The organism is Arthrobacter sp. Bz4 (assembly GCF_003075455.1).
Lineage (GTDB): Bacteria > Actinomycetota > Actinomycetes > Actinomycetales > Micrococcaceae > Arthrobacter_D.
In genome coordinates, this window is sequence record NZ_QDAE01000011.1 from 56,524 (window position 1) to 99,579 (window position 43,056).

Consider the following 43,056-nt stretch of genomic DNA (forward strand, 5'->3'; position numbering starts at 1 on the left):
CCGCGGTCAATCAGTTCCTCGGACAGCTTGGCGGCGGTGCGTTTGGTCTTGGTGAAAATGATGGTGCGCCCACGGCCCCGGGACTGCAGGATCCGGGCCACCACCTCGGCCTTGTCGAGGTTATGTGCCCGGTAGATGACCTGACGGATATCCTTCTTGGTGATTCCCTCGTCCTCGGGATCAGCCGCGCGGATGTGGGTCGGCTGGGTCATGTACCGGCGTGCCATAGCTACCACCGGGCCGGGCATGGTCGCTGAGAACAGCATGGTCTGCCGTACAGCCGGGGTGCCGGCGATCAACGTTTCGACGTCGGGCAGGAACCCGAGGTCAAGCATTTCGTCGGCCTCGTCCAACACCACCAGTTTCACATTGGCGAGGGAGAGCAGCTTCTGGCGGTACAGGTCGATCAGACGGCCGGGGGTGCCGACCACGATCTCGGTGCCCTTCTTGAGCGCTTCGATCTGTGGCTCATAGGCGCGGCCACCGTAAATGGTGACGATCCGGGCGTGACGCTTCTTGGCGGCGGTGGTGAGGTCACCAGCAACCTGGACGGCGAGTTCGCGGGTAGGAACCACGATGAGCGCCTGGGGGGCGCCCGGCACAGGCAGTCGGTCGTAGCCGTCGTCCTTGGGGGCGACGACGCGCTGCAGGGCGGGAATACCGAAGCCGAGTGTCTTACCGGTGCCGGTCTTGGCCTGGCCGATGATGTCATGTCCGCCCAGGGCGATTGACAGGGTCATGGCCTGGATGGGGAACGGGTGGATAATCCCGGCATCAGCCAGGGACTCCACAATGTCTGCACGGACGTTGAAGTCCGCGAACGTTTCTTCGGCCTCTTTATGGGGCTCCTCGGTGGTTACCAGTGTCTCCTCGACGAAGATCTCGTCGTCGCTGTTGTCGGCATGGAGATGATGGGTGTCTGTCACCTGGGTGTTTTCAGTGTTCAATTAAATACCGTTCATTTAGGCCGTACGGCCGCTGGATCTCGACGGGTGGCTGACGTGTGGTCAGCCCGGAGGAACAGGCGCATGGCGTCCAGTGGAAGCCGATCGCGGGCTTACGACTGCAGGCCGGGGATTCGGACGAATCCTGTCGGCTAAGAAGAACTCAAGATCGCGTAGGTACTTGCGGGTCAGGGGTAACTTATCAGGGAATGATGAGTACGACCGGGCATCCATTACTACGCAGTAAACTCTACCCTGCCCCGGCCGGCGTGCCCGACACGCCGGGACCGGCCGGGCCATTGATCAGTTCGAAGCGGGTAACACGGGCATCGATGTCAGCACGTACCAGGCGCACCCGGACAGCCTCGCCGGCAACCAGGTCCCCCTCACACCTCGCCTCGAAGGCCGGGTTGGCCAGCTGGATGGTTCCGACGGGCAGATAGCCGTTCTGCGAGTTTCCGTTAGGCGGTTTGGCCCCGGAGATGACGACCGCGTCGAATTCCTGCCCAACCAGATTACTCAGCAACGCTGCCTCGACGGCGTCCAGTGCGCCGCGTTCGAGCCGGGAGGAGAGTTGGTTGGACGAGTTCATTAGCGAGTTGAGTTCCGGAAGTGCGTCGCGCGCCCACGCCGGGACCTCGGTGTCGCCGCACAGGGCGGCGCAGATCACCAGAACGAAACGGTCAACCAGCCGCCGCAGCGGCGCTGTGGTGTGAGCATAGGGAGCGGCAATGGCAGCCTGGCTCATGGCGGCGGGGAGTTCGCCGTCGAACGCTGTATAACCGGCGCCCCTGAACAGGGACGCCGCCGCATGCATCAGTGAGAGCTGGCGGGGATCGGTGGTGTCAAGGCTGCGCAGGAATTCCCCGTACGCCATACCCTCCGGCCAGGGTGTGCCGAGCACCCGCGCCTGCTGGCGGAAGCGGGCCACGGACTCCCGGTCCGGCGGGGGCATGGTGCGCAGCACACCGATTTTTCCGTCGATCATCAACTGAGCGGCGGCCATCCCCGTCATCAGGGAAATTTGTGCGTTCCAGTCCTCCGCCGGGAGCGGTGGCGACGTCAGAATGAAGTACCTGTCGCCGTCGTTGGCTATCTCCTGCTCGGGAAGGTTGAGGCTGGCGCCTCCACGGAGGCGTTCCAGCTCGATCCGTAGGAGCCCCACTTCCCGGAGGAGGAGCAGATTCTCGGGGGCGCCGCCTGAGTCGATGTCGCGCTGCACCTGTTCGTAGGTGAGCTGGGCCCGGCTGCGGATGAGGGCGCGTCGCAGGTCGGTCTCCTCGACCTCGCCCGCCTCGTTTAACTCGAACTGCCACACGTAGGCCGGGCGAACCAGCCCAGGCAGAAGACTGGCAGCGTCCTCGGAAATGATCTCGGGGTGGAGCGAGATCCTGCCGTCCGGGGCGTAGACCGTCTGGCCACGGCGTCGGGCCTCCAGATCAATCGCACCACCCGGCGCCACGAATGCCGGCACGTCGGCGATCGCATACCAGACCCGGTACCCGGACCCGCGGCGTTCCAGATGGACTGCCTGATCCAGGTCAATGGATCCGGGTGGATCAATAGTGATGAAGCCCAGGTCGTCAGATCGGTATCCGGGCGGGAATGGTTCCTGACCGCGTGCTCAGCTTCGGCGAGCACCTCGGGCGGGAAGTCGGACTCGAGGCCCAACTCCTCCCGGAGGAGCTGCAGGGAACGGGTCAGCTGCAGCTGGGAATTCCGATTCGACAAATCAAGATGCGAGTACGGCACAATCTCAACCGTAATACACCGACCGACCGCCCACCGGATCGCGCGCAGCGCGCGTCACCGGGTTTCAGGCGTTCGGGCACCGGTACCCTTAACCCCATGAGTTCACTGCCGTCCTCCCCTCCCCAGCAGGCCTCCGACGAGCACACCGCCGGAACGCAGCCCCGGCTCCCTGCGGACCCCCGCTACGCACGGTTCATCGTTGACCTGTTCGGGGTGATGGCTTACGGCGAACTCTCAGGATTTGAGCGGCTGTCCTCAGACGCGCGTTTCTCTCCCACCCTCCATGACCGGGCCACCCTTGGCCGGTTGGCTGTCAAAGAGTTTGAGCACTTCGAAATGGTCAGCAACCACCTGGCTGTGTTGGGGGTGGACGTCGAGACCGCGATGTCCCCCTTCCAACCGTCAATCGATTCTTTTCACGAGCGAACCCGGCCAGCCGACTGGTACGAGTCGCTGATGAAGGCGTACGTGATCGACGCGATCTCCGCCGACTTCTATACGGCGCTCGCCGGACGGCTGGATGCATCGACCCGAGAGCTGATCGGACGGATCCAGGCTGCCGATGAGCAGGGGCCGCTGCTGCAGGAACGGCTGCAGGAGGCACTTGCCGACGACCCGCGGTTGGCTTCCCGCCTGGCGCTGTGGGGCAGGCGACTGGTCGGGGAGGCTCTCACCCAGGCGCAGCGCATCGGAATTGAGCGAGCATTCCTCGGCGCGCTGCTGTTCGCAGGAGCCGAGGAAGACCAGGAGAAGGAGACGCTGCTGTTGTTTTCCCAGCTCACCCGCAACCACTCCCGCCGCATGAGCCTGCTCGGTCTGACCGCTTAGTTCGCTTCCATCGGCCTGCGGCGGTTTTGTTTCCCCCGTCGGCGCCCTGCTGAGCGTGCGCCTGCCCATTTGCCTCAGGCCTGCGCCGTGGCGCATTGCGCCGGTCGACATGCCGCTGACATTCTTCGGCGTCAGGCAGGCGAAGGCGAACGAATTTAGGTCCCGCAGAAAGTCCGGTACGCGCCGAAATCGTCGGGTGCGGCAGCAGCATAACGTTCCAGCCCGGGCCGCTCGTCGTAGGGCGAGGTTACGGCTTCCAGCAGTCGTTCAAACGGCACCAGATCCCCACCCGTCGCAGCTGCCAGGGCTTCCTCCACCAGATGATTGCGCGGGATGTAGACGGGGTTGAACCGGCCCATTGCGACGGCGTCTGGCCCAAGGGCACGCCAGCGGTGGAGCCAGGCGTCGACCCCTTCAGTATCGGCAAAGTGGGTCCGCGTCAGATCGGCGTCGCCCCGGGCGGCAGCGCCGAGGCTCCTGAAGAAGGAGGTGTAATCGACCCGATCAGCCTGAAGCAGTGCGAGTAGCTCATCGATCAGGGGCAGGAGCACCGAATCATCAGGGTTGCCGGCCAGGCCGAGTTTGGCTTTCATCCCGGTCGCCCACGCGTCGCCATACTGGCGACGGAACCCGCCGAGCGCGTCGGTGGCCATTGCGACTGCCTTCTCCTGGTCCTCGTGGAGGAGGGGCAGGAGGGCTTCAGCAAGCCGGGCTAGGTTCCATTCGGCCACTACCGGCTGGTTGGCGTACGCATACCGCCCGCTCTCGTCGATTGAGCTGTACACCGCCGCTGGGTTGAATTCATCCATAAAGGCGCAGGGCCCATAGTCGATGGTCTCGCCCGAGATGGTCATGTTATCGGTGTTCATGACGCCGTGAACAAACCCGATCAGCATCCACCGAGCCACCAGGGCCGCCTGCGCAGCCATTACCGCCTCGAACAGGGCGAGGTAGGGGTGCTCGGATTGAGCAGCTCCGGGATAGTGGCGGGCTAGCGCGTGATCGGCTAGGCGGCGGATCAGGCCGACGTCGCCGGTCGCCTGGGCAAACTGGAAGCTACCCACCCGCAGGTGGCTGCCAGCCACCCGGGCGAGAACGGCACCTGGCAGGAGAGTCTCGCGGCGTACCTGCCGTCCGGTGGCTACGACGGCGAGAGCCCGGGTGGTGGGGATACCCAAGGCATGCATGGACTCGCTGATGAGGTACTCGCGGAGCATCGGTCCTACGGCCGCCAACCCGTCGCCCCCACGGGCAAACGGTGTGCGCCCGGAACCTTTCAGATGGAGATCGTGTATCCCGCCCGCAGGATCGGTGATTTCACCGAGGAGAAGTGCCCGGCCATCACCGAGGCGAGGGGAGAATCCGCCGAACTGGTGGCCGGAATAGGCCTGGGCCACCGGGGTGGCACCCGGCGGCAGCAAAGTGCCGGTCAAAAGCCGCGAACCCTCGGCGGTCCGCAGCGACTCCGAATCGAGCCCCAGCTGGGCTGCGAGTGGGACGTTGAGGACCAGTAACCGGGGATCAGGCGCTTCGTCGGCTTGCCAGGGAACAGCCATTTCGCTCAGTTCCCGAGCGAAACGGTCGTCGAGGGTAACGGCTAGCTGCGGTGCGACACTCATCTAACGAGCGTACAGCGGGCACCGGGCGGGGTGCAGCCCGAATAAGTTTTCCACGCTAGTCATCAGCGACTCTCCTGAACGCCTCCGCTTCTTCCGTTTCACGGTGTCGTCCCAGCCACCAGGCAATGGCGATGGTGAGCAGTGTCGACGCGAGAATGGGGAGGGCCCAACTGAGCCAGAAGAGGGTCGGGTCATACCCTAGCCCCGTGAACTGCACGACGATCCATCCCAGTAGCCCCGAGACCAGGGCAATCCCGGGAAGGACCAGGGGGTTGTACCGCTGATGGCGTCGGTCGGTGATCCGCACGGCGAAGCCGATCACCAGGGTCGCGGCAGCGACGGCGATCAGTGTCAGCATGGTCGCCCCCGCCCGCCCTCAAGACCCGTTTAGAGTGCCCCGAACCCTACCCGGCGCGACTCTTCGGCACCGATTTCAACGTAGCCGAGAACGTTCGAGGGGACGATCACGTGGCGGCCCTTGCTGTCGGCCAACCGCAGTTCAGCCCCGCCGTTCATGGCCTTCGCGACAATGTCAGCAACCTCGTCGGCTGTCTGCTCGGATTCGAGAACGATTTCCCGATTGACGTTCTGGATACCAATTTTGATTTCCATGGCGGTTTCCTCCTGATGTTGCGGTAACTGGGTGGGTAAGTGCCCTCACTGGAACTTACTCTAGATTTCCTTGGGGAAGCGACTGATTCCGCGCCAAGCTAAACGGTAAATCAGCTCGCTGGCAGCATCGATGTCCATGGTGCCGTCGGTCTCCAGCCAGTACCGTGCACTGACCTGCGCCATACCAGCAAGGCCGTGTCCCAGAAGGGTGGCTTCCAGATGGGACAGGTGGGTATCTTCAGCAATAACCCCGGCGATGGCATCAGCGAACCGGGCGTTGAACTCCTCGAGCCGACCACTGACGTCGGGGTCGTTGAACAAGTCAGATTCAAACACCAGCCGGTGGGCCTGACTGTCCTGGGCGATGAACTGGAAATAGGCGCGCATGGTTGCGTGGACCCGCAGCTTGTTATCGCTGGTGGACTGTAGCGCCTCGACAAGCAGTGCGGTCAGCTCAGCCAAATGATTCTCCAGCAGTGCCAGATACAGCTCCCGTTTGCCCGGGAAGTGCTGGTACAACACCGGTTTGCTGACCTTGGCCACCTCGGCGATCTCGTCCATCGCGGCACCGTGGTACCCATTGGCAACAAACACTTCGTGGGCAGCGTTCAACAACTGACGCCTCCGCTCGTCTCGCGGGAGGCGTGTGGCTTTGCCGCCGGTCGGTGCTTCTGCGCTCACGCTTGGTTTGGCCTTTGATCGTTGGGACGGGTTCACTCTGGGGCGATGGCCCGGGGGAGTAGCCACCAGTTTACCCGCGGGTAACCTCGGGATGGCACGGCTGGCCTCCGATAGTTCTACGGGCATACATTTGATGCATGAGCTCACCTGTAGCAGGGCTTGACCCCCTGGTTGCCCCGCATGCAGATCTATCGCGTGAGGAGACCGAACGGTATTCCCGCCACCTGATCATTCCCGGTTTTGGTCTGACCGCCCAGCAGCGGTTGAAGAACGCCCGGGTGCTGGTGATCGGGGCCGGCGGGCTGGGCTCCCCGGCGTTGCTGTATCTGGCGGCAGCGGGCGTGGGCACTATCGGGATTGTCGACGACGACGTCGTCGACGTTTCGAACCTGCAGCGGCAGATCATTCACGGGGTGTCGAACGTTGGGCAGCCGAAAGCACAGTCGGCTGCGGAGAGCATCGCGGAGCTGAACCCGCTGGTGACCGTCCAACAGCATGTGGTGCGCCTGGACAACAGCAACGCGTTGCAGATTTTCGCAGAATACGATCTGATCCTGGACGGAACTGACAATTTTGCGACCCGCTACCTGGTCAGCGACGCCGCGGAAATCCTCGGCAAGCCCTATGTGTGGGGGTCGATTCTGCGGTTCGACGGCCAGGTGAGTGTGTTCTGGGCTCAGCACGGTCCGAGCTACCGTGATCTTTACCCGGATGCCCCGCCGCCCGGCTCGGTGCCGTCCTGCGCCGAGGGTGGAGTTCTCGGCGTCCTCTGCGCGCAGATCGGTTCGGCGATGGTCAACGAAGCGATCAAGCTCATCACCGGCACGGGGGTTTCCCTTTTGGGTCGGGTGCTGATCTTCGACGCCCTGGAAATGACCTGGCGCGAGGTCCGGGTCCGCCGGGATCCAGACGCGGCCCCAGTGACCGAGCTGATCGACTATCAGGCGTTCTGCGGTCTGCCGACCGGGAAGGCACCCGCTGTGCCCTCAGTCAGCGTGGTCGAACTGGACAAGTTGCTGCGCGAACGCGGGAGTGGAAGCAGGGATTTCGACCTCATCGATGTCAGGGAACCGGGTGAATACGAGATTGTCAGCATCGACGGGGCCACCCTGATGCCCAGGAACTCAATCCTGTCCGGGGAGCGGGCGGTCAGCCGTGACAGGGACGTGTATGTGCATTGCAAGGCGGGCAGCCGGTCGGCTGACATCGTGCAGCACCTTCGCACGGCAGGAAACTCCCGGGTCTACAACGTTGACGGCGGCATCCTCGAATGGGTCAAGCGGATTGAGCCCGACAAGCCGGTCTACTAGGCCCCCAGCCAGAAGTCAGGCGCCGTCGTCGAACACTTGTGCAGCTGTGGTGGATTTGCCCCGGGATGAGCGGCAGAGGCGGTCCAGGGCGGTCGGGGATGCAGCGACTTGATCGCCCGAACGAAACTGCGAGCGTTACGCAGTGCCCGTCGCTGGCGGATCCTGCCGCACCGGGCAGCTGGCCTCAGCCGACTGGTCGGCAGGCGCCTCAAGGTCGATACCGTAGAGGGCTTCAAGGGCGGCCGCATAATCCTGCTGTCGTCCTTCGGCTGCCAGTTCCCGGGCGCGCACGGTTGGAACGTGGAGCAGTTGGCGGACCATCCTGCGGAGCGCGAACTCCACTTCCTCGGCGGCGGCGGTGCAGCCGTGTTGCGCCCTGACTTTCTGCATCTCAGATTCGAGTACCTGCTGGGTGTGCTTCCGCAAGGCAACGATAGCGGTGTCCATGGCCCGTGAGTTCTGCCGGTCCTGGAAAGAGCGGGCTGCTTCGGCCACGAGGGAACTTGCCTGGCTGAGCGCTGCCGCCTGCTCGCTCGGCGCTGCGAGCCGGACCGACTCGAGGGTAATCAGTTCGACGTCGTCTAGGGAGCCCACCGCCGGGTCGAAGTCGTGGCTGAGGGCCAGGTCGACGACGATGAGCTGCTTGTCGACGCTGGCGCGAACACGCTCGACGTCGGCGGCCTCCACCCGGTTGTCGCTGCCGCTGCAACCCACCACAATATCGGCGGTAGCCAGTGCTGCCGGAAGGTCATCGGCGGTGAGGGCTACGCCACCGCGGGTGGATACGAAAGCCTCGGAGCGCCCGGAGGAGGAAAACACTGAGATGTCAGTGCAGCCCTTTTCCTTCAGCAGGGCCATCGTTGCACCGGCGTACGCGCCGGTCCCAAACACCACCACTGACTTGTCGGTGAATTCGCGGGTCAGCGACAGATCGGCGGCAAGCTCCAACGCCACTGAAACGATTGACCGGCCCTGGCTGCCCAGAGCCGTCTGCGCCCCGACGTCCTTGGCGGTGCGAGAGGCTTCCTGAAACAGCCGGACGAGAGGGCCACTGGTGGTGCCGTTGGCCTGAGATTCGATCAGGGCCCGGCGGACCTGCCCGGCGATCTCGCGTTCGCCAACCACAGCTGAGTCAAGGCCTGCTCCGACGGCAAACAGGTGGCGGGCCACGTCTTCACCGGTGCGTGTGGTGAACGCCGAGGATACCCAGCTTTCCGGCAACCCGGACAGTCCGCTGATGCGGGTGATGACTGCAGAGCGTGCGGCCTCGACGTCGTCTGCGGAGGCGGCATCACAGTAAATTTCGAGGCGGTTGCAGGTGGCCAGGGTGACCGCCCCTGAGACGGCGGGCCCGTCAGCGAGCACGGCGGATGCGACTTGGTCGGCGCCGACACTTAGTCGGGCGACGGTTTCCAAGTCCACATCGGAATGGGTTGCAACCAGAGATAGTAAAACCACAGCTCACTCAGCATAGCGAAACGTGCTTCCAAGGCATGAATAGGTATGCCTAAGTTCGGCGTCTTTTCGCCCGTTCCGGCGATCCTCGGCGGGGTGAGGTTCGCCACCCGGCCAGCGCTTTTGCCCGGCCCCCGGAGAGGGGCAAGCCCCGCTGGTGTCCGGTGGGTTAACCGAAACCGCCCGAACTTGGCACAATCGAGATATGACTCTAAGTGCAACACACCCCCTGGTAGATGGCCGGACTTCCTCCTCGCCGCTGATCTCGGCCTACCGCGGTGAGCGTCCCAGCAGGCGTCCGGTGTGGTTCATGCGCCAGGCCGGTCGGTCCCTGCCCGAATATCGGGCACTGCGGCAGGGGACGGCGATGCTCGATTCGTGCCTCGATCCGGCGATGGCCTCTGAAATTACCCTCCAGCCGGTTCGCAGGCATGACGTCGACGCCGCCATTTTCTTCTCCGATATCGTCATCCCGCTCAAGTTGGCCGGCGTAGACGTCGATATTGTGCCAGGGGTCGGGCCGGTGCTCGGTACACCAGTCCGCACCGCCGCGGATGTTGCAGCGCTTCCGGAACTGACCGATGAGGCGCTCGAACCTATCCGGCAGGCAGTCGCCCTGACCGTCGCTGAGCTCGGAAGCACCCCGCTCATCGGGTTCGCTGGCGCCCCCTTCACCCTCGCCGCCTACATGGTTGAGGGCAAACCGTCCCGGGATCACCTCGGCCCACGGACCATGATGCATGCCGATCCGGAAACCTGGGGTGCGCTGACACGCTGGGCTGCCGACGCTTCGGGGAAGTTCCTGAAGGCCCAGCTGGAGGCTGGGGCGAGTGCCGCCCAGCTTTTCGACTCCTGGGCAGGCTCACTGGGCCTGGCCGATTATCAGGCGCACGTCGCCCCGGCGTCCGGACGGGCGCTGGACTTTGTGCGAGGCCTCGGAGCGCCTCTGATTCACTTCGGAACCGGTACTTCGGAACTCCTGGTGGCAATGCATGATGTTGGTGTCGATGTGGTCGGAGTTGACTACCGGCTGCCCCTCGACGAAGCCAATCGTCGGCTCGGTGGCGCAGTTCCCCTGCAGGGCAACATTGACCCGGCGCTGCTCTCAGCTCCGTGGAAGGTCCTCGAGGCCCACGTGCTCGACGTGCTGAAGGCGGGTTCGGCCGCCCCCGGCCATGTCGTCAACCTCGGCCACGGCGTGCCCCCTGAAACCGACCCGGCGGTCCTGACAAGGATTGTTCAACTCATCCACTCGGTGGAACCGTAACGATGCCGCACCGTAGCAGTGCCCCACGCGTAACGCCGGGTAAACCCGTCGTTGTTGTTGGGGGCGGGATGGCCGGATTGATCGTGGCCCGCGAGCTGTTGGCCCGCGGTCTGACCGTGACGGTCCTCGAACGGTCATCAGCCTTCGGTGGCTGCGTGGCCGACCACGAGGTGGCGGGCTTAAGGCTTGACAGCGGAGCTGAATCGTATTCCACCCGTTCGGACACTGTGCCCGCCCTGGCACGTCAGCTTGGCCTGGCCGACCGCCTCGTCATCCCTAACCCGGCGGGAGCGTGGATCAGGTTCCCCGGCAAAGACCCCCAGCACAGTGCCATGCCCCTGCCTCGTAGCGGCATCCTCGGTATTCCCGCGGATGTACTCGACCCCGAGATCGTGCGGGCCATCGGCAGGGCTGGGGCGTTGCGGGCATCACTGGACAAGGTGCTCCCGCTGGGCAGCCTGTACAAAGACGAGGGAATCAGCCTGGGCGAGGTGGTGCGCGCCCGGATGGGCATCGACGTCCTCACCCGCCTGGTTGCGCCGGTTGTTGGCGGAGTGTTCTCGGCTGATCCCGATGACCTTGACGTTGATTCCGTGGCGCCCGGACTTCGCAAAATGATGAAGCACCACGGATCGCTCGGTGCGGCAGTGGGCGCCATGCGCGCTGCAGCGCCCGCCGGCTCGGCCGTCGGGGGCCTGAGCGGGGGCATGGCCCAACTCACCGCTGCGTTGACCGACGAACTTCGTGCTGGCGGAGCCGATCTCAGACCGGACAGTGAGGCGCTCTCAATCGCCCGGTCGGGAACGGGCTGGACGGTAACCACCGCCAGCGGCCCCATTGCAGCCGAGGCGCTGGTGATGGCGGTGGACGGGCCAGGCGCCGTCGACCTTCTCGGTGATGCACTGCCAAGGCTGCGGGAGGACCGCCCCCAGGCGGTTCCGGGGGTGGCTTTGGTGACCCTCGTCGTCGACGTTCCGGAACTCGATGCCCACCCGCGGGGGACCGGGGTGCTGGTAGCAGCCGGGGCTGAGGGCGTCAGCGCCAAAGCGCTCACCCACGCCACCGCGAAATGGTCCTGGCTCGCGGATCAGGCGGGCCCGGGCAGCCACGTGCTCAGGCTTTCCTACGGGCGGGCAGGTCAGCTCGGCGATGAACTGGCCGACGACACCGCGCTCTACGGGGCAGCGCTCGCCGACGCCTCAGCGCTCCTCGAGACCACCATTGATGAAGCTGACGTGGTGGGATGGAAAGTGGTCCGCTGGAACGGTGCCCTGCCCCACGCTTCGGTAGGTCACCGTGACCTGGTGGCACGGGTTCGTGCCGCCGCGGCCTCGGAACGCCACCTGGAAATCACTGGTGCGTGGCTCGCTGGAACAGGTCTGGTCGCCGTCATTGACGACGCCAGGGTGAGAGCCAAAGCCCTCGCTGATCGGTTGGCCCCGCAGGCCAGCGACCCAACTGGTCTGTGATCTTCGCGACTTTCTACGCGCAGTAGAACCTCAGATTTCGGTTTGCTCCTCACTGAGGGGCAGACTAGTACCATGAGTGAGCAAACCCGCACGGAGCACACGCAAAATCCTTCAACAGCCACCGCCGACGACGCCGCGGCTGAGCTGTTCTTCACCCTGTGGACGGTGTTCAAACGCAGCGCTGTGACACAGGGCTCCGCCACCGGCTCCCTTGAGCAGGTCATCGAGTCCCTCGACGCCGACGGGGTGACGCTGCGCGGCTTCTACGACGTCTCCGGAATGCGCGAAGACGCCGATGTGATGGTCTGGTTGCATGGCTCCCAGCCCGAAGCACTGCAGGCCGCAGTCCGGAAGATCCGTCGGACCACCGAATTCGCAACGGCCGAGATTGTCTGGTCCGCCATGGGCGTTCACCGGGCCGCTGAATTCTCGAAGAGCCACTCCCCGGCGTTCTCACGCGGCGTGGCACCGGCCGAATGGGTCTGTGTCTACCCGTTTGTCCGCTCCTATGACTGGTACATCCTCCCGTCGGAAGAGCGCCGCGAGATGCTGTACGACCACGGCTTGAAGGGCCGTGACTACCCTCAGGTCCTCTCCAACACCGTCTCCTCCTTCGCCCTCGGCGACTGGGAGTGGATCCTCGCCCTTGAGGCACCCGACCTGGTCGACCTGGTCGACCTGATGCGCCACCTCCGCGAAACCGAGGCCAGGCGGCACGTGCGCGACGAAATTCCCTTTTACACCGGACGGCGGATCGATACCGCCGGGATTGCAGAGGTGCTCCGATGACCGCTCAGGCCTTTCACCCGCTCGACGGCGTGGACGACAACGGGCGGATGGCGCCCAAAAACTACGACGCCATTGTGCTCGCCTCCTTCGGCGGACCCGAGGGTCAGGAAGATGTCATTCCCTTCCTCCGGAACGTCACCCGTGGCCGGGGCATCCCCGACGAACGCCTCGAGGAGGTCTCCCACCACTACCGCGCCAACGGCGGCATCAGCCCCATCAACGCCCAGAACCGTGCGCTGAAGGCGGCAATGGAAGCCGAACTGGCCAACCGGGGCATCGATCTACCGGTGTTCTGGGGCAACCGCAACTGGGCGCCGTTCATCGCGGACACCCTGCAGGAGGCGTACGACGCCGGACACCACCGCGTGCTCACCGTCACCACGAGCGCCTACTCCTGTTACTCGAGTTGCCGCCAGTACCGGGAAGACCTGGGGATGGCCCTGGTTGAGACCGGCCTCGAAGGCAAGCTTGAGGTAGACAAGGTCAGGCAATACTTCGACCACCCCGGTTTCGTCGAGCCGTTCGTCGAGGGTGTGGCCAACGGTCTTTCAGCGCTGCGCCAGAAGCTGACCGACAGCGGTGAAACCGACGCCCCAATCCATATCCTGTTCGCCACCCACTCGATCCCCACCGGCGATGCCGAGGCCGCAGGGCCGCGGGTCAACGGTGAGGCCGACGGCGGGCCCGCCTACGCCGAGGGTGCCTACGTCGCCCAGCACCTGGCCACAGCCCAGGCTGTGCTCGACCGGGTGCCGGAATCCGCCGGCGTCGACTGGTCACTTGTCTACCAATCACGGTCGGGTGCCCCGCATGTGCCCTGGCTGGAGCCCGATATCAACGATGCGATCAAGGATCTCGCCGCGGCGGGCACCAAGGGCGTCGTCATCGTTCCCCTCGGATTTGTCAGCGACCACATGGAAGTGAAATGGGACCTCGACACCGAGGCCCTTGAGACCTGCGCTGATCTGGGCGTCCTCGCCGAGCGGGTCCCCACCCCGGGAACCCACGACAAGTTTGTCGCGGGCCTGATCGACCTGGTCTGCGAACGCACGGTGGACAACAACATCGCCGACCGGCCGTCCGCCACGAACCTGGGACCCTGGTTCGATGTCTGCCGGCCCAACTGCTGCGCCAACCGCAGGGGCCCCAAGCCCACTGTCGCCGCGGCGGACTCGACTGTCGGACTACCGGGGACGGCACCCGCCTCGTGACCGGGCCCCTGCGGGTGGGCACCCGCGCCAGTGCGTTGGCGCTCACCCAGACCACCACGGTTGCCGAGCGGATCAGCTCGCTCAGCGGCGCAGTCCACGAGCTGGTCCGGATCCGCACCGAGGGCGACGTGCATAAGGGTTCACTCACCCAGATCGGGGGAACCGGCGTGTTCGTTGCGGCGCTGCGCGATGCCCTTCTGGACGACCGCTGCGACCTTGCCGTGCACTCGCTCAAGGACCTTCCAACGGTCCCCGCCGAGGGGTTGAACGTCGCAGCCATTCCCGAACGGGCTGACACCCGTGATGCGCTTTGCGCCAGGGATGGGCTTACCTTGGCCACCCTCCCCGACGGTGCAACGGTGGGCACGGGTTCCCCGCGCCGGGCCGCCCAGCTGCGTGCTGCACGGCCCGGACTGGAGGTCATCGACATCAGGGGCAACGTTGACACCCGCCTTGCCAGGGTTGCCGGGCTGAGCGAGTCGGGCCCGGGTGACCTCGACGCGGTGGTGCTCGCTGCCGCCGGGTTGTTCCGGTTGGGGCGCGAAAGCGTCATTACCGAGCTCATCGACCCGGCAGTGATGCTGCCTGCACCCGGACAGGGTGCACTGGCAGTCGAATGCCGGACCGGTGACGCCGTCGACTCACCCTTCGCTGCAGCCCTCAAGGACTACGACCACACCACCACCCGGCTTGCAGTCACCGCCGAGCGGGCGGTCCTGCGCCGTCTCGAAGCAGGGTGCAGTGCCCCCATCGGGGCCCTCGCCACGGTGACCGGCGAAGTCCTTGCACTGCAGGCTGTGGTGTGCAGCCTTGACGGAACCCAACTGCTCCGGCTGGCTCGTTCCGGCGGGGACCTCTCAGCCGATGGCGCGGATGCGCTGGGCGTGGGACTTGCCGAGGATCTGCTGGCCGCTGGTGCCGCGAGCATTGCTCCGCTCACCGCCCAATGACCCCAGCCCCAACTTCCGGTAATCACCCGCTGGAGGGTGTTCGCGTGGTGTTGCTGCGAGGTGCTGACCACGCCGTCCGGACGGTGGGGGAGCTGCACTCGCGCGGGGCCGCAGTACAACTGCTGCCCCTGATTGACTTCGAGACTCCCGAAGACTCAGCATTGCTCGAGGCTGCCCTGAATGAGCTGGCCGGCGGGGCGTTTAGCTGGCTCGTGGCGACCAGCAGCACCACGGTTCGGGCGCTGAAACAGCAGTTGGCTCGCCGTGGACTCGCGCTTGGCTCAGCGGTCCCGTCCGGCACACGCATCGCGGCGGTGGGGGAGGCGACCGCCGGGGCGCTGTTCGCCGAAGGTCTGAGGGCTGACCTGGTGCCTGATCGGACCGGTCATGAGAGTTCGGCCGTCGGACTGGCCGCCGCCTTCAGTGGGCTGGCACCCAAGGGTCGCATCCTCCTCCCGCAAGCCGACATTGCAGCCGACACCCTTGAGCGCCTACTCAGCGGTCAGGGCTGGGACCTGGTGCAAATCACCGCGTACCGTACCGTGTCCTACCCGGCGGACCCGTCGCGTCGGATCACCGCCAGTGTGGGACCTGGCGGACCCGCTGAACACGATGGAACTGGAGCCAGCGGACCGGAAGCCCCGGATAGGTGCCCCGAGCTGCCCGAACTGGACCCAGCCGGTTTCTGGACAGCTGTCGCAGCTGGCGCTATCGATGCCGTGGTGTTCACTTCCCCCAGCACCGTCCGCAGGTTGAGCGAACGGACCACTCACTCACCCGCCGAAGGTTTCCGGCCGGACTCGCCGCCGTCATGATCGGTGCCAGCACTGCTGCTGAAGCGCAACGGTGCGGTATCCCCATCGCCGCGGTAGCAGCCGACCCGACGCCCGCGGGGATCGCCGATGCGATCGCAGCCGCGATGCAGGACCACCCCGAACGTGAAAAGCTGACTGCAAGAGAAGAGGAGCACCCATGAGTTTCCCCCAACACCGACCACGCCGGCTGCGGACCACTCCGGCGCTGAGGCGCCTGACCGCCGAGCACCGACTGAGCCCCGCCGAACTGGTGCTGCCAGCGTTCATCCGCGAGGGGCTCACCAGCCCGCACCCCATTTCCTCGATGCCCGGAGTGGTCCAGCACAGCACCGAGTCGCTGAAGCGTGCAGCCGCGGAGGCGGTCCAGTTGGGTGTCGGCGGGATCATGCTCTTTGGTATCCCCGCCCAGCGTGATGCGACGGGCAGCGCAGGGCTTGACCCGGACGGCGTCCTGAACCGGGCGATCGCTGACGTTCGGGCTGAGGTGGGAGACGACCTGGTGGTCATGAGCGATGTCTGCCTCGACGAATTCACCGACCATGGGCACTGTGGCGTGCTCGCGTCCGACGGAACGGTCGACAACGATGCGACGCTCGCGGTGTATGCCGAAATGGCTGTCGCCCAGGCCAACGCCGGGGCGCACGTTCTCGGTCCGTCAGGCATGATGGATGGTCAAGTGGCAGTCATCCGTCAGGCGCTTGAGGAGGCAGGGCATCAGGAAACTGCCGTTCTGGCCTACGCCGCCAAATACGCGTCAGCCTTTTACGGCCCGTTCCGTGAGGCAGTCGATTCGCAGCTCAAGGGCGACCGGCGAACCTACCAAATGGACGCAGCAAACCGCCGCGAAGCACTCCTGGAGGTCGAACTGGACCTCGAGGAAGGCGCAGACATGGTGATGGTCAAACCAGCAATGAGCTACCTCGACATCCTCGCTGATGTTGCGGCGCTGTCTCCTGTGCCGGTGGGCGCCTACCAGATCTCGGGGGAGTACGCCATGATCGAGGCCGCCGCTGCGAATGGCTGGATCGACCGTCGTCGGGCTATCGAAGAATCAGTTCTCGGCATCAAACGCGCCGGGGCGAACATCATCCTGACCTACTGGGCCGCCGAACTCGCCGGCTGGCTAAAGGAGTAAACCATGACCGTTTCAGAAGAATTGTTCACACGGGCGCAAGCCCTCATGCCTGGCGGGGTCAACTCTCCGGTCCGGGCTTTCGGATCGGTCGGTGGCACCCCCCGCTTCCTGGTCTCGGCCAAAGGCCCCCACGTCACCGACGCCGACGGTCGCGAGTATGTCGACCTGGTGTGTTCCTGGGGTCCGGCTCTGCTCGGACACGGCCACCCGGCGGTGCTGGACGCGGTGCACCGTGCGGCGGACAACGGCCTGTCCTTTGGCGCGTCAACCCCGGCCGAGGCTGACCTGGCGCAACTGGTGAAGGATCGGGTGCCAGCGGTGGAACGGCTGCGGATGGTGTCCACGGGTACCGAGGCGACCATGACGGCGGTCCGCCTGGCCCGCGGGTTCACCGGCCGCAACCTGATCGTGAAGTTTGCTGGCTGCTACCACGGTCATCTGGATTCCCTCCTGGCAGCAGCCGGGTCCGGTGTGGCGACCCTCGCGCTCCCCGGCTCGGCCGGGGTCACCGCCGCGACCGCAGCGGAAACCCTGGTGCTGCCCTACAACGACCTGGCAGCCGTCGAAGCAGCTTTCGCCGACCACGGGGATTCAATCGCCGCTGTCATCACCGAGGCCGCGCCAGCCAATATGGGAGTAGTGACACCGGGGCCGGGCTTCAATGCGGGCCTGTCCCGGATCACCGCCGCCCACGGCGCGCTGCTCATTGTCGACGAGGTTCTCACGGGCTTCAGGGTGGGGCCGGGTGGATATTGGGGCCTCACCGGAGGCGCCGCCGGCGCCGAGGAAGCATGGACCCCCGACCTGCTGACCTTCGGGAAGGTGATCGGGGGCGGGCTCCCCGCAGCAGCCCTGGGCGGTCGCGAGGACGTCATGAATTACCTGGCTCCCCTGGGACCCGTGTACCAGGCGGGCACCCTATCCGGGAACCCGCTGGCAATGGCCGCCGGGGTTGCCCAGCTGAGCCATGCAACCGCTGATGTCTACCAGCAGATCGACTCGAACTCCCTGGCACTGTCAGCCGCGCTCTCCACCGAACTGGATCGCGCCGGCGTCGACCATTCCATCCAGCGGGCAGGGAACCTGTTCAGCGTGGCCTTCGGGACGTCGTCGGGCGGCGTCCACAACTACGCCGACGCGCTGGCCCAGGACTCCTACCGCTACGCCCCGTTCTTCCATTCAATGCTGGAGTCGGGTGTCTATCTGCCGCCGTCCGTCTTTGAGGCGTGGTTCCTGTCCTCCGCGCACGACGACGCAGCCATGAACCGGATCTACGACGCGTTGCCTGCTGCTGCGGCTGCCGCAGCAGGAGCGACGCCCTTCGGCTGACGCCTGTCGACTGACACCCAGGCACAAACAAGGGAACCCCGCACGGAAACGAAAGCCGTTTCTGTGCGGGGTTCCCTGGTGTGGGCTAGGACGCGGGTGCGACGTCTCCGCTGGGCCACTGTTCCTCGATGTAGGACTTGACCTCGGGGGAGTGCAACAGCTCCTCGAGCTTCGCGATCCGTGCATCACCGTCTGAAGCGGTGTTCCAGGCCAGGAAATTGGCGTAGGGATTGCCATCAAGCGATTCAACGACGAGGGCATCAGCGGTGCTGAGACCCGCGTCGAGAATGTAGTTGCCATTGATGATGGCCAGGTCAACGCTGGGGTCCTGGAGATCGTTGAGCAGCAGTTCGGGCTGGTTCTCGATGAACTCCAGGCCCATCGGGTTCTGCTCGTCGGAGAGCGCAAGTACTGAGGCGTCCTCGGCAATGCCCTCAAGAATCCCGGCATCCTGCAACAGCGTCAGTGCGCGGGCCTGATTGGAGGGGTCGTTGGTGATGGCGATGCGTCCGCCCTCGGGGATGTCCGAGACGTCCTCATGCTGCTCGGAGAAGGCAGCATACGGCTCGATGTGGACGCCCTCGCCGTGGGCGAAGTCGTACCCCTGGCCTTCGACCTGGCTGTTGAAATACGGCAGGTGCTGGAAGTAGTTGGCGTCCAGGTCACCGTCGCTGAGCGCGATATTCGGGGTGGTGTAATCGTCGAACTCAGTGATCTCGAGGTCGAGTCCCGCTTCCTCGGCGAGATTCTCGTCGACGAACTCAAGGATCCGGGCGTGGGGCTGCGGGCTCGCCCCAACGGTGATGGTTTGCGGGTTGGCGGGATCCAGTGAGGAGACGACCTCGGTGTCGGCTGAACCGCCACAGGCGCTCAGCATGAGGGTAGCAGCGACGCCGGTAGCAGCGAGGGTGAGTAACTTACGCAATAGAACAGGTTTCCTTTCAAGGGGCGTACAAACGTAGGTGCAGGCAGTGAGTGTTGGGAACGGCGACGGCGTCAGCTGCCGACCACCTGGACCGCAGCCTTGCGACGCAGCCGTTTACCGCTCCCGGCCGTCGCTGCCGAGCGGTGATCCACCCGGCGCGCAGCCCAGTCCCCGGCGAGCTGAATGGCCTGCACGATGAGGACGATGATGATGATCACCACCACCATGACGGTGGTGTCGAACCGTTGGAGGCCGTAGTTGTAGGCGAGTCGGCCGAGACCACCGCCGCCGATGATGCCCGCCATCGCCGAGTAGCCGACCAGGGTGACCAGCGTCGTCGTGAACGCGGCAATCAGACCCGGGAGCGCCTCACGGAGGAGCACCTTGGTCACCACCTGCATTCGGGTGGAACCCATCACGAGAGCAGCGTCGATCTTGCCTGAACTGACGTCGCGGAGGGAGGTTTCGACCAGTCGGGCGAAGAACGGGATGGCGCCGATGCTTAGTGATACCGATGCCGCAACCGGTCCGATCGAGGTGCCGGTCAGGAGCCGGGCGAGCGGGATCAGTGACACCATCAGGATGGCGAACGGAATGGAACGGGTGATATTGACGACGACGCCGCTGATCACCTTGTTGGTCAGGGGCATCGGCCGCAACCCGTCGGGGGCGCTGGCGGAAAGAAACACGCCCAACGGCAACCCCACCAGAAGGGTGAAGAAGCCCGAGATGCCGATCATCTGCATCGTTGCTGCGAATTCTTCGGGCAGGGCACGGGTGATGCCTGGGTTAGTGAAGAGCTGATCAAAAAAATCCATCATGCCACCTTTGCCGCGACGCCCTGGGACTGCAGGTACTGCAGCATTTCTTCGACTGGCGCCAGCTCACTCACTTCGATTCGTAGCCGGCCGAAGCGGCTGTCGGCGAGATTTTCGACGCTGCCAGCCAGAACATTGATGCTCAGATCGAACCGTCGGCCCAGATCGGACAGGACCGGCCCTGACGCGACATCCCCCGCTAGGAGCAGTTCGAGCGCTGGCATTCTTCCTGGCCGATGGGCTGGTAGCGGCAGCAGCGCCCGTGACAGCTTTCCGTCGAGCTGGGCCGCCACGTCCTGCAGCCTGCCATGTTCCACCACCCGGCCATCCTCCAGCAGCGATACCGAATCGCAGATGCGCTTCACGACGTTCATCTCATGGGTGATGATCAGCACCGTCAAGCCCAGCGTGTCAGTGAGGTTATGGATCAGATCCAGGATGTCGTCAGTGGTGGTTGGATCGAGTGCCGAGGTGGGCTCGTCGCAGAGCAGCACGTCGGGATCGGAGGCGAGCGCCCGGGCAATACCCACCCGCTGCTTCTGGCCACCGGATAACTGCGACGGGTAGGCATCGGCGAAGCCAGCCAATCCCACCAGATCCAGGAGACGTGCCACCGTGGAAGAGATATCTGCCTTGGGGGTCTTCACCAGTTCCAGGGGGTGCGCCACATTCTGGGCAGCCGTGCGGGAATCCATCAGGTTGGCGTGCTGGAAGACCATTCCAATTCGACGGCGCGCAGTGCGGATCTCTGAATCCTTGACAGCGGTCAGTTCACGACCGTCAATGGTGACCGACCCGGAGGTGGGGCGGTCCAGCAGGGTCAGGCACCGCACGAGGGTCGACTTTCCCGCACCGGAATGACCGATGATGCCGTGGATCGACCCGCGGGGCACGGTCAGGCTCACCCCGTCAAGGGCGGTAATGGTGCGGCTGCCCTGCTGGTAGGTCTTACGCAGGTCGGAAACTGTGATCATGGGCCCTCATGGTTGCTGGCGACGGCCGGATGATCGGGTGTATCACGGCCGGAGGGCGAATCGATCGACGCCCAAGCCATCATCACACGCATGAAAGAAGTGACTGAACTTTAGTGCCCTGAATCACTCATCGGGCGCCGTCTGGGGCATCCCCGCCTCCAGATCGAAGAATCTTCGGAAAAGTGGACTCGCGGCGGCGTTCCCGTGATGTCCCTAGGAGGCGATAGCGGGCCAGCGCCCTTCAACGATTGCCGCCGGATCCTCGCGGCGGAGGTATTCCTGGAAGCTCGCGGCCTGCCGGGCCGCCCACACCACCTGCGATGCATGAAGTACTCCTGCAGGACGTTGCAGATGCGGGAAGCGTTCGGCAAGGACCGCCGCGACCTGCAAGGTTGCCAGCACATCCGCGGCCGACGTGTGGGCGTTTTCAAACGCCACCCCATAGTGTTCAGACATAGCTGTCAGGGTCCGTTTTCCACGGCGGAAACGATCAGCCTGCTTGTCCATGATGTACGGGTCGAGGACCGGGAACGGATGGGGTACGGGTACCGCATGCCGGGCACCTTCACTGGCCAGCACAGTGAAGTCGTAGCGTGCGTTGAAAGCCAGGACGGGAATTCCCGCTGTGAACAGACGATTCAGGACTGCGGCGATTTCCTGCACTACCCGGGCCACCGGTTGGCCCTCGGCACGGGCCCGCTCGGTGCTGACCCCATGGATTGCTGCAGCCTCCAGGGGGATCTCAACACCGGGGTCGGCCAACCACTCATGTTGCTCAAGCGCTGAGCCATCCGCGTCCACCAGCACTATCGACGCGGTGACAATCCGGGCCGCCAGCGGGTCGCGTCCAGTGGTCTCGAGGTCAAAGGCCGCTCGTGGGTGGTGATGCCAGCTATCCATGCCTTTGACGCTATCCTCCGGCACCGACAATTCGGGTGAGGTGGGTCCGGTTAGGCTGGAATTCATGAATGATGAATTCGCCGAGGCGGTGTACGAGATAGCAGGAATGATTCCTGGCGGTTCAGTCCTTTCCTATGGCGACATCTCCGAGCTGCTGGAGTGCGCTGGCCCCCGGCAGGTCGGTGCCGCAATGTCCCGGTGCGGCGACGGTACGCCGTGGTGGCGGGTGGTCCGCGCCAGCGGCCTTCCTCCGCTCGGCCACAGCGCAGAGGCTCTACCACGTTATGTGGCTGAGGGGACCCCGCTGCGAACCAGCGGGGATACCCGATCCCAGGCCCGGTCGGAGCCGGGGTACACGATCGAGATGGCTGCGGCCCGATGGAACCCAACCGAAACCGAACGGGGTGCAATCGAGGTGACCCGTTCCGCACTGGCCGGGGGTTCGGAGCCGATCCCTAAAACGTCAGACCCCCATGATTGGCTGAAACCATGAACGCCAGACCACGATTGGTAACAGCAGGAGATGCGCGGGCCGGGCAACCGTCAGCCACGGCGCCGGTCCTCAGCCCTGAACAGGCAGAAATCGTTGCTCTTGGCGCCGGTAGCGGACCGGTGCTGGTGTTGGGCGGCCCAGGGACCGGCAAGTCAACCGTGCTGGTCGAAGCGGCGGTGCGGCGGATCGATCAGGACGGGCTGGATCCGGCCTCAGTCCTGATGCTGGCGCCGTCCCGCCTGAGCGCAGCACGGCTTCGTGACGCGTTGACCTCCCGCCTGAACCGCAGCCTAAGCGCAGCACCAGCACGGACCTGGGCGTCTTATGCCTTTGACCTGATCCGCAGGGCGCGAATTGAGGGACGGATTCCCGAGCTGATTCGCAGCCCCCGTCTCCTCTCCGGCGCGGAACAGGACCTAATCATCAAGGAGCTCCTGGACGGTCATAACCGTCCCGGGGCGACACCGCTGGGGTGGCCGGAGGGTTTGACCCTCGCCCTTCCCACCAGAGGGTTCAGGCAAGAGGTGCGGGAGCTTTTCGACCGGGTCAGCGAGTACGGAATGCATCCGGATGAACTGGCTGACCTGGGGCGTCGTTTCAACCGTCCAGACTGGACAGCGGGCGCCCAGCTGTACCAGGAGTACCGCGACGTCCTGGATCTGCGGATGCCCGAGGCCTTCGACCCGGCGGGCGTGCTTACCGCGGCCCGGAACCTGCTTGAGGTCGACGCGGAGCTGCTGGCACAGGAGCGATCCCGGCTGCAGCTCATTCTCGTAGACGACTACCAGGAGTCGAACGCGGCTGTCCATGCCCTGTTCACCCTGCTGGGCAGGGACAGCGACGTCCTCGTGGCGTCGTGCCCGGACACCGTCGTCCACGGCTTCAGGGGCGCCCGGCCTGAGCTGACCGGCAGACTGGCACAGGACCTCACGGGGAACACCAAGCTGCTGACGGTTGCGCTCAGGACCTCCCACCGGCTAACCGGGCCGTTGGCGGAGGCATGGCAAAACGTCGCCTCGCGCATCTCGGTCGTCGGCGGTGCGGGCGCGTACAGAACGCTGGAGCCTGCACCGCAGGGCCCAACAATTCTCAATGAGGTGGGGTTGGTCTCCGCGCATCTGGTGGATTCCTCATTCCACGAGCTGCGGTATGTGGCGCAACGGATCCTTGAGGCACAACTCTTCGCGGGACGGAGTCTCGGCGACATTGCAGTGATCGTGAGGACCGGGGCCCAACTGGCCGAGTTTCAGCGTTATCTGACCGGACAGGGGATTGCGGTCAACGTTCCGGCAGCGGAGCGGGCCATTCGTGACGAACCAGCGGTGAAGCCGTTACTGGACATTTTTGGGGTCGTCCTGGGCCAGGTGACCCTGGATGCGGCGTTAGCCGTGTCCTTACTATCATCACGGGTAGGCGGCGCGGGGACACTTGAGCTCCGCCGGTTGCGGCAGAACCTTCGCCAGACGGAAGTGGCGGCCGGCCGGGGGAGGACCAGCGACGAGTTGCTGGTTGAGGCACTCACCGACCCCTCGCTGATTGGCCCAGGGATGCAGGGCGGTAAAGCGGCACGAAGGGTCGCGCGGATGATCTCAGCCGGAACGTCAGCTCTTGAGGCGGAGGGAGCCAACCCCGAGACGGTGTTGTGGGCGCTGTGGGAGGCCTCAGGGTGGTCAACTCAATGGGCCGACTCAGCGGTTGCCGAGGGAGCGTCCGCTGCCCGCGCTGACCGCGACCTCGACGCAGTAGTGGCCCTGTTCCAGACGGCCGAACGGTTCGTCGACCAGGTGCCCGGGGCGGCGCCGGCCCGGTTCCTCGAGTACCTGACCAGCCAGGAACTGCCAATGGACACGTTGGCGCCGCGCGCCCAGAACCAGGAATCCGTGGCGCTGCTCACCCCCGCCAGCGCTTCCGGTCGGGAATGGCCGGTGGTGATCGTGGCAGGTATCCAGGAGGGGACCTGGCCCAATCTGCGGCTCAGAGGGGAATTGCTCGGTTCAGGCGAACTCACCGCGCTGATGGATTACGGAGCGGATTTTCGCCGGCACCGCGACCCGTTGATCCTGATGCAGGAGATCCGCTTCGACGAGCTTCGCAGCTTCTCGGTCGCCGTATCCCGGGCCACCGAAGAATTGATTTGCTGTGCCGTGGCATCCGATGAGGCACAGCCCTCACCGTTCCTGGACCTGGTGGATCCGTTGCCCCCCGGTCAATTGGAACGGTCCCGGACCGAGGTGCAACGCCCGCTGACGCTGCGCGCGCTCGTGGCTGAACTGAGGAAGTATGCCCAGCAAGCGACCGCATACCCTGAACTCTCTCGGGAAGCGACCCACCATCTGGGCGCTATGGTCAACCATTCTCCTACGGTGCCGGGAGCCCACCCCCGTGAGTGGTGGGGCCTCCAGGAGCTCTCCTCCAGCGCACCGGTGGTGCCCGGCGACCAGCCCATCCCGGTGTCACCTTCCAAGGTTGATGCTGTCCTGAAATCACCGTTGAACTGGTTTGTATCGGCGGTCGGCGGTGAGCCGACGATGGACTTCGCGCGGTCGCTGGGAACGCTGGTGCACAGCATTGCCCAGGACTTCCCGGATGCCACCGGTAGTCAATACGTTGAGGAGTTGCAGCGCCGTTGGCCTTCCCTCGGGATGAAGGAGAACTGGGAGGGGAGGATCGATTTTCAGCGTGCCGAACAGATGGTGCGGAAGCTCGCTGGCTACGTGATTGCGATGCGGCAGGCAGGTCGGTCACTGGTCGGCACTGAGGTCGATTTCGAAGTGGACCTGGAGGTGGCAATCGGGGATGCCCCGCGCGTCGCGAGATTGAGGGGGCAGATCGACCGGCTGGAAATCGATGCTGAGGGCAGGCTGGTCATAGTCGACCTGAAAACCGGCAAGTCCTCGCCCTCGCTGGCGGATCTGGACCGGCACCCGCAGTTGGCCTCCTACCAGGTCGCCGTGAATGAGGGGGCACTCTCTGCTGGGCAGGTCGCAGGATCGGGTGGGGCCGCCCTGGTCCAGCTGGGAACCACCCGCAAGGAAGCGGGAGTCCAGCAGCAACCCGCCCTGGCAGCCGATGAAGGGTGGGCCCGGGAAATGATCGAGGAAGCAGCACGTCTTATGTCGTCAGCTCAGTTCGATACGGTGCATGATCCGAAGCGATCAGGCCACGGTGGGTCAGGTTGTCGACTGCCCGAAATCTGTCCGCTGTGCCAAGAGGGACGGCAGGTGACCGAATGAGCAGCGCAGCAGCCCCGGTCGCAACTGGTGGAGTGCCCGCCAATCGGGTGGCCCAGCGGTTTTCTGCCAGAGAACTCGCTGAACTACTGCACCGTGATCCCACTTCACCAGTGCAGTACCCCACACCAGATCAGGTCACCATTATTGAAGCGCCGCTCGAGCCGCTGCTCGTCATTGCGGGCGCGGATCAGGTAAGACCAAGACCATGGCTGACCGGGTGGTTTGGTTGGTAGCCAACGCACTGGTCCGGCCGGAGCAGATCCTGGGTGTAACTTTCACCAAAAAAGCAGCCGGAGAGTTGTCCACCCGGATCCGGCAGCAATTGTCGGCACTGTACCCAGCGTTGGACGCGGCCGGATATGAAGGCACCGACGAGGACCGGCTAGACCCGAGCGTGTCGACCTATCACTCGTACGCCAACTCGATTGTCCAGGACTATGGATTGCGCATCGGGGTGGAGCGGGACTCGGTGCTGCTCGGTGCTGCACAGGCCTGGCAACTGGCCAGTTCCGTGGTGGAAGCGTATGAGGGGGAGTGGGAGCATTTCAGTGCCGCGAAGTCCACCCTGGTCAAGGCGGTCCTCACCATGGCCGGGGAATGCGCTGAACATCTGGTGACACCGGCCGAAGTGAGGGCGGTGCTGAGGGAACACATCTCGGCCGTCGGTGAGCTGGAATACGCGGCGGGCACAATGCGCCGCCCGGCACAGGCTGTTGCCAGGCTGCTGGACAAACTGCGAACCCGGGTGACCGTCACCGAACTGGTCGAACACTACTCAGATGCCAAACACACCCGTCGGCAGCTGGACTTCGGTGATCTGGTTGCTCTCGCAGCAAGGATTGTCAGCGACATCCCCGAGGCGGTGGAAATGGAGCGCCAGAAATTCCGGGTAGTCCTGCTGGACGAATTCCAGGACACCTCATTTGCGCAGATGGTGTTGTTCTCAAAGCTCTTCGGCGACGGCCGGGCGGTGACCGCTGTGGGGGACCCCCACCAGTCGATCTATGGTTTCCGCGGAGCTTCGGCCGGTCAACTGGGAACGTTCCGCACCACGTTCCCCCTCACCGCCGACGACGGGTTACGCCCTTCATCGGTCGCCAACCTTTCGGTCGCCTGGCGCAACGGCACCAGTATTCTCGCGGCAGCCAACGCTGTTGCCTCCGAACTCAATCGTCAACCCGGCTGGCTGCGCAGCTCTACCCTGTTCGTCCCTCCGCTGGAACCGAAACCCCGGGCAGGAGTGGGGGAGGTGTATCTGGGTAGGTACCTGTGCGAAGCATCGGTACAGCTGGACGGCGAAACGGTTACGGGTGAGGCCGCTGCCCTGGCGGACCAGGTGGAGCACCATCGACGGCGAGGTTTTGAGGTCGGTGCCGAGGGCCGGGCGCTCAAACCGACCGTCGCAGTCCTATGCCGTGGGCGGCGGCAGTTTGAACCCATCCGTCAGGAACTGGCGAAGCGTGGCATTCCGGTGCAGATTGTGGGACTTGGGGGCTTGCTCCGCACACCCGAAATCGTTGAACTGCTCGCAGTGCTGCGGGTGCTCGGCGACCCGGATCGATCCGATTCCCTGCTGCGATTGCTTTCGAGCGCCCGCTGGCGGATCGGCGCGGCAGACATCATGGCCCTGGGTGACTGGTCCAGGCAACTGGCCCGACGTAGGCTCTGGTCCACGCCCGCCACCGAACCGGCCGACGACGTCGGAGCCGGAGCCGGGCAGGAGGCCGACACGGTGCTGCCCGACACCGTCGAACTGGGCAGTCTGGTCGAGGCAGTTGACCATCTCCCACCGGCAGATTGGGTCTCAAACAGCGGACGCGAGCTGAGCGGTGAAGGACGAATCCGGCTCATTCGTCTCCGCGACGAATTGCGGGTGCTCAGGGACTTCGTCGGGGACGATCTCACCACCCTGATCAACGAAGTGGAACGTCGCATCCTGCTCGACATCGAGGTGGCAGCCAAACCGCGGGTGGGGATCCATGAGGCACGGCGCAACCTTGACGCTTTCGTGGACGCCGTCGCCGGATTCAGCTCGACGGCGGAACGCGTGGACCTGGCCGCGTTCCTGGCCTGGCTTGAGGCAGCAGATGCCGAAGAGGATGGGTTGCCGGTCACCGCACTCGAGACCAACCGGGATGCTGTGCAGCTCCTCACCGTGCACGCCGCGAAAGGACTGGAATGGGACATCGTCATTGTCCCGGGGCTCAACGAGGGTGCTTTCCCCAGCGGATCCGACTCGCGCTGGAGCAGCGGTGACTCGGCTATTCCATGGAATCTCAGGGGAGACGCGGGAGAACTGCCGCACTGGGACTGGGACCAGGAGGATCAGGTTTCGTGGATTGCCAGCGAGAAGGAGTTCACCGCGGAGGCACGCTACCACGCCGAGCGGGAGGAACGCCGGCTTGCCTACGTCGCGTTCACCCGGGCCAAACACGTGTTGGTCTGCACGTCTTCGGCCTGGGGTGGCGGCCGGACCAAACCCACCCCGGTGTCCACCTACCTCACTGAGCTGCTCGACCTGGCCGAACACCACCAGCCGGGCTTCGCTGTGCTGCAATGGCTGACCCAGGAGGAGGAAGGAGACAACAACCCGGCCAACGCAGCGGAAACCCGTGCCGCCTGGCCAACAGACCCGCTCCACACGCGTCGTCCGGAAATGGAGACCGCAGCGGCTGCGGTCCTGACAGCGGCAGCCGCGGCATCCGATTCGTCGGAAACCAACGCGGGAACTGGGCTGGCTGGCGCTGGCGGGCGGTGGTCCGAGGAGACACGACTGGCTCTGGCCCGGCATTCCCGGGCAACCGGCAGTTCAGAAGTCGAACTCCCGGCGCACATCTCGGCGTCCCTCCTGGTGGAGCTATCCGATGATCCTGCTGCGGTGGCCCGGCAACTTCGGCGGCCGGTGCCGCGGCGTCCCGGAATGGCAGCCCGGCGTGGCACAGCCTTCCACACCTGGATTGAGGAGTACTACGGGACCAGCGGCATGCTGGACCTCGGTGAAACCCCGGGTGCCGATTCCCATATCGACGATGCCCTGGACCTCGACAGTATGATCGCTACCTTCAGGCAGTCAGCATGGGCCCACCGCCTGCCGGTGGAACTTGAGGTCCCCATCGAAACGAAGGTGGGTCCGCTCGTGGTTAGGGGACGTATCGACGCGGTCTTCCGGCACGACGACGGAACGTGGGAACTGGTCGACTGGAAGACTGGCACCCCGCCATCACGGGAGAAACTAACGGTGCGGTCGGTGCAGCTCGCTGTCTACCGGTTGGCTTGGGCGCGGTTGAAGGGAGTTCCGCTGGAGTCGGTTCAAGCGGCGTTTTATTACGCCAGCACCGATACGGTGATTCGACCACATGATCTGGCTAGCGAGGCAGGACTCGAAGACATCATTATCAGGGCGACGTCCCTGCACCAGGACTAGGTTGCCAGCGCTTACTGCCGACTGCCGCGGAAGATCAGCTGGACTTGATGATCGGCAGCGACGACGTTTCAGTGTCGTCGGCCGGAACCGGTGAGACTGAAAACGGGCGAGGATTCTCGGTGGTGTTGGCCGACTCGTTGCCCGCGTCGCCATCAGTATCCGGCGACTCAGCACCAGTGCCAGTGCCAGGATCGCCGTCGTCGAAGCCCGAAGTGTCGCCGCCGTCGTCCTCAATAGTTTCCCCAGCCACCGAATGGTCGTCGATCGGTAGGGCGGGTTCCGCGACCTCGCCGTCGGCACTGTCAGTGTCGGCACCGTTAGTGTCGGCGATCGTGGTGTCGGGCAGGTGCTGTGACTGCTGTGCCCGGTAGGCGGCGGCAGCTGCTTCCTCGGCCTGCAGGTCCCGATCAAGGGTTGACATCATGTCCTCGGCCTCGGCGATCATCTCGGAGTTGTTCATCGCCACGCCCCGCACCAACCACTGCGCCAAGGCGAATTCTGCGGCGAGAGCGGCACGTCGCATCAGGTGCGGGTCAGCGGCTTCGCCACGAGCCGCGACGTAGGCGTTGTGGACGGCGTCGGCGAATCCTGGGTTGCTGGCTGCCAGCAGCCAGGCAAAGTCGTCGGCTGGATCGCCCACTCGCAGGTCGGTCCAACCGGTTACCGCGCTGACACGACCGGCCGAGATCAGCAGATTGTCTTCGTGAAGGTCCCCGTGGACCACTGTCGCGTGGAACCGCCAGAGCGTGACATCCTCGAGCGCGTGTTCCCACCGTCGCAGTAGATGCGCAGGTATTCTGCCGGTGGTGGCGGCCTGGTCCAGCTCGTTCAGCTTCCGTTGCCGGAACTCGTTTGCCTCGTAGCTGGGCAGATCGGCGTTATGAACCAGCAGCGGGGGCAGATCGTGGATCGCGGCGAGCATCCGTCCGAGTTCCTTGACCAGCTCATTCCCCCCACCGGCCAGGTCGTCCAGCTCGCGGACGGAACCTTCGAGATGCGCGTACACGAAGGTACACAGTTCGCCCTGCCGCAGTGTCCCCGCGATGTGGGGGACCAGGAACGGCAGCTCCGCCCTGATCGCGGGTGTGAATGCCTTCAACGCCTGCAGTTCAGTCTCGAGCCTCATTGACGCGTCGGGGTGTTTAGGGGACCGTACCCGCCACTGTTTCCCGGAGTCGTCGACTAGCAGCGCCGATTCGAAATCCGCGGCATCGTCGGGGATGCCTGCCACCCCGGTAGGGGTAAGCCCGGGTACGGCGGCGCTGGCAATCGCCGCGAGTTCCATGGGTGTCCGTTTCACATCCTCAACGGTAGGGCTGTCCTTCCCAGAAAGAGCCGTTGCCGGTCGGCGAGTCGTCAGAAGCTGCCACCGCGGTGAGCAAAAGTGGTACTGAAATGTGTTTTGGGGGACCGAGAACGTACCGTAGAACCATGAGCGAAACCCTCCGGATTCCCACCCTTCCGTCCTTCGGAGCGCTACCGCTGGCGCGGGTGGCGCTGGACCGTGGAGGGGCGCTGCGTTCAAGTCCCTTGCTGCTCGATGAGCTGTGGGGTGCTCCCACCACGCGTGTGATGTTCATCGCCCAGGGGAAATCCCCAGTTGTTGACGGGAACCTCCTGTTCGTGGATTCGGCGACCGTTAGCCGTCCGGAAACCTTGGTCTACCTGGGGCGAACCCTCGCCGACGATTCCGATCACGGCGGCATTCCGACCGGTACCCACATTCTGCTCGCAGTGCTGGAATCCACGGACAACGAAATTTTTGACGGCACGAGCTGGCTGGGCCTCCGAGAGGTGGCGCTGGCTCTCTCCGGCAGGGACGCGGGCATCTTCGTTCAGGCCGCGTCGATTGCGAACTGGCATGCGAAGCACACCCACTGCCCGCGTTGTGGGGCGTTGACAGAGGTTGTTGAAGGTGGCTGGGTGCGGCGCTGTCCAGCCGATGAGTCGAGCCACTACCCCAGGACCGACCCGGCCATCATCGTCGCAGTGGTGGACGACGCCGATCGGCTGCTCCTGGGATCGGCGGCCGCCTGGCCCGAGGGACGGTTTTCCACCCTGGCGGGTTTCGTCGAACCGGGAGAGTCGCTGGAAGCCGCTGTTATCCGCGAGGTGGCGGAAGAATCAGGTATCGAGGTCCACTCACCCCTGTACCTGGGCTCGCAGCCGTGGCCCTTCCCCGCCTCCTTGATGGTGGGGTTTATCGCCACTGCCGTGAACACCAACCAGGTGCCGGATGGTGCGGAGATCGTGGACCTCCGATGGTTCACGCGGACGGAGCTGCTTGAGGCAGTTCGAAGCGGCGAGATCACTATTCCCACTGGAGCTTCAGTCTCGCGGGCGCTGATTGAACACTGGTACGGCGGCTCGCTGGACCTGGCAGTCGAGGGGGTCCGGCTCTAGGTATGGAGACAACTCTCGAAGAGAGGATCCTCGCCGGCCTCGATGATGAACAGCGGACAGTCGCCTCCACGCTGACCGGTCCGCTCTGCGTTCTAGCCGGCGCGGGAACGGGTAAAACCAGGGCCATCACCCACCGGATTGCCTATGGTGTCCACACCGGTGTCTACAAACCACAACAGGTGCTGGCGGTGACCTTTACGGCTCGGGCCGCCGCGGAGATGCGGACCAGGCTCCGCGACCTGTCCGCCTCGGGAGTGCAGGCGCGGACGTTCCACGCCGCCGCCCTGCGGCAGCTGCAATACTTCTGGCCACAGGCAGTGGGTGGCCCCCTGCCTGCTCTGGTGGACCACAAAGCGCAGCTCATCGCAGAAGCGTCGAGGCGGCTCCGGTTATCGACGGACCGGGCCGCGATCAGGGATGTTGCTGCGGAGATCGAATGGGCCAAGGTGTCCATGCTTACCCCCGAGCGGTATACAGCCGCGGCGGCTGGTCGGGTCGAGCCCGCAGGCATGGACCACACAACAGTCGCCCGTATCTTTGCTGGCTACGAGGACCTGAAGCTCGACCGCAACGTCATTGACTTCGAGGATGTGCTGCTGATTACTGTGGGGATCCTGCAGGAGGATGAGAAGGTGGCGGCCACCGTGCGCGCGCAGTACCGGCATTTCGTGGTGGACGAGTACCAGGACGTTTCCCCGCTGCAGCAGCGGTTGCTGGATTTGTGGCTCGGTGACCGCCGCGAATTATGCGTGGTGGGTGATGCCAGTCAGACCATTTACTCATTCACCGGGGCAACCTCGCGGCATTTGCTTGATTTCACCGGTCGGTATGAGGGTGCACAGGTGGTGCGGTTGGTTCGCGACTACCGGTCGACGCCGCAGGTGGTCAAACTAGCCAACAACCTGTTGGCCGCGCGAACAGCAGAAACCGGCCGTCAGGCAGGCTCCTCGAGTTGGTCTACCCCGCTGGAGCTTATTGCCCAGCGAGACGCCGGGCCGGAACCCTCGTTTACCGAGTGCAGCGACGATGAAGCGGAAGCCGCCGAAGCGGCCAGACGGATCAAGGCGCTCATGGATGGTGGGGTGCTGGCGAGTGAGATCGCGATCCTCTACCGCACGAACGGCCAGTCAGCGGCCTATGAACAGGCGCTCGCCAGCGCCGGTATTGGCTATCAGCTTCGCGGCGGTGAGCGTTTTTTCGCGCGCCGGGAAGTCAGAGATTCGCTGCTGCAGTTGCGTGCTGGCGCCAGAACCGCAGGAACAGACGATGTCCCGCAACTGGTGCGGGACATCCTCGCGAGCCTGGGGTACACCTCGGTGGCGCCGGCGAGCTCGGGAGCGGTCCGGGAGAAGTGGGAGTCGCTCGCCGCGCTGGTCGCTTTGGCTGACGAACTCAGCGCGGCCCGGGCTGCTGACGGATTCACCCTTCAGGATTTCGTGGCGGAGCTCGAGGAACGGGCCGCCGCCCAGCACGCACCGACGGTACAGGGCGTCACCCTCGCATCGCTCCACGCGGCGAAGGGCCTGGAATGGGATGCCGTGTTCCTGGTCGGCCTCAGCGAGGGTCTGATGCCGATCTCCTTCGCTGACACGCCGGAGGCTGTCGACGAGGAGCGCAGACTCCTCTACGTGGGCATCACCCGGGCGAGGGAACACCTGGCGCTCTCCTGGTCCACCGCTCGCACCCCGGGAGGGCGGGCCAGCCGGAAACCGACCCGGTTCCTCGACGGGCTTCGCCCAGGCGTTTCCGGTGATCGGGCCTTCCGGACGCCCAAGGTCAAGCAAAGCCGCAAGGTGTCGGCTCCGTCGACCTGCAGGGTGTGTGGGAAGGTTCTTGGGTCCGGCTCCGAACGAAAGATCGGACGATGTGGTGACTGCCCGGCGACGTACCAGGAAGCCACCTTTGAGGCGTTGCGGGCCTGGCGGTTGGACCAGGCTCGCGAAAATGACGTGCCCGCGTTCGTTGTGTTCACCGACGCCACCCTGGTCGCTATTGCCGAGGCACGGCCAACAACGATCGAGCAACTGGGGGCGCTGGCCGGGATTGGTCCGGCCAAACTCGAGAAGTACGGGGAATCGGTGCTGTTGATCATCGCGGAAAGTGAGTGAGAGCAACCCATGACTGTCAAGGATCCGCCCGTCGAAGTCAGACGGTCCGCGAAGCGCAGGCGGACCGTCAGCGCTGACCTGCGCGACGGCGTCGTGATCGTTTCCATCCCAGCCCACTTCACCGCGGCCCAGGAAAAAGACTGGGTGCACCGCATGGTCACCAAACTCCTGTCCAAACAGCAGTCGCTGACCCCGGCGCTGGACGGCGCGGACCAGACCAACCCGGGGGAAGAGCTCCTGCAGCGCGCCGGGGCACTGTCGGAAGCCTATCTGGCCGGGCGCGGCCAACCGGTGAGCATCGGATGGGTGACGAACCAGAATTCCCGGTGGGCATCGGCCACACCGGCCCGCAAGACCATCCGCCTCTCCCACAAGCTGCAGGGAATGCCCACCTGGGTGGTTGACTACGTCATCCTGCACGAGATGGCCCACCTCATTGAGCCCTCCCACAACCGCATGTTCTGGCGGCTACTAGAGGCGTATCCCCGAACGGAAGCAGCTAAAGCGTTCCTTGAAGGTGTGTCCTTCGCTTCCAACCACGGAATGGCAGGCCACTAGCGGCTGCGGCACCGAGCAACGATTCGAGCTGGGTCATCGTGCGGGCCGATCATCCCACTGGTGACCCCGGGAGGCGTAAATGCTGGCGGTGTCGATGAGGTTGATTCCTGCGTCGATGGCACGACGGAAGACCCCGATCGAATCCCCGTCGCCTTGTCGCCGAACATCCTGGGGCCGAAGCAGGACGGCTGACCCCGACGCCGGTCCGGCCGAACTGGGTGGCCAGCTGAGCTGTGCCCTGCTCAGGTACTAGGGCTTGCCGCCCTCCGGGGAATCTTCGCCGTTGGTTGGCTGATCCCCGGACTCGGGCGACTCGTCTGGTGACGGGGTCTCCTCAGTTTCGTCGAAGCCGCCGTCCAGTAACCGCTGCAGGGCAGCGTCCACCTCGGAATCCGACGACTCGGCGAGCTGTCGACGCTGGCTGAACCCCTGAGGGTCGTCGAGATCCTCGGCGGTCGGTAGCAGATCGGGGTGTTCCCACACCGCATCGCGGCCTTCGATGCCCCGTTCGGCGGTGAGATGGGCCCAGAGCGTGGCAGCGTCGCGTAGCCGTCGTGGACGCAATTCAAGGCCCACCAGGGAAGCGAACGCATGTTCGGCCGGCCCGCCGGTGGCGCGCCGGCGGCGGACCATTTCCCGCAGCGCCGCAGACGACGGCAGATTCGCGGTGGCAGCGGCGGTCAGTTCATCGACCCACCCCTCCACCAGGGCCAGGGCAGTCTCGAGCCGCACCAGCGCAGCGTCCTGCTGCGGGGTACGTTCCGGCATGAAGACACCCTCGGAAAGGGCAGCCTGCATGGACTCGGGATTGGACGGGTCGATGTCCCGTGCCACTTCCTCGATCTTTGACATGTCGATGTGAATGCCCCGGGCATAGCTCTCAACTGCACCGAGAAGGTGCCCTGAAAGCCAGGGGACCTGGGTAAACAACCGGGTATGGGCGGCTTCACGGACGGCGAGGAACAGCCTGACTTCCTGCTCGGGAATATCCAGACCCTCGCCGAAGGCCGCGACATTCACTGGCAACAGGGCCATCTGGCCCTCTGCCAGGGGGACCCCAATGTCGGTGGAACTAACAACATCCTTGGACAGGGCACCCACGGCCTGGCCGAGTTGCATCCCGAACATCGCCCCACCGAGATTCTGCAGCATCGAGGAGGCGCCGCCCATCATGGTCTTCATCTCCTCCGGCAGTTGCCCGGAAATGGCGTCGGACAGCGCCTTGGCGATGCTCACCGCCACCGGTTCCGTGAGGCGCTTCCAGGTGTCCATGGTGGCCTCGACCCATTCCGCGTGGGACCACGCGCGGCCAAGGGTGTTGGTGGAGGGGAAATCGGTGACAGGGTCGAGCCACATCTCCGCAAGCCTCAGCGCCTCATCGACGTCGCGGCGCTGCTGAGGGGTGACCGAGGGGTCCCCATCGGCTGCCGCGACGCGGCGCGCGTGGTCGTGGGCGAGCTGCCAATTCACCGGCCCATCGCTTTGTGCCGCGAACATTGCCTGAACCTGCTGCATCATCATCGCCATGGCCTGCGGATCGGACGGCAGACCAGCGGCTTTGGCGAGCTCCTGCGGATCCATGCCCTGCGCATTGCCGCCCATCAGACGGGCCAGCATCTCGGAGAGGGGATCCTTGGGGGTGTCGCCGTCGTCGTTGGACGGATCTGACGGGTTGGAGGTCACTGCTACCACCGGTCCTGGAATTGGCTGCTGGGATGGGCTGCTCGTCTACTGCTGGTTGTGGGCTCTAGCCACAGTCGTCGAACATCGTGTCGGTTCTTCCACGTTACCCGCCGTGTCGCGGGGTTGTCCCGAACGCGCTGAACCGTTCGCTGAGGGCAAAGCGGCGGCGGCCGGTCGGTGGGTGCTGGACTCGCGCCCAGGAAGTACGCTAAAGAAGCTCGATGATGCGCGGTTCGGCCGCGGCAGAGCAGCATGAAGGACCACCAGGGCATGCGCAGTGTCTGACGAAGAGAAGGTTTCCTGTTGACCCAGCCCACCTACAACGACCCGCCAGTGCCGCCCACCAGGGCCAAACGGGATCCCCGGTTCACTGTGATGGCAGTGTCCGGGTTCCTCGCACTGCTCCTGGGCGGCGCCGCCGTCCTGCTGCCGGCGCCCTATGTGGTCGAATCGCCTGGGCCAACGTTCAACACGATCGGGGAAATCGACTCCCAGCCGCTGATCGAAGTAGAGGGCCGCCAGACCTACCCCACCTCCGGCGACCTCGACCTCACCACCGTGTATGTGACGGGTGGGCCGGGGACCCAGCTTGGCATCTTCGAAGTGTTCAGAGCCTGGCTGAATCCCACCGAATCTGTGGTGCCACGCGAACTCCGGTATCCGCCGGACGCCACCCAGGAAGACATCCAGGAGCAGAACGCCGTCGCCATGACCTCATCGCAGGAATCGGCTATCGCTGCTGCGCTCGGTCACCTCGATATCGACTTCGACGAGGAACTCTCGGTTGCGGGCCTGATCGAGGATGCGGCAGCTACCGGCATTCTGGAAGAGGGCGACGTCATCACCTCGGTGGACGGCACTGACATCACGAACATCGGAGTCCTCCGGGAGTCCCTGAACGCCGCGAACGGCGACTCAGTCGACCTTGGGCTACTGCGCGACGGCGGGGAGGTCACCGAGGCGGTGACCCCCAAAGAATCCGAGGGGGGCGATTTCCAGCTCGGCGTGGGTCTGGTCGCTAACTTCACCTTCCCTTTTGATATCACTATTGCGCTCGACAACGTCGGCGGCCCCTCGGCGGGATCAATGTTTGCCCTGGGCATTGTTGACCTGCTCACCGAGGGCGAACTCACCGGCGGTAAACACTTCGCGGGGACGGGCACCATCGACTCTGCGGGTCAGGTGGGGCCGATCGGAGGAATTCGCCAGAAACTAGCCGGTGCACGGCAAGCAGGAGCTGAAGTGTTCCTGGCCCCAGCCGCGAACTGCAATGAAGTGGTGGGCTATGTGCCGGACGGCTTGCAGGTGGTGCGGGTGGAGACACTCGACGACGCGGCGGAAGCTGTCCGCACGCTGGGAGCGGGCGAGGACGGTTCGGCCCTCCCCACCTGCGAAGCCGGGTAGGTCGGCCAGTCGACCGGCTTCCCGGCCGCGGCGGGTGGTGATTTGGACACAGTTTCATTTCGATCTGGTGTCAGGCCGCCCGGATCGGAACGAAATTGGGTGGCCCGGACGTGTTCAAGGCAGAATGGAGATTCATGGAACCAGTCCGTCGTGCCGCTGATTTTGGCGGTTCGAGAGCGGTTTCCGTGATCCAACGGATCCAACGATGAGGTAAATGTGACTTCCGGACCAGACCGGCCGTTCGGCAGCAGGCCGAGCCAAACCAATTCCAGTAGCGCGAAAAGACGCAGCCCGCTGATCCCGACGTTGGTGGTGCTGGCCGTTCTGGTCATCGCCTTCGTATACGTCTCACAGGTCTACGCTGACGTCCTGTGGTACAACCAGCTCGGCTTTGTGGAGGTCTTCGTCACCGAAAACCTTTCACGAATCGGACTGTTCGCGGCTGCCTTCCTGATCATGGGCGCCAGCGTGTACTTCAGCCTTCGGGTGGCTTACCGGTCCCGCCCAATTTACGCGCCCGACAGTGCTGTCCAGGACAACCTGAACCGGTATCAGGCGCAACTTGAACCGATCCGTCGACTTCTGATGCTCGGCATCCCCGTGGTGCTGGCTGCATTCGCCGGAACGGCGGCCGCCTCCCAGTGGCAGCCAGTCCTGCTGTTCTTCAACCAGGAACCGTTTGGTGAGCAGGACCCGCAGTTTGGTCTGGATATTGCCTTCTACGTCTTCACTTTGCCGTTCCTGACCTTCGTGGTCGGCTTCCTGATCAGCGTGGTCATCATCAGCGCCATCGCGGGTGTCCTCACCCATTACCTGTACGGCGGAATCCGCCTTGAGGAAAAGGGACTCTTCACTTCCAAGGCCGCCAGGATTCACGTCGCTGTGCTGGCTGCCCTGTTCCTGCTTCTTCAGGGCGTGAACTACTGGCTGGACCGGTATGCCACCCTGACCGGCACCGGAGGGAACTGGGATGGGGCCCTGTACACGGACGTCAACGCGGTAATCCCCACCAAGGCGATCCTTGCCGCGGCGGCCATTATTGTCGCTGTTCTGTTCATCGTGTCAGCAGTCATCGGACGGTGGCGGTTGCCGATCATCGGTACCGCAATGCTCGTCATCGTGGCGATTCTCGCTGGTGGAGTGTACCCGTGGGTCATTCAGCGTTTCCAGGTGGTACCGTCCGAGTTCAGCCGCGAGGAACCGTTCATTGAACGCAACATCGATCTGACCCGCGCGGCCTACGGTCTCGACGAGGTGGAGACCATCGACTATAACCCGGTAGAGACACCGGAAGCGGGCGCTCTCAACGCGGATGGCGAGACCACCGCGAACATCCGGTTGCTCGACCCGAACCTGGTCAGCGACGCGTTCAGCCAGCTGCAGCAGTTCCGTCAGTACTACCAGTTCCCCCAGACGCTCAACGTAGACCGGTACGAGATCGACGGTGAGATCGAGGACACGGTGATCGCTGTCCGTGAGCTGAACACCGCCGGTGTGCCGGACGGCTGGATCAACGAGCATGTGCTCTATACCCACGGTTACGGCATTGTCGCCGCGGCCGGTTCGACCACCGAACCGGATGGCCGCCCCACGTTCATCCAGTCCGGCATCCCCTCAACCGGTGCGCTCGGTGACGAGTCCACCTACGAGCCGCGGATCTACTTCGGCGAGGAGTCACCGCTGTACTCGGTGGTTGGAGCTCCTGAAGGCGCGAACCCGATTGAGATCGACCGTCCCCAGAGCGAAGAATCCGATCAGCAGTCTCGCAGTACCTTCCAAGGCAGCGGCGGACCCAATGTGGGAAACATCTTCAATCGATTGGTCTACGCGCTGAAGTTCCAGTCAACTGATCTTCTGCTCTCGGATCAGGTCAACAGCGAATCCCAGATCTTCTACGACCGGGACCCGGTCGAACGGGTCGAGAAGGTCGCCCCGTACCTGACGCTCGATGGCAACAGTTATCCAGCGATCGTCGATGGTCGGGTCAAGTGGATCATCGACGGGTACACGACGACCTCGGATTACCCCTACTCGACGCAGCAGGAACTCCAGTCCGCGACCCAGGACTCGCTGACCGCCGAGGGTCTCGCCACGGCGCTCCCACCGGAGCGGGTCAACTACATCAGGAACGCCGTCAAGGCGACGGTTGACGCCTACGACGGATCGGTGGACCTGTACGCCTGGGACGAGGAAGACCCCATTCTCAGGGCGTGGCAGAACATCTACCCCTCCTCGCTGCAGCCCTATAGCGAGATGTCAGCTGATTTGATGTCCCACGTCCGCTACCCGGAGGATCTGTTCAAGGTGCAGCGTGAATTGCTCGCCCGGTACCATGTGACCGAGACCGAGCCGTTCTACAGCAACAACGAGGCCTGGAGCGTCCCGAACGATCCCACCCTCGAGGGCGACGACATCAGCGTTCCACAGCCGCCCTACTACCTAACACTGCAGATGCCGGAACAGGAGGGGGCCAGCTTCTCGCTGACCACTCCATTCATCCCCTTCGTCCCGGCGGGCCAGGAAGCACGAAATGTGCTGTACGGCTTCCTCGCCGCAGACGGCGACGCCGGCACCGGCGAGGACGGCGTGAAATCCGATACCTATGGCACCCTGAGACTGCTTGACTCTTCCGGCCGTGACTCAGCCGTCGGACCAGGTCAGGCAGCCAACCTGTTCAACTCGGACACCACAGTGTCGCAGGAGCTCAACCTGCTGCGACAGGGTGCCTCTGAGGTGATCAGCGGGAACCTGCTGACGCTGCCAATCGGTGGCGGCGTCGCGTACGTCCAGCCGGTGTATGTCCAGTCCTCGGGTGATTCATCCTTCCCGGTTCTCCGGCGCGTACTGGTGAGCTTCGGTGAGGAGGTTGGCTTCGCGCCAACCCTGGACGAGGCCCTCGATCAGGTGTTCGGTGGTGACTCGGGAGCCGTGACAGGTGATACCGAGAATGTGGGTGAGACCCCGGCAGACCCTGCTGCGCCTCCCGCAGAAGGTGATCCCGCCGACGGCGAGCCCGCCCCCGAGCCGACTGAGCCCGTCACTGGGGGCACCGACAACCCGTCAGCCGATCTTCGGGCGGCCCTGGAGGATGCCAACACGGCCATCCAGGACGGCCAGGACGCCCTCGCTGACGGCGACTTTGCAGCCTATGGCGAAGCTCAGGATCGACTGAGCGACGCTCTGGCCCGGGCGCTTGACGCCGAGGAACGCCAGTCAGGGACCGCACCAGCAGGGGAGTAGGGCGGCAACTAGCCTCCCAAATCCCGCCGATTTGCACTATCCACCCCGGGGCCGTAACGTTGAGTCTACGCCGCGGGGTGGAGCAGTTCGGTAGCTCGCTGGGCTCATAACCCAGAGGTCACAGGTTCAAATCCTGTCCCCGCAACGAGAGAAAGATCCCGGTCAGTGTTAGACACACTGACCGGGATCTTTTTTTGTGCTCAAGGCCGGGAAGCAGCGGGTAGGGTCGCGGTTTGAACGCCATCCCTGCCCGCTGCGGGGTTCCTAGGTGCCGCGCAGGTCCTGATAGGCGGACAGTGCCCGTTCGCGGGTTTCTGCCAGGTCCACCACGGGGGAGGGGTACCCCGCTGGGGCGTCAGCGTCCTTCCACGGTTCGTGAATGTTTCCGGCGTCCCTGAGTTCCGGGACAAAGCGTTTGAGGTAGATCCCCTCTTTGTCGAACTTCTTGCTTTGCGTCACCGGGTTGAAAATTCGGAAATAGGGCGAGGCGTCAGCCCCGGATCCAGCGACCCACTGCCAGTTGGCGGGGTTGCTCGCGGAGTCAGCGTCGACCAGCGTGTCCCAAAACCATTGTTCGCCAACCCGCCAGTCCACCATGAGGTTCTTGATGAGGAAGGAGGCGGTAGCCATCCGTACCCGGTTGTGCATCCACCCGGTGTCCCAAAGCTGCCGCATCCCGGCGTCGATCATTGGATAACCGGTGCGGCCTTGCTGCCAGGCTCCGAGTTCGCTCTGGGTAGGCGTCTGCCAGGCAAAACCGTCGAAGTCCCGTCGGTAGTTCTGGGTGGCCAGATCGGGGTTGTGGAAGAGCAGCTGCCAGCAGAATTCCCGCCAGCCGACTTCGGAGCCGAAAACCTGGATGTCCCGGGCAGCCGATGAGTTGGTCGATGCCTTGGCCGCATGCCAAACCTGGAAGGGGCTGAGCTCGCCGAATCTGAGGTGCGGTGAGATTCGGCTGGTGCCTTCCACCGCCGGAAGGTCACGGTTCGCTGCGTAACCCTCGACTGGGCCATCAAGGAAATCGTCCAGCCGTTCCCAGGCACCTGCTTCCCCGGGGTGCCACTGCTGCTGCAGGCCCCCCGACCAATCGGGCGTGGTCGGCAGCAGCTGCCAGGAGGCGAGCTCCTCAGACGGCAGCGTTGGCCCCGCCAGCCGTTTGGGTGGCGCCAGGGGTGCCCGCGGCTCCGGTTGGTTCTTGCAGGCCCGCCAGAACGGCGTGAACACCTTATAGGGGCCGCCAGCGCCCGTCGTGACCTGCCATGGCTCGAAGAGCAGATTCGCCTGGTAGCTGGCTGCTTCGATTCCGGTGTCCCCGCACCATGATTTCAGGTCAGCATCGATCGTCCGCTCGGGTTGGGCGTAGCGCCGGTTCCACAGCACGCGTTCCGCTCCGGATTCAGCGACCAGCCCGCGGATCACTGCTCCGGCCGGGCCCGACCGCAGGACCAGTTGGCCGCCGAGATCCTCAACGGCATGGGACAGGTTGGCCAGGGAATGGTGCAGCCACCACCGGGTCGCCCCGCCCAGGGGTCGGATTCCTGGGCTTTCCTCATCAAGCACATAACAAATAATGAGGTCGTCTGCGTCGATGTCGAGCGCTGCAGAGAGGGCTGGATTGTCGCCAAGCCGGAGGTCGTCGCGGAGCCATACGATAGTTGGTGCCATGCACGCTAATCTACCTGCAGCGCCCCGCTTTGCTGAGCTTGTCTGCCCGGGCAGCAGAAGGCCGGCGCCCCCTGGGTGGGTGACGCCGGCCGGATGCACTACTGGGTGTTACTGGCCAGGCTGGTACTCGTCCGTGTCGCTACCCTGGCTGATGGCGGACGGAGTCCGCCCGGAGGAACCGCCGGATTTGAGGGCAGCCAGCCGGGCTTCGACCTCGGTCTGCTCGCCGAGGTCTTCGAGGCTTTCGAACTGGGAGTCCAGGCTTGAGTTCGCCAGTTCGGCCTGGCCAAGAACCCTCGCCTCTTCGCGCCGGATCTTCTCTTCGAAGCGGCCGACTTCGCTGGTGGGATCCATGAAGTCGATGCTCTTGACCGCGTCGTGAACCTGCTGCTGGGCTTGAGCGGTCCGGGACCGGGCAATCAGCTCGTCCCGCTTGCTGGTCAGTTCGTTGAGCTTGCCCTTCATCTGGTTGAGGCCGGTCTTCAGCTTCTCAACAATCTCTTCCTGTGACCCGATGGTGGGCTCGGCGCCACGGGCTTCATTCTCGGCGGTCATCTGACGCTGGATTGCGACCTTCGCGAGATTGTCGAACTTCTCGGCATCGACAGTGTCACCGGCGTTGCGGTATTCGTCGGCCTTCTTCGACGCGGCGAGAGCCTTGTTGCCCCAATTACGGGCGTTATCAAGATCTTCCTTATAATCTTCCTGCAACATCCGCAGATTGCCGATGGTCTGAGCCACGGCGCTTTCCGCTTCGGCGATGCTGTTGGTGTAGTCGCGGACCATCTGGTCCAGCATCTTCTGGGGATCTTCGGCCTGGTCGAGGAGAGAGTTGATGTTCGCCTTGGCCAGCTGGGCAATACGTCCGAAAATTGACTGTTTTACCATGGGGTTGCCTTTCGCTTAGCGTCTGTTCTGGGTAAATATTCACCCCTACGGGGTGAGGATTATGAGTTTTGCGGGCTAGAAGTCGCCGCCGCCACCGCCGAAGCCGCCGAATCCGCCGCCGCCACCGCCGAAGCCGCCGAATCCGCCGCCGCCGAACATGTCGCCGCCACCGCC

The 43,056-nt window shown here is 64.5% G+C and carries 35 protein-coding genes and 1 tRNA gene (1 of these 36 only partly in view); 21 read left to right on the forward strand and 15 right to left on the reverse strand.

Translation table 11 applies throughout. The annotated features are described in order from the left end of the window. Together DDA93_RS10065 and DDA93_RS10070 are read right to left on the reverse strand one after the other, a co-directional pair. On the reverse strand, positions 1-926 hold the 5' portion of the coding sequence (locus DDA93_RS10065) for a DEAD/DEAH box helicase (RefSeq protein WP_019481658.1). It extends 778 nt beyond the left edge of the window; the window shows 926 of its 1,704 coding nt (coding positions 1-926); the start codon lies at positions 924-926; its stop codon lies off the left edge, out of view. Positions 927-1,194: 268 nt separating this feature from the next. Continuing rightward, positions 1,195-2,523: an RNB domain-containing ribonuclease gene (locus DDA93_RS10070; RefSeq protein ID WP_347693451.1), complete on the reverse strand. Its 1,329-nt coding sequence runs from the start codon at positions 2,521-2,523 to the stop codon at positions 1,195-1,197. A gap of 269 nt (positions 2,524-2,792) precedes the next feature. On the opposite strand from DDA93_RS10070, the gene DDA93_RS10075 reads away from it, so the two are divergent. Continuing rightward, entirely contained in the window at positions 2,793-3,524 is a 732-nt protein-coding gene (locus tag DDA93_RS10075; RefSeq protein WP_116778687.1) for a ferritin-like fold-containing protein, read from the forward strand. Between the two features lie 155 nt (positions 3,525-3,679). On the opposite strand, the gene DDA93_RS10080 is transcribed toward DDA93_RS10075, so the two are convergent. From DDA93_RS10080 to DDA93_RS10095, 4 genes are read right to left on the reverse strand one after another with little or no spacing between them, the layout of a single operon-like run. Continuing rightward, positions 3,680-5,143, reverse strand: a complete 1,464-nt coding sequence (locus DDA93_RS10080; RefSeq protein WP_116778688.1) for a protein adenylyltransferase SelO — start codon at positions 5,141-5,143, stop codon at positions 3,680-3,682. 55 nt (positions 5,144-5,198) lie between these two features. Then, positions 5,199-5,501 (reverse strand): hypothetical protein, encoded by a 303-nt coding sequence (locus DDA93_RS10085; RefSeq protein ID WP_019481662.1) that lies wholly within the window; start codon positions 5,499-5,501, stop codon positions 5,199-5,201. 29 nt (positions 5,502-5,530) lie between these two features. Continuing rightward, complete coding sequence (locus DDA93_RS10090; protein WP_019481663.1) at positions 5,531-5,755, reverse strand: DUF3107 domain-containing protein; 225 nt, start codon at positions 5,753-5,755, stop codon at positions 5,531-5,533. Between the two features lie 60 nt (positions 5,756-5,815). Further along, positions 5,816-6,436 (reverse strand): TetR/AcrR family transcriptional regulator, encoded by a 621-nt coding sequence (locus DDA93_RS10095; RefSeq protein WP_237715215.1) that lies wholly within the window; start codon positions 6,434-6,436, stop codon positions 5,816-5,818. A gap of 137 nt (positions 6,437-6,573) precedes the next feature. Between DDA93_RS10095 and moeB the strand changes: the two genes are divergently transcribed. Then, entirely contained in the window at positions 6,574-7,746 is a 1,173-nt protein-coding gene (moeB, locus tag DDA93_RS10100; protein ID WP_116778689.1) for a molybdopterin-synthase adenylyltransferase MoeB, read from the forward strand. Positions 7,747-7,881: 135 nt separating this feature from the next. Here the strand turns inward: moeB and DDA93_RS10105 are convergent, their stop codons facing one another. Further along, on the reverse strand, positions 7,882-9,204 hold the full coding sequence (locus DDA93_RS10105; protein ID WP_019481666.1) for a glutamyl-tRNA reductase: 1,323 nt from the start codon (positions 9,202-9,204) through the stop codon (positions 7,882-7,884). A gap of 202 nt (positions 9,205-9,406) precedes the next feature. Between DDA93_RS10105 and hemE the strand changes: the two genes are divergently transcribed. The 9 genes from hemE to hemL all read left to right on the forward strand — a co-directional run bounded on the left by hemE (position 9,407) and on the right by hemL (position 18,166). Next, positions 9,407-10,468: a uroporphyrinogen decarboxylase gene (gene hemE, locus DDA93_RS10110; RefSeq protein ID WP_116778690.1), complete on the forward strand. Its 1,062-nt coding sequence runs from the start codon at positions 9,407-9,409 to the stop codon at positions 10,466-10,468. Between the two features lie 2 nt (positions 10,469-10,470). Beyond that, positions 10,471-11,937, forward strand: a complete 1,467-nt coding sequence (hemG, locus tag DDA93_RS10115; RefSeq protein ID WP_116778691.1) for a protoporphyrinogen oxidase — start codon at positions 10,471-10,473, stop codon at positions 11,935-11,937. Positions 11,938-12,009: 72 nt separating this feature from the next. Next, positions 12,010-12,726: a hydrogen peroxide-dependent heme synthase gene (hemQ, locus tag DDA93_RS10120; RefSeq protein WP_019481669.1), complete on the forward strand. Its 717-nt coding sequence runs from the start codon at positions 12,010-12,012 to the stop codon at positions 12,724-12,726. Beyond that, positions 12,723-13,937 (forward strand): ferrochelatase, encoded by a 1,215-nt coding sequence (locus DDA93_RS10125; protein WP_116778692.1) that lies wholly within the window; start codon positions 12,723-12,725, stop codon positions 13,935-13,937. The genes hemQ and DDA93_RS10125 overlap by 4 nt, the downstream gene beginning before the upstream one ends. Then, the gene (hemC, locus tag DDA93_RS10130) at positions 13,934-14,887 is read left to right on the forward strand and encodes a hydroxymethylbilane synthase (protein ID WP_116778693.1); all 954 of its coding nucleotides are present in this window, start codon (positions 13,934-13,936) and stop codon (positions 14,885-14,887) included. The genes DDA93_RS10125 and hemC overlap by 4 nt, the downstream gene beginning before the upstream one ends. Positions 14,888-14,931: 44 nt before the next feature. Beyond that, entirely contained in the window at positions 14,932-15,702 is a 771-nt protein-coding gene (locus DDA93_RS10135; protein ID WP_165802611.1) for a uroporphyrinogen-III synthase, read from the forward strand. Then, entirely contained in the window at positions 15,699-15,863 is a 165-nt protein-coding gene (locus tag DDA93_RS16310; RefSeq protein WP_165802612.1) for a hypothetical protein, read from the forward strand. The genes DDA93_RS10135 and DDA93_RS16310 overlap by 4 nt, the downstream gene beginning before the upstream one ends. Beyond that, on the forward strand, positions 15,860-16,837 hold the full coding sequence (gene hemB / locus DDA93_RS10140; protein ID WP_019481673.1) for a porphobilinogen synthase: 978 nt from the start codon (positions 15,860-15,862) through the stop codon (positions 16,835-16,837). Before DDA93_RS16310 ends, hemB begins: the two co-directional genes overlap by 4 nt. Before the next feature lie 3 nt (positions 16,838-16,840). Beyond that, complete coding sequence (gene hemL / locus DDA93_RS10145; protein ID WP_116778695.1) at positions 16,841-18,166, forward strand: glutamate-1-semialdehyde 2,1-aminomutase; 1,326 nt, start codon at positions 16,841-16,843, stop codon at positions 18,164-18,166. 85 nt (positions 18,167-18,251) lie between these two features. Here the strand turns inward: hemL and DDA93_RS10150 are convergent, their stop codons facing one another. The 4 genes from DDA93_RS10150 to DDA93_RS10165 form a co-directional block, all read right to left on the reverse strand. After that, positions 18,252-19,091: a MetQ/NlpA family ABC transporter substrate-binding protein gene (locus DDA93_RS10150; protein WP_116778696.1), complete on the reverse strand. Its 840-nt coding sequence runs from the start codon at positions 19,089-19,091 to the stop codon at positions 18,252-18,254. Between the two features lie 71 nt (positions 19,092-19,162). Further along, entirely contained in the window at positions 19,163-19,909 is a 747-nt protein-coding gene (locus DDA93_RS10155) for a methionine ABC transporter permease (protein ID WP_019481676.1), read from the reverse strand. Continuing rightward, positions 19,909-20,883 carry an ATP-binding cassette domain-containing protein gene (locus DDA93_RS10160; protein ID WP_019481677.1) on the reverse strand — a complete coding sequence of 325 codons (975 nt, stop codon included), beginning with the start codon at positions 20,881-20,883 and terminating at the stop codon, positions 19,909-19,911. The genes DDA93_RS10155 and DDA93_RS10160 overlap by 1 nt, the downstream gene beginning before the upstream one ends. A 213-nt stretch (positions 20,884-21,096) precedes the next feature. Further along, positions 21,097-21,783 (reverse strand): 3'-5' exonuclease, encoded by a 687-nt coding sequence (locus DDA93_RS10165; RefSeq protein WP_116778697.1) that lies wholly within the window; start codon positions 21,781-21,783, stop codon positions 21,097-21,099. A gap of 64 nt (positions 21,784-21,847) precedes the next feature. Here DDA93_RS10165 and DDA93_RS10170 point away from each other — a divergent pair, with 64 nt between their 5' ends. From DDA93_RS10170 to DDA93_RS10180, 4 genes are read left to right on the forward strand one after another with little or no spacing between them, the layout of a single operon-like run. Beyond that, complete coding sequence (locus DDA93_RS10170; RefSeq protein ID WP_165802613.1) at positions 21,848-22,276, forward strand: MGMT family protein; 429 nt, start codon at positions 21,848-21,850, stop codon at positions 22,274-22,276. Beyond that, positions 22,273-25,509 carry an ATP-dependent DNA helicase gene (locus DDA93_RS10175; RefSeq protein ID WP_243400586.1) on the forward strand — a complete coding sequence of 1,079 codons (3,237 nt, stop codon included), beginning with the start codon at positions 22,273-22,275 and terminating at the stop codon, positions 25,507-25,509. The genes DDA93_RS10170 and DDA93_RS10175 overlap by 4 nt, the downstream gene beginning before the upstream one ends. Continuing rightward, complete coding sequence (locus DDA93_RS16785; protein WP_243400587.1) at positions 25,506-25,742, forward strand: hypothetical protein; 237 nt, start codon at positions 25,506-25,508, stop codon at positions 25,740-25,742. Before DDA93_RS10175 ends, DDA93_RS16785 begins: the two co-directional genes overlap by 4 nt. Next, complete coding sequence (locus DDA93_RS10180) at positions 25,715-28,933, forward strand: ATP-dependent DNA helicase (RefSeq protein ID WP_243400588.1); 3,219 nt, start codon at positions 25,715-25,717, stop codon at positions 28,931-28,933. The genes DDA93_RS16785 and DDA93_RS10180 overlap by 28 nt, the downstream gene beginning before the upstream one ends. Positions 28,934-28,967: 34 nt before the next feature. Here the strand turns inward: DDA93_RS10180 and DDA93_RS10185 are convergent, their stop codons facing one another. After that, the gene (locus tag DDA93_RS10185) at positions 28,968-30,233 is read right to left on the reverse strand and encodes a macrolide 2'-phosphotransferase (RefSeq protein ID WP_243400589.1); all 1,266 of its coding nucleotides are present in this window, start codon (positions 30,231-30,233) and stop codon (positions 28,968-28,970) included. A gap of 131 nt (positions 30,234-30,364) precedes the next feature. Between DDA93_RS10185 and nudC the strand changes: the two genes are divergently transcribed. Genes nudC through DDA93_RS10200 form a run of 3 tightly spaced genes read left to right on the forward strand, consistent with a single transcriptional unit; the run spans position 30,365 to position 34,002 of the window. Continuing rightward, positions 30,365-31,336: an NAD(+) diphosphatase gene (gene nudC / locus DDA93_RS10190; protein ID WP_116778699.1), complete on the forward strand. Its 972-nt coding sequence runs from the start codon at positions 30,365-30,367 to the stop codon at positions 31,334-31,336. Between the two features lie 2 nt (positions 31,337-31,338). Next, the gene (locus DDA93_RS10195; RefSeq protein WP_116778700.1) at positions 31,339-33,444 is read left to right on the forward strand and encodes an ATP-dependent DNA helicase UvrD2; all 2,106 of its coding nucleotides are present in this window, start codon (positions 31,339-31,341) and stop codon (positions 33,442-33,444) included. Positions 33,445-33,453: 9 nt separating this feature from the next. Then, positions 33,454-34,002, forward strand: a complete 549-nt coding sequence (locus tag DDA93_RS10200) for a M48 family metallopeptidase (RefSeq protein ID WP_116778701.1) — start codon at positions 33,454-33,456, stop codon at positions 34,000-34,002. A 249-nt stretch (positions 34,003-34,251) separates the two neighbouring features. Here DDA93_RS10200 and DDA93_RS10205 read toward each other — a convergent pair whose 3' ends face one another. Continuing rightward, positions 34,252-35,685, reverse strand: coding sequence for a zinc-dependent metalloprotease (locus tag DDA93_RS10205; protein ID WP_116778702.1), 1,434 nt, complete (start codon positions 35,683-35,685; stop codon positions 34,252-34,254). A 303-nt stretch (positions 35,686-35,988) separates the two neighbouring features. On the opposite strand from DDA93_RS10205, the gene DDA93_RS10210 reads away from it, so the two are divergent. The 3 genes from DDA93_RS10210 (at position 35,989) to DDA93_RS10220 (ending at position 40,474) form a co-directional block, all read left to right on the forward strand. Beyond that, the gene (locus DDA93_RS10210) at positions 35,989-37,089 is read left to right on the forward strand and encodes a S16 family serine protease (protein WP_019481686.1); all 1,101 of its coding nucleotides are present in this window, start codon (positions 35,989-35,991) and stop codon (positions 37,087-37,089) included. Positions 37,090-37,398: 309 nt separating this feature from the next. Beyond that, the gene (locus DDA93_RS10215; RefSeq protein ID WP_116778703.1) at positions 37,399-40,329 is read left to right on the forward strand and encodes a UPF0182 family protein; all 2,931 of its coding nucleotides are present in this window, start codon (positions 37,399-37,401) and stop codon (positions 40,327-40,329) included. A 71-nt stretch (positions 40,330-40,400) separates the two neighbouring features. Then, a tRNA-Met gene (locus DDA93_RS10220) sits at positions 40,401-40,474 on the forward strand. Between the two features lie 119 nt (positions 40,475-40,593). Here DDA93_RS10220 and DDA93_RS10225 read toward each other — a convergent pair. Further along, positions 40,594-41,994: a deoxyribodipyrimidine photo-lyase gene (locus DDA93_RS10225; RefSeq protein ID WP_116778704.1), complete on the reverse strand. Its 1,401-nt coding sequence runs from the start codon at positions 41,992-41,994 to the stop codon at positions 40,594-40,596. A 108-nt stretch (positions 41,995-42,102) separates the two neighbouring features. Further along, on the reverse strand, positions 42,103-42,882 hold the full coding sequence (locus tag DDA93_RS10230; RefSeq protein ID WP_116778705.1) for a PspA/IM30 family protein: 780 nt from the start codon (positions 42,880-42,882) through the stop codon (positions 42,103-42,105). Positions 42,883-43,056 lie beyond the last annotated feature (174 nt).

Excerpts from the sequence above, each read along its gene's own strand:
- DDA93_RS10075 (WP_116778687.1), top strand. The coding sequence starts at position 2,793 with ATGAGTTCACTGCCGTCCTCCCCTCCCCAGCAGGCCTCCGACGAGCAC.
- DDA93_RS10080 (WP_116778688.1), bottom strand. The coding sequence starts at position 5,143 with ATGAGTGTCGCACCGCAGCTAGCCGTTACCCTCGACGACCGTTTCGCT.
- DDA93_RS10085 (WP_019481662.1), bottom strand. The coding sequence starts at position 5,501 with ATGCTGACACTGATCGCCGTCGCTGCCGCGACCCTGGTGATCGGCTTC.
- DDA93_RS10090 (WP_019481663.1), bottom strand. The coding sequence starts at position 5,755 with ATGGAAATCAAAATTGGTATCCAGAACGTCAATCGGGAAATCGTTCTC.
- moeB (WP_116778689.1), top strand. The coding sequence starts at position 6,574 with ATGAGCTCACCTGTAGCAGGGCTTGACCCCCTGGTTGCCCCGCATGCA.
- hemE (WP_116778690.1), top strand. The coding sequence starts at position 9,407 with ATGACTCTAAGTGCAACACACCCCCTGGTAGATGGCCGGACTTCCTCC.
- hemG (WP_116778691.1), top strand. The coding sequence starts at position 10,471 with ATGCCGCACCGTAGCAGTGCCCCACGCGTAACGCCGGGTAAACCCGTC.
- hemQ (WP_019481669.1), top strand. The coding sequence starts at position 12,010 with ATGAGTGAGCAAACCCGCACGGAGCACACGCAAAATCCTTCAACAGCC.
- DDA93_RS10125 (WP_116778692.1), top strand. The coding sequence starts at position 12,723 with ATGACCGCTCAGGCCTTTCACCCGCTCGACGGCGTGGACGACAACGGG.
- DDA93_RS16310 (WP_165802612.1), top strand. The coding sequence starts at position 15,699 with ATGATCGGTGCCAGCACTGCTGCTGAAGCGCAACGGTGCGGTATCCCC.
- hemB (WP_019481673.1), top strand. The coding sequence starts at position 15,860 with ATGAGTTTCCCCCAACACCGACCACGCCGGCTGCGGACCACTCCGGCG.
- hemL (WP_116778695.1), top strand. The coding sequence starts at position 16,841 with ATGACCGTTTCAGAAGAATTGTTCACACGGGCGCAAGCCCTCATGCCT.
- DDA93_RS10155 (WP_019481676.1), bottom strand. The coding sequence starts at position 19,909 with ATGGATTTTTTTGATCAGCTCTTCACTAACCCAGGCATCACCCGTGCC.
- DDA93_RS10160 (WP_019481677.1), bottom strand. The coding sequence starts at position 20,883 with ATGATCACAGTTTCCGACCTGCGTAAGACCTACCAGCAGGGCAGCCGC.
- DDA93_RS10165 (WP_116778697.1), bottom strand. The coding sequence starts at position 21,783 with ATGGATAGCTGGCATCACCACCCACGAGCGGCCTTTGACCTCGAGACC.
- DDA93_RS10170 (WP_165802613.1), top strand. The coding sequence starts at position 21,848 with ATGAATGATGAATTCGCCGAGGCGGTGTACGAGATAGCAGGAATGATT.
- DDA93_RS10175 (WP_243400586.1), top strand. The coding sequence starts at position 22,273 with ATGAACGCCAGACCACGATTGGTAACAGCAGGAGATGCGCGGGCCGGG.
- DDA93_RS16785 (WP_243400587.1), top strand. The coding sequence starts at position 25,506 with ATGAGCAGCGCAGCAGCCCCGGTCGCAACTGGTGGAGTGCCCGCCAAT.
- DDA93_RS10180 (WP_243400588.1), top strand. The coding sequence starts at position 25,715 with ATGGCTGACCGGGTGGTTTGGTTGGTAGCCAACGCACTGGTCCGGCCG.
- nudC (WP_116778699.1), top strand. The coding sequence starts at position 30,365 with ATGAGCGAAACCCTCCGGATTCCCACCCTTCCGTCCTTCGGAGCGCTA.
- DDA93_RS10195 (WP_116778700.1), top strand. The coding sequence starts at position 31,339 with ATGGAGACAACTCTCGAAGAGAGGATCCTCGCCGGCCTCGATGATGAA.
- DDA93_RS10200 (WP_116778701.1), top strand. The coding sequence starts at position 33,454 with ATGACTGTCAAGGATCCGCCCGTCGAAGTCAGACGGTCCGCGAAGCGC.
- DDA93_RS10225 (WP_116778704.1), bottom strand. The coding sequence starts at position 41,994 with ATGGCACCAACTATCGTATGGCTCCGCGACGACCTCCGGCTTGGCGAC.
- DDA93_RS10230 (WP_116778705.1), bottom strand. The coding sequence starts at position 42,882 with ATGGTAAAACAGTCAATTTTCGGACGTATTGCCCAGCTGGCCAAGGCG.